Annotated in this window: 56 protein-coding genes (1 of these 56 only partly in view); 42 read left to right on the top strand and 14 right to left on the bottom strand. The window is 44.1% G+C overall.

Annotation, left to right across the window (positions count from 1 at the left end; all coding sequences use genetic code 11):
- The 5 genes from RYL27_RS01175 to RYL27_RS01155 form a co-directional block, all read left to right on the top strand.
- A protein-coding gene (locus RYL27_RS01175) for a DMT family transporter (RefSeq protein ID WP_314964650.1) crosses the window boundary here: on the top strand, positions 1-108 show its final stretch. It extends 789 nt beyond the left edge of the window; the window shows 108 of its 897 coding nt (coding positions 790-897); its start codon lies beyond the left edge, outside the window; it ends in the stop codon at positions 106-108.
- A gap of 295 nt (positions 109-403) precedes the next feature.
- Entirely contained in the window at positions 404-1168 is a 765-nt protein-coding gene (locus RYL27_RS01170; protein ID WP_007158309.1) for a ParA family protein, read from the top strand.
- A gap of 165 nt (positions 1169-1333) precedes the next feature.
- On the top strand, positions 1334-2206 hold the full coding sequence (locus RYL27_RS01165; protein WP_314964646.1) for a ParB/RepB/Spo0J family partition protein: 873 nt from the start codon (positions 1334-1336) through the stop codon (positions 2204-2206).
- A complete protein-coding gene (locus RYL27_RS01160) occupies positions 2207-2713 on the top strand; it encodes a DUF4446 family protein (protein WP_304069555.1) in 507 nt (168 codons plus the stop codon).
- A gap of 139 nt (positions 2714-2852) precedes the next feature.
- Positions 2853-5345 (top strand): hypothetical protein, encoded by a 2493-nt coding sequence (locus RYL27_RS01155; RefSeq protein WP_314964643.1) that lies wholly within the window; start codon positions 2853-2855, stop codon positions 5343-5345.
- A gap of 644 nt (positions 5346-5989) precedes the next feature.
- On the opposite strand, the gene rsmA is transcribed toward RYL27_RS01155, so the two are convergent.
- Entirely contained in the window at positions 5990-6889 is a 900-nt protein-coding gene (rsmA, locus tag RYL27_RS01150) for a 16S rRNA (adenine(1518)-N(6)/adenine(1519)-N(6))-dimethyltransferase RsmA (protein WP_314964642.1), read from the bottom strand.
- A gap of 123 nt (positions 6890-7012) precedes the next feature.
- On the opposite strand from rsmA, the gene relB reads away from it, so the two are divergent.
- From relB to RYL27_RS01105, 9 genes are all read left to right on the top strand, one after another.
- Positions 7013-7234: a type II toxin-antitoxin system RelB family antitoxin gene (relB, locus tag RYL27_RS01145; protein WP_007158304.1), complete on the top strand. Its 222-nt coding sequence runs from the start codon at positions 7013-7015 to the stop codon at positions 7232-7234.
- Positions 7231-7506: a type II toxin-antitoxin system RelE family toxin gene (locus RYL27_RS01140; RefSeq protein WP_314964640.1), complete on the top strand. Its 276-nt coding sequence runs from the start codon at positions 7231-7233 to the stop codon at positions 7504-7506. The genes relB and RYL27_RS01140 overlap by 4 nt, the downstream gene beginning before the upstream one ends.
- Positions 7496-8029 carry an NUDIX hydrolase gene (locus RYL27_RS01135; RefSeq protein WP_314964638.1) on the top strand — a complete coding sequence of 178 codons (534 nt, stop codon included), beginning with the start codon at positions 7496-7498 and terminating at the stop codon, positions 8027-8029. The genes RYL27_RS01140 and RYL27_RS01135 overlap by 11 nt, the downstream gene beginning before the upstream one ends.
- Before the next feature lie 157 nt (positions 8030-8186).
- Positions 8187-8459, top strand: a complete 273-nt coding sequence (locus tag RYL27_RS01130; protein WP_242650912.1) for an AbrB/MazE/SpoVT family DNA-binding domain-containing protein — start codon at positions 8187-8189, stop codon at positions 8457-8459.
- Positions 8459-8863, top strand: a complete 405-nt coding sequence (locus tag RYL27_RS01125) for a putative toxin-antitoxin system toxin component, PIN family (RefSeq protein ID WP_314964636.1) — start codon at positions 8459-8461, stop codon at positions 8861-8863. The genes RYL27_RS01130 and RYL27_RS01125 overlap by 1 nt, the downstream gene beginning before the upstream one ends.
- A gap of 172 nt (positions 8864-9035) precedes the next feature.
- Positions 9036-10037, top strand: a complete 1002-nt coding sequence (locus RYL27_RS01120; RefSeq protein WP_040649639.1) for a rod shape-determining protein — start codon at positions 9036-9038, stop codon at positions 10035-10037.
- Positions 10021-12303, top strand: coding sequence for an SF1B family DNA helicase RecD2 (gene recD2, locus RYL27_RS01115; RefSeq protein WP_442945741.1), 2283 nt, complete (start codon positions 10021-10023; stop codon positions 12301-12303). The genes RYL27_RS01120 and recD2 overlap by 17 nt, the downstream gene beginning before the upstream one ends.
- A gap of 76 nt (positions 12304-12379) precedes the next feature.
- Positions 12380-13282, top strand: a complete 903-nt coding sequence (locus tag RYL27_RS01110) for a helix-turn-helix domain-containing protein (RefSeq protein WP_314964631.1) — start codon at positions 12380-12382, stop codon at positions 13280-13282.
- A 106-nt stretch (positions 13283-13388) separates the two neighbouring features.
- Complete coding sequence (locus RYL27_RS01105; protein WP_314964629.1) at positions 13389-14114, top strand: ComF family protein; 726 nt, start codon at positions 13389-13391, stop codon at positions 14112-14114.
- On the opposite strand, the gene RYL27_RS01100 is transcribed toward RYL27_RS01105, so the two are convergent.
- Positions 14115-15038: a LysR family transcriptional regulator gene (locus RYL27_RS01100; protein ID WP_314964627.1), complete on the bottom strand. Its 924-nt coding sequence runs from the start codon at positions 15036-15038 to the stop codon at positions 14115-14117.
- Positions 15039-15382: 344 nt separating this feature from the next.
- Here RYL27_RS01100 and malQ point away from each other — a divergent pair, with 344 nt between their 5' ends.
- Positions 15383-16894 (top strand): 4-alpha-glucanotransferase, encoded by a 1512-nt coding sequence (gene malQ / locus RYL27_RS01095; protein ID WP_314964625.1) that lies wholly within the window; start codon positions 15383-15385, stop codon positions 16892-16894.
- On the opposite strand, the gene RYL27_RS01090 is transcribed toward malQ, so the two are convergent.
- Complete coding sequence (locus tag RYL27_RS01090; protein WP_314964624.1) at positions 16851-17570, bottom strand: YggS family pyridoxal phosphate-dependent enzyme; 720 nt, start codon at positions 17568-17570, stop codon at positions 16851-16853. The genes malQ and RYL27_RS01090 overlap by 44 nt on opposite strands.
- A 283-nt stretch (positions 17571-17853) precedes the next feature.
- Complete coding sequence (locus RYL27_RS01085; protein ID WP_314964622.1) at positions 17854-18723, bottom strand: nitroreductase family protein; 870 nt, start codon at positions 18721-18723, stop codon at positions 17854-17856.
- Between the two features lie 422 nt (positions 18724-19145).
- Here RYL27_RS01085 and RYL27_RS01080 point away from each other — a divergent pair, with 422 nt between their 5' ends.
- Together RYL27_RS01080 and RYL27_RS01075 are read left to right on the top strand one after the other, a co-directional pair.
- Positions 19146-19691 carry an HD domain-containing protein gene (locus RYL27_RS01080; protein ID WP_314964620.1) on the top strand — a complete coding sequence of 182 codons (546 nt, stop codon included), beginning with the start codon at positions 19146-19148 and terminating at the stop codon, positions 19689-19691.
- 325 nt (positions 19692-20016) lie between these two features.
- Positions 20017-21822 (top strand): sulfatase-like hydrolase/transferase, encoded by a 1806-nt coding sequence (locus tag RYL27_RS01075; RefSeq protein ID WP_314964618.1) that lies wholly within the window; start codon positions 20017-20019, stop codon positions 21820-21822.
- A gap of 139 nt (positions 21823-21961) precedes the next feature.
- On the opposite strand, the gene RYL27_RS01070 is transcribed toward RYL27_RS01075, so the two are convergent.
- The 3 genes from RYL27_RS01070 to RYL27_RS01060 are packed head-to-tail and all read right to left on the bottom strand — an operon-like array spanning position 21962 to position 24230.
- Positions 21962-22876 (bottom strand): HAD hydrolase family protein, encoded by a 915-nt coding sequence (locus RYL27_RS01070; RefSeq protein ID WP_314964616.1) that lies wholly within the window; start codon positions 22874-22876, stop codon positions 21962-21964.
- Positions 22873-23892, bottom strand: a complete 1020-nt coding sequence (locus RYL27_RS01065) for an SPFH domain-containing protein (protein ID WP_007158288.1) — start codon at positions 23890-23892, stop codon at positions 22873-22875. Before RYL27_RS01065 ends, RYL27_RS01070 begins: the two co-directional genes overlap by 4 nt.
- A 5-nt stretch (positions 23893-23897) precedes the next feature.
- Positions 23898-24230, bottom strand: coding sequence for a hypothetical protein (locus tag RYL27_RS01060; protein WP_314346291.1), 333 nt, complete (start codon positions 24228-24230; stop codon positions 23898-23900).
- A gap of 423 nt (positions 24231-24653) precedes the next feature.
- Between RYL27_RS01060 and RYL27_RS01055 the strand changes: the two genes are divergently transcribed.
- The 16 genes from RYL27_RS01055 to RYL27_RS00980 all read left to right on the top strand — a co-directional run bounded on the left by RYL27_RS01055 (position 24654) and on the right by RYL27_RS00980 (position 43041).
- Positions 24654-25631, top strand: a complete 978-nt coding sequence (locus RYL27_RS01055; RefSeq protein WP_314964611.1) for an alpha/beta fold hydrolase — start codon at positions 24654-24656, stop codon at positions 25629-25631.
- Between the two features lie 63 nt (positions 25632-25694).
- Entirely contained in the window at positions 25695-26042 is a 348-nt protein-coding gene (locus RYL27_RS01050) for a DUF3783 domain-containing protein (protein WP_304070602.1), read from the top strand.
- A gap of 35 nt (positions 26043-26077) precedes the next feature.
- Positions 26078-26800, top strand: a complete 723-nt coding sequence (gene lepB / locus RYL27_RS01045; protein ID WP_314964606.1) for a signal peptidase I — start codon at positions 26078-26080, stop codon at positions 26798-26800.
- 108 nt (positions 26801-26908) lie between these two features.
- Complete coding sequence (locus RYL27_RS01040; RefSeq protein ID WP_314964603.1) at positions 26909-28303, top strand: aminopeptidase; 1395 nt, start codon at positions 26909-26911, stop codon at positions 28301-28303.
- Between the two features lie 63 nt (positions 28304-28366).
- Complete coding sequence (gene tig, locus RYL27_RS01035; protein WP_314964600.1) at positions 28367-29722, top strand: trigger factor; 1356 nt, start codon at positions 28367-28369, stop codon at positions 29720-29722.
- 249 nt (positions 29723-29971) lie between these two features.
- The gene (locus RYL27_RS01030; RefSeq protein ID WP_314964597.1) at positions 29972-30868 is read left to right on the top strand and encodes an amino acid ABC transporter substrate-binding protein; all 897 of its coding nucleotides are present in this window, start codon (positions 29972-29974) and stop codon (positions 30866-30868) included.
- Between the two features lie 206 nt (positions 30869-31074).
- Complete coding sequence (locus RYL27_RS01025) at positions 31075-31725, top strand: amino acid ABC transporter permease (RefSeq protein ID WP_314964594.1); 651 nt, start codon at positions 31075-31077, stop codon at positions 31723-31725.
- A gap of 58 nt (positions 31726-31783) precedes the next feature.
- Positions 31784-32548, top strand: a complete 765-nt coding sequence (locus RYL27_RS01020; RefSeq protein ID WP_314346253.1) for an amino acid ABC transporter ATP-binding protein — start codon at positions 31784-31786, stop codon at positions 32546-32548.
- A 406-nt stretch (positions 32549-32954) separates the two neighbouring features.
- A complete protein-coding gene (locus RYL27_RS01015; RefSeq protein WP_314964591.1) occupies positions 32955-34061 on the top strand; it encodes a cell envelope integrity protein TolA in 1107 nt (368 codons plus the stop codon).
- A 245-nt stretch (positions 34062-34306) separates the two neighbouring features.
- Complete coding sequence (locus RYL27_RS01010; RefSeq protein WP_314964588.1) at positions 34307-35437, top strand: BMP family ABC transporter substrate-binding protein; 1131 nt, start codon at positions 34307-34309, stop codon at positions 35435-35437.
- 70 nt (positions 35438-35507) lie between these two features.
- Positions 35508-37055, top strand: a complete 1548-nt coding sequence (locus RYL27_RS01005) for a YjjI family glycine radical enzyme (protein ID WP_183683474.1) — start codon at positions 35508-35510, stop codon at positions 37053-37055.
- Positions 37056-37149: 94 nt separating this feature from the next.
- The gene (locus RYL27_RS01000) at positions 37150-38076 is read left to right on the top strand and encodes a YjjW family glycine radical enzyme activase (RefSeq protein WP_314964584.1); all 927 of its coding nucleotides are present in this window, start codon (positions 37150-37152) and stop codon (positions 38074-38076) included.
- Positions 38077-38277: 201 nt separating this feature from the next.
- Positions 38278-39771 carry an ABC transporter ATP-binding protein gene (locus RYL27_RS00995; RefSeq protein WP_314964663.1) on the top strand — a complete coding sequence of 498 codons (1494 nt, stop codon included), beginning with the start codon at positions 38278-38280 and terminating at the stop codon, positions 39769-39771.
- Positions 39772-39773: 2 nt separating this feature from the next.
- A complete protein-coding gene (locus RYL27_RS00990) occupies positions 39774-40847 on the top strand; it encodes an ABC transporter permease (protein WP_314964581.1) in 1074 nt (357 codons plus the stop codon).
- Positions 40837-41763: an ABC transporter permease gene (locus RYL27_RS00985; protein ID WP_183683480.1), complete on the top strand. Its 927-nt coding sequence runs from the start codon at positions 40837-40839 to the stop codon at positions 41761-41763. The genes RYL27_RS00990 and RYL27_RS00985 overlap by 11 nt, the downstream gene beginning before the upstream one ends.
- Positions 41764-41865: 102 nt before the next feature.
- Positions 41866-43041, top strand: coding sequence for an AI-2E family transporter (locus RYL27_RS00980; RefSeq protein WP_314964577.1), 1176 nt, complete (start codon positions 41866-41868; stop codon positions 43039-43041).
- Positions 43042-43434: 393 nt separating this feature from the next.
- Here RYL27_RS00980 and RYL27_RS00975 read toward each other — a convergent pair whose 3' ends face one another.
- Both RYL27_RS00975 and RYL27_RS00970 read right to left on the bottom strand, forming a co-directional pair.
- Entirely contained in the window at positions 43435-44010 is a 576-nt protein-coding gene (locus tag RYL27_RS00975; protein ID WP_314964573.1) for a DJ-1 family glyoxalase III, read from the bottom strand.
- A gap of 11 nt (positions 44011-44021) precedes the next feature.
- A complete protein-coding gene (locus RYL27_RS00970) occupies positions 44022-44186 on the bottom strand; it encodes a hypothetical protein (RefSeq protein WP_314964571.1) in 165 nt (54 codons plus the stop codon).
- 243 nt (positions 44187-44429) lie between these two features.
- Between RYL27_RS00970 and RYL27_RS00965 the strand changes: the two genes are divergently transcribed.
- The 4 genes from RYL27_RS00965 (at position 44430) to RYL27_RS00950 (ending at position 48592) form a co-directional block, all read left to right on the top strand.
- Entirely contained in the window at positions 44430-45788 is a 1359-nt protein-coding gene (locus tag RYL27_RS00965; protein ID WP_314964569.1) for a dicarboxylate/amino acid:cation symporter, read from the top strand.
- Between the two features lie 773 nt (positions 45789-46561).
- The gene (locus RYL27_RS00960; protein WP_040649634.1) at positions 46562-47113 is read left to right on the top strand and encodes a C-GCAxxG-C-C family protein; all 552 of its coding nucleotides are present in this window, start codon (positions 46562-46564) and stop codon (positions 47111-47113) included.
- Positions 47114-47122: 9 nt separating this feature from the next.
- Entirely contained in the window at positions 47123-48037 is a 915-nt protein-coding gene (locus RYL27_RS00955) for a TDT family transporter (protein ID WP_007158263.1), read from the top strand.
- Between the two features lie 168 nt (positions 48038-48205).
- Positions 48206-48592, top strand: a complete 387-nt coding sequence (locus RYL27_RS00950; RefSeq protein WP_040649632.1) for a VOC family protein — start codon at positions 48206-48208, stop codon at positions 48590-48592.
- A gap of 159 nt (positions 48593-48751) precedes the next feature.
- Here the strand turns inward: RYL27_RS00950 and RYL27_RS00945 are convergent, their stop codons facing one another.
- Both RYL27_RS00945 and RYL27_RS00940 read right to left on the bottom strand, forming a co-directional pair.
- Positions 48752-49933 (bottom strand): M20 metallopeptidase family protein, encoded by a 1182-nt coding sequence (locus tag RYL27_RS00945; RefSeq protein ID WP_007158261.1) that lies wholly within the window; start codon positions 49931-49933, stop codon positions 48752-48754.
- 17 nt (positions 49934-49950) lie between these two features.
- On the bottom strand, positions 49951-51252 hold the full coding sequence (locus tag RYL27_RS00940) for an ATP-binding protein (protein ID WP_040649630.1): 1302 nt from the start codon (positions 51250-51252) through the stop codon (positions 49951-49953).
- Positions 51253-51729: 477 nt separating this feature from the next.
- On the opposite strand from RYL27_RS00940, the gene RYL27_RS00935 reads away from it, so the two are divergent.
- Together RYL27_RS00935 and RYL27_RS00930 are read left to right on the top strand one after the other, a co-directional pair.
- Positions 51730-52995 (top strand): replication-associated recombination protein A, encoded by a 1266-nt coding sequence (locus RYL27_RS00935; RefSeq protein ID WP_314964558.1) that lies wholly within the window; start codon positions 51730-51732, stop codon positions 52993-52995.
- Positions 52996-53329: 334 nt separating this feature from the next.
- Entirely contained in the window at positions 53330-54184 is an 855-nt protein-coding gene (locus RYL27_RS00930; RefSeq protein ID WP_007158257.1) for a hypothetical protein, read from the top strand.
- A 134-nt stretch (positions 54185-54318) separates the two neighbouring features.
- On the opposite strand, the gene RYL27_RS00925 is transcribed toward RYL27_RS00930, so the two are convergent.
- The 3 genes from RYL27_RS00925 to RYL27_RS00915 are packed head-to-tail and all read right to left on the bottom strand — an operon-like array spanning position 54319 to position 55191.
- Entirely contained in the window at positions 54319-54522 is a 204-nt protein-coding gene (locus RYL27_RS00925; RefSeq protein WP_156778176.1) for a hypothetical protein, read from the bottom strand.
- A gap of 26 nt (positions 54523-54548) precedes the next feature.
- Positions 54549-54995, bottom strand: coding sequence for a D-aminoacyl-tRNA deacylase (gene dtd / locus RYL27_RS00920; protein WP_007158255.1), 447 nt, complete (start codon positions 54993-54995; stop codon positions 54549-54551).
- 19 nt (positions 54996-55014) lie between these two features.
- Positions 55015-55191: a DUF4250 domain-containing protein gene (locus RYL27_RS00915; protein WP_007158254.1), complete on the bottom strand. Its 177-nt coding sequence runs from the start codon at positions 55189-55191 to the stop codon at positions 55015-55017.
- 220 nt (positions 55192-55411) lie between these two features.
- Here RYL27_RS00915 and RYL27_RS00910 point away from each other — a divergent pair, with 220 nt between their 5' ends.
- From RYL27_RS00910 to RYL27_RS00900, 3 genes are all read left to right on the top strand, one after another.
- Positions 55412-55714 (top strand): hypothetical protein, encoded by a 303-nt coding sequence (locus RYL27_RS00910; protein WP_007158253.1) that lies wholly within the window; start codon positions 55412-55414, stop codon positions 55712-55714.
- The gene (locus RYL27_RS00905) at positions 55692-56015 is read left to right on the top strand and encodes a type II toxin-antitoxin system RelE/ParE family toxin (protein WP_007158252.1); all 324 of its coding nucleotides are present in this window, start codon (positions 55692-55694) and stop codon (positions 56013-56015) included. Before RYL27_RS00910 ends, RYL27_RS00905 begins: the two co-directional genes overlap by 23 nt.
- 102 nt (positions 56016-56117) lie before the next feature.
- A complete protein-coding gene (locus tag RYL27_RS00900; protein ID WP_314964550.1) occupies positions 56118-56807 on the top strand; it encodes a helix-turn-helix domain-containing protein in 690 nt (229 codons plus the stop codon).
- Positions 56808-57153: the final 346 nt, after the last annotated feature.

Raw genomic sequence — 57153 nt, 5'->3', positions numbered from 1 at the left:
CTGTTTTTGGGAGAGTCTTTGGGAATTCGGGAAATATTCGGCTGTATCATTATGACCATTGCGGTGGTCTATGCCCAGCTTCCGGAAAAACAGAAGAAAAGAAGCTAGAATTTTTTTATAGAAGAAGGATAGCAACAGAATAGCTGCTAAAAGAGATAGCTTAGCAATGAAATAGATAGAAAAAAGTAGCAGGAAGATAAATTGACAGTAATATAGAGCTGGGCTAAAATGTTTCACGTGAAACAAAAGCGGAAATGGAATACAATTCATAGCAAGCAAGGATATAAATATTCTATACGAATATCCTATACGAAATCTTATACGAATATCTTATACAAATATCTTATACAAATAGCTTGTTATGGAATAGATTAAGGCAGAAAAAGAAAGGCTAAGGGGTCTTATGGCGAAGATTATTACAATTGCAAACCAAAAGGGGGGTGTGGGAAAAACCACCACCGCTGTCAATTTGGCGGCTTCCTTAGCGGAAGCAAAACAGAAAGTTTTGCTTTTGGACTTTGATCCCCAGGGAAATGCGGGAAGCGGAATCGGTATTCGGGAGGAAGAAATCAGCATTTACCGAATTCTTAGCGGAGAGTTTCCCATAGAAAAGGGCATTGTTCGGGAGGCTTTGGAAAATCTGGATTTTATTGCCGCAGACAGGAATCTTTCCGCCATGGATGCAGAGCTTGCAGAGGAGGAAAATAAAAACTTCTTATTAAAGGAAGCTCTGGAGAATATCCAAAAGGACTATGATTATATCTTTATTGATTGTCCTCCCAGCCTTGGTACCCTTACGGTAAATGCTTTAACGGCTTCTCACTCCGTCCTGATTCCCATTCAGTGCGAATACTATGCATTGGAAGGACTTAGCCAAATGACGGATACCATTTCCATGGTAAAGGACGCCTTGAATCCGGATTTAACAATCGAGGGAATTTTATTTACTATGTATGACAGCAGAAATCTTCTGTCTCAGGAGGTGGTAAAAGCGGTGCAGGAGCATTTTTCGGATCCTATTTTTAAGACGATTATTCCCAGAAATGTTCGTCTGGCGGAGGCTCCCAGCCACGGTCTTCCTATCTCCCTTTACGACAACAGCTCTACAGGGGCGGAGGCCTACAGAAAGCTTGCAGCGGAGATTCTGGAAAAGGACATAGCGTATTAAAAGCATGCTGCGGGGATTTTGGAAAAGGATGTAGCTGACTAAAAGCTTATAGTTGAGATTTTCGCAAAGAATATCATTTACTAAAATTTAGAAAAATCGGAAAAGCAGGAAAGAACATAAGCTTAAACATAAATTTCAGCCGGATAGAGAAAGGAAGGGAAGAACATGGCAAAGCATGGTTTGGGAAGAGGGGTGGATACCCTTTTTGCCGGAAAGAAGGATGGACGGGAGAAGAAAGAGGAGCAGGCAATGGTGAAGCTTTCTTTGATTCAAGCCAATCCAAAGCAGCCCAGAAAACAATTTTCCCAGGAAGAGCTGGAGGAACTTTCTCAGAGCATTAAGCAATTCGGTGTTTTACAACCCTTACTGGTAAAAAAGGAAGGCCCTCTCTATGAAATTATTGCCGGAGAAAGAAGATTTCGGGCGGCAAAGATGGCCGGTCTTACGGAAATTCCCGTATTGATTCGGGACTATGATGAAAAGCTCAGTAAGGAAGTAGCCATCATTGAAAATATCCAAAGAGAAGACTTAAATGCGGTGGAGGAAGCCATGGCTTACCAAAGCCTGCTGACGGAATATCATTTGAGTCAGGAGGAGCTGGCGGAAAGGGTGGCGAAGAAGCGTTCTACCATTGCCAACAGCCTTCGACTTTTAAAGCTTGAGGAAGAGATTTTAGAATATCTTCGTCAGAATCTTTTGTCCGAGGGACATGCCAGAGCACTGCTTTCCGTGGAAAATACAGAGAAAAGACTTTCTCTTGCCAAGGAATGTGTAGAGAAAAAATGGAGTGTCCGGGAAATGGAAAGACGGGCCAAGGAAGAAAAAGCTCCGATGGAAAAGCAAGACAAGCCCAAGAAATTAAGCTCTCAGTGGAAAACCATTGTTCACGGCTTGGAAGAGAAGATGAAGGAGCATTTGGGGACAAAGGTGACAATTACCGCCAAGAACGAGGATAAGGGTAAGGTGGAAATCGAATATTACTCCAAGGAGGATTTGGATAGGATCACCCGGATTTTAGAAGGAAGGGGAGAAGAATAAATGGAAGTATTGCTACAACATGGTAAATTGGTTTTCGTACTGGTTTCCACATTAATTTCGCTCATTTCTCTCTTTTTCGCTCTGAAGGCAGAGGCCAAGTATAAAAAGCTTTATCGCCAGTATGATTATTTTATGCGGGGGAAGGATGCGGAAACTCTGGAGGATTATTTTATCGAGCTGCAGAGACATGTGGAAAAGCTGGAGGACCTGGAAGAAGAACAGCGGGAAATGCTTAAGATTTTGCATAAGAATATCAGACGTTCCTTCCAAAAATGGGGTATCGTTCGCTATAATGCTTATGGCGGTATGGGAGGAAATCTCTCCTTTGCCCTAGCGATTTTGAATTATGATAACAGCGGCTTTATCTTTAATTCTGTTCATGCCAAAGAAGGGGGCTTCCTCTATATTAAAGAGGTGGAGGAAGGCAGCACTTCCGTGGAGCTTGGAGCGGAGGAAAAGCTGGCTCTGGAAGAGGCCTTAGGCTATAGGAAGAAGCCCCAGACTTAGGAAAGATTCAGAGGTAGGAAAAAGCCCCAGACTTAGAAAAGATTCAGAGATAGGAAAAAGCCCCGGACTTAGGAAAGATTCAGAGATAGAAAAAAGCCTTAGGGCATAGGAAGACCGGATTAGGAAGAAGGGTTAAACTTTGTTAAAACGACTAGGCGAAAGTAAACAGAAGTTTTGGAATAAAAGAAGAAGCAGAGCTTTGGTATTGGGCGGCATTTTTTTTGTCGCTCTGCTTTTTTATTTCTTCCATTCTTATCGTTCCATGGATCAAAACAATAGAATTTATGCCAACATGGGAAAAAGCAAATTACCGGTGCTTCATGTGCTTTCCTCCGGAAAAGAAATCAATCCTCTCTACGGCTATTTGCAGGAAATGGATGATGTCTTTGTGCGGGACAGCCTGACCTTACTTCCGGAAAACCGGCAGTGTGAGTTGATTTTGGAGGAGGGAAAGTCCGCCCCTAAGTCTGTGCATTATGATATTCGTTCCCTGGATGGGACGGAGCTTTTGGAAAAGGACCAGGAAGGAAGCTTACAGGAGGAAGGGGGAAGGGTACACATTATCCTTCCTATCCAAAACTTGATGAAGGAAGGAAAGGAGTACCTTCTTCGTCTACGACTGGACCTGGGAGAAAGCAGCGTCTATTACTATACCCGCGTTTTACTGGGGAAGGAGGATATGGGACAGGAAGTTCTGAGTCTTGCGGAGGATTTTACCAGAAAGAGCTTTTCCAAATCGGAGGCCAAGAGCCTTAGCACTTATCTGGAAAGTGATGATACCATGGATAACAGTTCTCTTGCCCATGTGAATCTGCATTCCTCCTTCCAGCAGATAACCTGGGGAGACAGCGGCATGGAAATGGACGGGGAGCCGGAGATTCGTTTGAAGGAGCTGGACGGTACCATGGCATTAGTGCAAATCCAGTATGCCTCCAGAGCCACGGATCAGGACGGTAATGTGCACCGTTTCTTTAATGAAGATAACTATGTGATGCGATATGATCCCCAAAGAATTTTCCTGATGGACTTTGACCGAAGAACCAAGGAGCTTTTTGACGGACAGAATTATCGTTACAAGGATAAAAAGATTTTACTGGGTGTGGGGGAAAAGAGCGATATTGAGGCCCTGCAATCCGCTACTAAAAATTTCTATGCCTTTACCGATAAGAATACCCTTTACCGTGCCGACGGGGAGGGAAAGGGCAATATGAACCGGATTTTCTCCTATTACGAGGGGGAGAAGTCGGTGGAGAAGGAGAGCTTTACCCACGGCATTCATATTTTGAGTGTGGACACCAACGGGGATGTGGATTTTCTGGTATACGGCTATATTCGAAGAGGTCGACACGAGGGCTATACCGGCATTGTCTTTTATACCTATGACAATTCGGAAAATACGGTGGTGGAGAATTTCTTCCTGCCTCTAAAGGCCAGTAAGGAAAAGCTGGAGGAAAATATTCAAAATCTTTCCTACTATGCGGACAATAGGATGTTCTACATTTTCTTTGCCGGCAGTATCTATGGGGTGGACACCAACAGCTTCGAGGTCATTACGCTGGCTACCGGACTTTCGGAAAATGATTTTGCCTCCAGTAGCAGTAAGCAATTTATTGCTTACGGAGAAAAGAACAATGACGGAGAATTGCACAGAGAAATTGCCTTTAGAAATCTCCACGGAGATAAGAATTTGAGCATTTCCGAAGATGGAAAACGACTGAAGGTAATCGGCTTTCTGGGGGAGGATTTCCTCTACGGCTTACAGGATAGTGATAAGGATCAGATTTGGAATCCTCAGGGAGAAGTGCCGGTATCGGAGATTCGCATAGTTGGGGAAGACATGAAAACCAAGCTTTCCTACAAAAAGGATGGCCTGTATTTTGCAAATTTCAGTCTGGAAGGAAATCAGCTTCGATTTGATGAATACCAGCTGCAGGACGGGGAATATCAGTATGTGGGGAAGGACAGTTTGCTTTCCAACAAAGAAATCAAAGATGAAAGAAAGATTGCCTTGGAATCCAAGGTTCTGGGAAATATCGGAAAACTGCAGTACCTTCCCATGGTAGGTAAGGCGGTTAGCCAGTTTAGTCTGCATTACCCGGAAAAGTTCTCTATTGAAAAGGCAGGCTCTATTGAGCTTCCGGGAGAAACCAAGGAAGAGAATATACTTTTCTCCGCCTATAGCCTGGGGCATTATCAGGGAGAGTTCTCCACCATGGAGGCGGCCTATAAGAAGATTTATGACCAGTTCGGTTATGTGGTGGATCAGAAGGAGCGGATTGTTTGGAATAGAACAGACCGTCCCAATACCGCTAACCTGAAGATTCAGGAAGAGGCAATCAGCAATTTTGTTTCCCAAATCCCGGAGCTTCGAAGAGCTATGGACTATGATAACGGCGTGCTTCTAAATCTTTATGGTATGGATCTGCACGCTGCCCTCTACTATGTGGGCAAGGGCTATCCTCTGATGATTCGTATGGAGGATCAATGGGAGTTAATCAGCGGCTACAACAATAGCTTTATTACGGTATATACCCTAGGAGGAAGCAGCATACCCAGAAACATCAGTAGAGAAGAAGCTATCGCCAGATATGAGAAGGTGCATAATGCTTTTTACGGATATTTGAAGAAGTAGATCTAAAAGGGCTGTGAAAATCAAAATAGTCAAGCTTTCGTATATGCATTAATAGGTCTAAAACCGGAGCACGCTCTCGCTAACTTCGCCATCGCAGGGGTACTAAGCGAAAAACAGCATTACATTTGTTTTTCGCAAGTACCCGCGGGCTCAGATTACCCCGCTTTCAGACCTATTATGCATATACGCTGTTCTTTTGTTTTACAACCCCTTTTATATCTCTTTGCGAAAAACTATTTTGAATGGGTAGGATGAAAAAAGGAGCTGTAAAATCAAAATAGTAAAGAATTTTCGGCAATATAGGTCTGAATATGGGGTAGTCTGAGCCTGATACTTGCGAAAGGCCGGCGAAGTGAAGGACTGTAAAATCAATAATTGAATCGAATGATACAGTGTGGGGCTATAATAAGGGCAATCTGAGCCCGTCGGTACTTGCGAAAACACAGGTACTGTGTTTTTCGCTTAGTATCCGCTACGTGGCGAGGTTAGCGGGAGCGTGCCCGATTTCATATCCATACAGCTTCGAAGCGTAGCCTTTTATCATTCTACAGTCCTGTACTGCGAAGGCGAGGCTAGCGAGAGCATGCCCCAATTCAGACCTATATTGCTTAGAAAATTTTTTTGATTTTATAGCTCCTTCTTACTTACTCGCAAAACCTGCAAAATACGGACTTTTGTTTTTCCCTCCACTCCGGGTCCAGGTTATCACTGATTTCCGCAAACTCATCCAAGCTAAGAGTCTCTCCTCTTACATTTTCCGGATAGGAAAGGGCGGAGAGTACGCTTTTAATTACTTCCTTATCCAGGGAAAGACCGGCGGACAGGGCGTTCACCAAAGTCTTCCGTCTTTGCATAAAGGAAGCCTTAATGGTCTTAAAGAGATACTCCGGATTTTCACATTCGACAGGGGATTCCTTGTAAATGGAGAGGTGAATCACCATAGAGCTTACCTTTGGACGAGGAATAAAGCAGTGAGGGGGAACCTCCTGCACAATCTCCGGCTTACTATAGTACTGCACCGCAAGAGATAAAGCGCCGTAGTCCTTGGTACCGGGACCAGCCTGCATTCTCTCCGCCACCTCCTTTTGTACCATGACGGTGATGGAGCTTAGGGGAAGTTTCTTTTCCAGCAAGGAGAGTAAAATGGGGGTGGTAATATAATAGGGAAGATTCGCCACAACCTTAACGGAGGAAAAGCTTGGATACTCCTTTAGTAGCTCCGTAAAGTCCACCTTCAAAACATCCTGATGTAGGAGGCGGAAATTCTCCTTGCCGGCAAGATTCTCCTCTAAAATAGGAATCAGCTTATCATCAATTTCAATGGCAATCACCTGTCCTGCATGCTCACAAAGGGATTCCGTTAAGGTTCCGATTCCGGGACCGATCTCAATCACCAAATCCTCTTTCTGAATCTTGGCATGAGAAATAATATGATCCAATACGGATGCATCAATTAAAAAATTCTGACCGAATTGCTTCTTGAACTGGAAGTTCGTCCTTTGCAATACCGCAATGGTCTCTTTGGAATCTACAAGCTTTGCCATCTTTATACCCCCTAATTTTTCTATGTAAAATCTTGCCATATTTTCTCTTGGAAAGCAAGAAGTGGAAATTGACGTATTATCCAATATATAATACAATGTATTACACATGAAAGGAGAGATGGGATGACGATTTCTTTAAGGTTAAATGAAGCAGACTCTATGCTTTTCAAAAAATATGCGGAAATGAATGGAATTAGTGTTTCGGAATTGCTTAGACGCTCAGTTCTTGAACATATTGAAGAGGAATATGATTTACAGGCCTATAAAGAGGCCATAGCAGAATATAGGGAAAATCCTATTACCTATACTCTTGATGAGGTGGAGAAAGAGCTGGGCTTAGGATGAGTTTTAGGGTTGTGTTTTCCGATAAGGCATTAAAGCAGATGAAAAAGCTGGATAAGTACACAGCTTCTCTTATTGTTGCTTGGCTTAGAAAGAACTTAGAAGGCTGTGAAGATCCCAGGAAACATGGAAAGGGCTTAACAGCTAATAGAAGCGGACAATGGAGATATAGAGTAGGGGATTATAGAATCATTGCGGAAATTCAGGAGGATAAAGTAATTGTTCTGGTATTGGGGATAGGGCATAGGAGGGATATTTATCAAAATGATATCTAAGGAAAGTAAATTGAACCTAAGGCTACAGGATAGGGAATTTCCCTTTGAATATATTGACCATGACAGAGAGATTGCCCGGGGCATTGTTTTTGATGAAGAGAAGAATTTCTATTTTGTGAGAATTCATAGGGATGATTCTTTCGGAAAAGCCACCTTGATTGAAACTTCCGGTGGCGGAGTGGAAAAGGGAGAAAGCTTAGAGACGGCTATCAAAAGAGAGCTAAAGGAAGAGCTGGGTGCCGAGGTGGAAATCCTCCAAGAAATTGGGATAGTCAGTGATTATTACAACCATGTTCATCGGCACAACATTAACCATTATTTTTTGTGTAAAGTCCGTGCCTTTGGGGAAAAGAATTTGATGCCCTATGAAATCCGAGACTTTCACATGGAAACCTTGAAGCTAAGCTATGAAGAAGCCATAAAGGAATATGAAAAATGCAGTAATACAAAGCTGGGAAGGCTGATTGCCCAAAGGGAAGTTCCGGTTTTGAAAGAGGTCAAGAAAATGCTTTCAATACATTAGCTATTTAAAATTACAAAACATTTGCCAAATAGAAAATATTCAATATAATAGAAAGTAGGGATTTCCCTACTTTCTATTATATTGAAAGAAGGAATTAAGTATAAAAAAGTATATTTAGATTTAGAACTATATTTATGAAATAATGGGGGTGCTTTTGATGATGAATCAAACTTTTATTGATAATGCAAAGGTTATGGCAAAAGGACAAGTAACAATTCCAAAGGATATTAGAGAAATTTTAGGGGTTTCTTGCGGTGATAGAATTACATTTGTTGTGGAAAATGGAAGCGTAAGACTTATTAATTCTGCAGTTTATGCTATGCAGATACTCCAGGCTCAAATGGAAGGAGAAGCTGAAAATACTGATTTATCTACAGATGAGGCTATTATGGATCTTGTAAAAGATGTTCGTGCAGAAAGTGTAGAATAATGAAAATTCTTATTGATACAAATATATTGATATCTGCTGCGTTAAGTAGCAAGGGAGTTCCCTATCAAGCATTTGTAAAAGCAGTTAGTTATCCTAATCATGGACTACTTTGTGAACAAAACATTGACGAAATGCGTCGTATTTTTAATAGAAAATTTCCTCATAAAATCCAGGCGTTAGAGGGTTTCCTATCTCTAGCATTATTAACGTTGGAGGTTGTATCAATTCCTATTAAGGAAAATGAGCTGGAATCCCAGATACGAGATGTGAATGACCGACCAATACTTAGAGCGGCTATTCATGCAGGAGTGGATATATTATTGACAGGTGATAAAGATTTTCTGGAATCCGGGATTTTAAATCCTAAGATTATGACGGCAGCAGAATTTGTAAAAGAATTTTAGTGTATAGAGAAGAAATGGGAAAAAGTATAGTTTTGTTAGTCCTATAAAAAGAAAAATAGTGGAATAGAAACTTCAAAAATATTAAAAAAATATCTGTCTAAGACTACTTTCCCTTTCTTTTTCAATCCGTTATACTATAAAAGATATATTGTGGCTATTTATGGAGGAATTTATGTTTTCCTTGATTTCAAATGATATCGGAATCGACTTGGGAACATCCAGTATTCTGATTTATATAAAGGGTAGAGGTGTCGTGCTGAAAGAGCCCTCTGTTATTGCGGTAAATAAAGAAAATGATGAAGTGGTAGCCTTTGGCGAGGATGCCCGTCTTATGCTGGGAAGAACTCCGGACAATATTTCCGCTGTCCGTCCTCTTCGTCAGGGCGTGATTTCCAATTACACCAGAACCGAGCAGATGCTGAAGTACTTTATCAATAAGGCTGTAGGAAGAAGAACCCTGAGAAAGCCCAGAATCTGCGTTTGCATTCCCAGCGGAGCAACAGAGGTGGAGAAGAAGGCAGTACAGGATGCAGCCAGCCATGCAGGAGCCAGAGAGGTAAGCATTATCGAGGAGCCGGTGGCAGCAGCAATCGGTGCAGGGATCGACATATACAAGCCCCAGGGAAATATGATTATCGATATCGGCGGAGGAACCTCCGACATTGCGGTGATTGCGCTAGGCGGCCCTGTGGTTTCCGAGTCCATTAAGGTGGCCGGAGATGATTTTGATGAGGCCATTCTCCGCTATATGAGAAAGAAACATAACCTTCTTATTGGAGAAAGAACTGCCGAGGAAATGAAGGTCAATATCGGCTGTGCCAGCAAGAGACCGGAAAATGTGACCATGGAGGTTCGTGGACGAAATCTGGTTACGGCTCTGCCAAAGACGGTAGTAGTAAGCTCTGATGAGCTTTTGGATGCCCTCCTGGAGCCGGCTACCATGATTGTCAATGCGGTACATCATGTACTGGAAAGAACACCGCCGGAGCTTGCGGCGGATATCTATGAGCGCGGAATCGTAATGACCGGAGGGGGAGCCCTTCTTTACGGTTTAGATAAGCTGATGCAGGAAAAGACCGGAATCACCACCATGCTGGCAGAGGATCCTCTTACAGCGGTGGCAATCGGAACAGGAAAGTCCATTGATTTAAGCAACGATGATGATGACTTCTAGTCTGGAAGAAATAGAAGGAAATGTATCCCATATCGTTTTTCGCAGCGAGGAAACGGGATACACCGTGTGTAGCATTACGGATAAGGGAGAAGAGTTCACTTTGGTGGGAAGCTTCTCCCATATTTCTGTGTCCGAAAAGATTAAGGCCAAGGGACGCTGGAAGGAACATCCGGTATACGGAAAGCAGTTCAGCGTGGAGGAGTATCAGCTGGAGGTTCCGGACAGTCTTTTTGGCATTGAACAATATTTGGCTTCGGGAGCCATTAAGGGAATCGGGAAGGCCATTGCCGCCCGAATTGTAAAAAAATTTAAGGAAGACAGCCTACGGATTATGGAGGAGGAGCCGGAGCGCCTTGCGGAAATTCACGGCATTTCCATGCAAAAGGCCATGGATATTGCTACGAACCTTTCCGGCCAGCGGGAGCAGCAGGACATTTTCCTCCTTTTACAGGGCTATGGCATCAGCCTAAATCTCTCCTATAAGATTTATCAGCATTTTCAAGGGGAAACCCTGCAGGTTTTACAGGAAAATCCCTACCGTATTGCGGAGGAGCTGGAGGGAGTAGGCTTTAAGAAATGTGATGAGCTGGCGAAAAAGGTGGGAGTGGAGAAAGAATCACCCTTCCGTATGCGAGCCGGCATCAACTATACCCTCTTACAGGGAGAGTGGCATGGACATTGCTACCTTCCTTTTTCGATTTTAAAAAGAGAGGCGGAGCGAATTTTGGAGATGCCTCTGGAGGACTTGGAAGAGCAGCTTCTGGAGCTGCAACTGCAAGGAAAGGTGAAGGTCAAGGGGGAAAATGTCTACCGGGCCAGTACCTATTATCGGGAAATGCGGGTGGCCTCCCGGCTTTTACAGTTAAATGTGGAAGAGGAAGAGGCCCATGTGGATTCCTGGGAAAAGGCCATAGATAAGCTTTTGGACAGGGAAAAAATCACCCTGGATCCTCTCCAAAGAAAGGCGGTAAGCCTTGCGGCCTCCTCCGGTGTCTTGGTGATTACCGGAGGGCCGGGAACGGGAAAGACCACTACTATCAAAACCATCTTACAGATCTTTACCGGACAGGGAAAGAGCATTGCTTTGGCTGCCCCCACCGGAAGAGCGGCGAAACGAATGGGAGAAGCCACGGACTATCCGGCAAAAACCCTGCACCGGCTTTTGGAATACATGGGCCGGGAGGATCAGGAGCAGGAGGATCGGGATTTTTCCCTGTTCCAAAGAAACGAAGAAAACCCTCTGGAATATGATGTGCTGATTGTGGATGAAATGAGTATGGTGGATCTGTATTTAATGGATGCCCTGCTTCGTGCCGTTCCCGTGGGCTGTCGTTTGATTTTGGTGGGGGACAGTGAACAGCTTCCCTCCGTGGGCGCGGGAAATGTGTTGAAGGATATTATTGCCTCTCAATGCATGAAAACCATTTCCCTGAAGAAGATTTTCCGGCAGGCCATGGAGTCGGATATTGTAGTCAATGCCCATAAAATCAACCAGGGCATTGAACCGGATCTGGGAAAGAAATCCAGGGACTTTTTCTTTATTCGGGGGCAGGAGCCGAAGCAGATTCTGGAAAATATCGCCATTTTGATGAAGGAGAAGCTGCCCAAATATCTTTCTACCGAGCCTCTTTCCATTCAGGTAATGTCCCCTCAGAAAAAGGGACTTTTGGGAGTGGAAAATCTGAATCGTTTTTTACAGGAACGCTTGAACCCTCCCGGAAAGAACAAGCCGGAATATGAGGGAAGCGGCAACATTTTCCGACTGGGAGACAAGGTCATGCAGATTAAAAATGACTACCAGCTGGCTTGGGAAATTCCCGGAAACTTTAACCTGCCTATAGAAAGTGGAGAGGGTGTTTTTAACGGGGATATCGGAAAGATAACGGAAATCAATGCCTACCAAAAGACGGTAACGGTGTTCTTTGAGGAGAGAAAGGTGGTCTATAACTTTCAGGATTTGGAAAATCTGGAGCTGGCCTATGCCATTACCATTCATAAATCCCAGGGCTCGGAATATCCGGCGGTACTGCTTCCCATGTACCCGGGACCGAAAATGCTGATGACCAGAAATATTCTTTACACCGCCATTACCAGAGCTAAGTCCTGTGTCTGCCTTTTGGGGCATCCCAAGGTCTTTCTGGAAATGCTTCATAACGAGCAGGAACTGAAACGCTACTCCGGTTTGGCGAAACAATTACAGGATATCGGAGAAAGCTTTTCCGCCGCTTTTTCTATGGAGGGAGGAAATCCATTTTCAGAGGAATAGGAGGAAATTCTACTTTTAAGAGCTGTGATTTCTCTTACCTATGGGATACTATCACATCATAGGAAAGGGGGACTGTATGGATCTTGTTAAAATCGGAAAGTATATTGCGGGAAAAAGAAAGAATTTGGGGCTGACCCAAAAGCAGCTTGCCGAGAAAATAGGCATGAGCGATAAGTCTGTTTCCAAGTGGGAGCGAGGCATTTGCCTTCCGGATGTATCGCTTTATTTTGACCTTTGTTCCCTTTTAGGCATTAGTATTAACGAGTTTTTAGCCGGCGAAGATATTGTCCATGAGAATATCGAAAAGAAGTCGGAAGAAAATATCATCAGTGTTGTTACAGACAGTAAGCGCAAACAAAAAAGCTTGAAGTATATCATTTGTGCATTGCTGATTCTTTCCATCGTTACGACTGCGGTAATTGCTACTTCCCTATATCGTGGCTACAGACCGATGAACTTTATTACACCGATGGCCGAGAATAGTGTAGAAATGCAGACGGTGAATCTGATTGCCGGGCCGGACGGGGCAGATGCTTTTAAATTTACGACAACGGATCGGTATGCCGGAATCAAGATTTATTATTCAGAATATCATAAGGGAAAACTGTTAAGGAAAGAACCTGTAGAGATTGGCTTTGAGGGTATGGATTCCCCGAAAAATGGAGGCATTATCATCGTTCCGGATTATGACCATGCAGTAATAAAGCTTGTGGTTTGGACAGATGCGGAAGCTAAGGCCTCTATAAACTTGCCTCTTATGGAAGGAGTAGAGGGAAGAGAATACTATATCAGATCACAAATTCGAATAGAGGGAAAACCGGAAATCCTTTATGATATGGAAGACGTATTGCTGGCATGGGTATATGATAAGGATGAGATAAAGATTCAGAATCTTCATGAATTGCTCTTAGGAAAAACCGATGCCTTCTCCGATAATGAGTATATCTATCTTTTCTCTTATGAATTTTATAAAAAATAAGCAATTTGCATGTATTTAAGATGAATGTATTGGCATCAGTCCGAAAGTATAGGAATAAGTCAGAGAGGATTGTTATTAGTTCAGAAGATAGAGGATAGGAGGAAATATGAGAAAAAAGGAAGACTGGAAAGAAGCCATCATCAATGCCCTCTTTCCTCCTCGCTGCATCCTTTGTGATGAGCTTACGGAAAGCGGAAAAGAAGAAATCTGCCCTGCCTGCAAGGCTTACGAGAAAATCATGGAGGAGCCAATCTGTAAAAAATGTGGCAGGGGAATTTTATTGGAAACGGAGGAGTACTGCGGAAACTGTAAAAGACACGGCTTTTCCTTTTCTACCGGTATGATGCTGTATGAGCTGACGGAGGAAGTGGAGGATGCTTTAGTGCTTCTAAAGTATAAGGGCAGAAGGGATAAGGGCATCTTTTTTGGCAAAAAGGCAGGAGAGGTTTTTGGGGCAAAGATAAAAGAATTGGGAATTCAGGCTATTATTCCTGTGCCGGTTCATCCCAACAGAAGAAGGGAAAGAGGCTATAACCAGGCAGAGGTCATTGGAGAAAGTCTGGCAAAGGTCTGCGGCATCCCTCTGGCTTCAGAGTATTTGCAGAGAGTAAAGAAAACCAAAGCCTTAAAGGACTGTAGCCCGGAGGAACGTTTATTAAATCTCTTGGAAGCCATTCACTGTGAAGCATTACCCTTCGACCTAAAACGGGTGCTTTTGGTGGACGATATCTTTACCACAGGAGCCACCATGGAGGCCTGTAGCAGAAAGCTCCTAGAAGCCGGAGCGGAGGAAGTGCATATTCTTTCCATAGCAGGAAGGGTAGAGCGATAGTTAGAATGACTCTTCCTCGGAGAAGGAAGCCCAATATTCCTCCGCTAGGGAAATCAGCTCCACCAGGGCCTTCGTCAAGGGCTTATCTTTCCGATATACTGCCACCGCATTCATTTTCGGATGTGTCTTACAGGGAATCAGGCGGATACTGTCCGGCACATGGGCGCGGTTATTACTGCTGATAAAGGAGCAGTAATCCGAAGATTCCACCAGAGCCATCTGGTAATGGATTCCTTCCACATCCATAGGCACATAGGGGTCAATGCCTGCATCTTCGAAGGCCATTTCCGCAACGGATCGTTCTGTAGAATCCTTGGGTGCCAGCACAAAGGGAAGCTCGGAAAGCTTAGCCAAATCAATTTCAGTAATTTCGCCCTCTTCTTCCAAAACCTCTAACAAAGGATGATTTTTGGCAATGGCTAAAAGCAGTTCGACTTTTCCCAACAGCTTATATTCCATACGATAGCTTTGCTTGTCTCCCATGAGGACAATGCCTAAATCAATGGTGCCGTTTTTCACCAATTCCTGTGCTTTTAAGCCCTTCATAGAGGTAAATTGTAATTTTACATTGGGATGGTATTCATGGAATTTCTGGAAAATGTAGCACATCATATAGTCTCCCTGAAGTCCTGAGGCTCCGATGGCGATTTCTTCGTTATGAAGCTGGCTTAGCTCTGCAATCTTGGCATAGCAGTCCTTCTTCATATTCATCATTTTCCGGGCGGTTTCCACATAGATTCTGCCCGCCTCCGTGACACTACATTCATTTCCCTTACGGACAAAGAGCTTTGTGCCCAGCTCCCGCTCCAGATTTAAAAGCTGTAAATTCAAAGCCGGCTGGGAGATAAAAAGTCGTTCTGCCGCCCTGCTGATATTTTTTTCCTCTGCAATTCTTAGGATATGTTCTAATTTCTTTAAGTCCATGCTGTCTGTGTTACTCCTTTGTTTTAGAGGGATTTCATTTAAATTTATGTCCTCAAAATTGATTTGAGAAGCTTTTTCCGTTTTATACTTTTTAAAATCCCCTATGCAGTCTTGTAAAGGTATATCGGCGAAAAAGAAAAGCCTATCAATCTCATTTTATTTGACAGATTCCATAGTTCCATGTAAAGTGAAAAAAATTTAAATGCAATTTTGTTTTGTTACAGGGGAAACTAGCAGAGAAAACAAACTCAGCTTTTTTAGATATATACTGTATAATAACGCCGAAATAAAATAGAGCATTTATTACTGCAAAGCATTAAGTCCTTTGAAAGGAGAAAAAATAAATGAAAAACAGAGAAGCAGGGGTATTACTTCCCTTATTTTCCTTATCGGGAGAAGAGGGAATCGGAACCATGGGAAAGGAAGCCAGAGCATTTGTAGACTTTTTGGCGGAGACGGGAAACCGGGTTTGGCAGATTCTTCCCATGGGGCCTACAGGTTACGGGGACTCCCCCTACCAGTCCTTTTCCGCCTTTGCGGGAAATCCGTACTTTATTGATTTGGAAATGCTGAAAGAGGAAGGTCTGTTGGAAGAGGCGGATCTGGAAAAGGAACGCTTTAAGGAATCCAAAGAGAAGATTTCCTATGGATTATTATATGAGCTAAAGCACAAAATCCTCCGAAAGGCCTATGAAAACTGGCTTTCCAAGGGGGGAAATCTTTCTGAGCTTTTGGCGGGAAGAACTAAGGAAAATTTTGATTACTGCCTTTTTATGGCCTTAAAGGACTTTTTCAACGGTATCCCCTGGCTTTCCTTTGAAAAGCCCTATCGGGATAAGGATCAGGCCACTATAGAGAAGTTTTTGGAGGAGCATAAGCAGGAGGTAGGCTATTATGCCTTTTTGCAAATGCAGTATGACAGGCAGTGGCAGGCTCTTTTAGCCTATGCCCATGAGAAGGATGTCTTGATTTTTGGAGATATTCCCATTTACTGCGCCATGGACAGTGCGGATGCCTGGGGAAATCGAGCTTTGTTCCAGTTTGATGAAACCGGATACCCCTCTTCCGTGGCAGGTGTTCCACCCGATGCCTTTTCCGAGACCGGACAGCTCTGGGGAAATCCTTTGTACGACTGGGAGAAGCACAAGGCGGAAGGCTACGCCTGGTGGTGTAAGCGGATGGAATATTGCTTGAATCAATTTGACCTGCTGCGAGTAGATCATTTCCGTGGCTTCGAGTCCTATTATGCGGTAGAGTATGGTGCGGAAACCGCCATGGTGGGAGAGTGGAGAGAAGGACCGGGCTTTGGTCTTTTTCAGGCGATTCAGAAGCATTTTCAGAAGGAAGAACTGCCGATTATTGCAGAAGACCTGGGAGTAATCACCAAGGAAGTGGAAGAGCTGATTGCAAAAACCGGTTTTCCCGGCATGAAGATTTTGCAGTTTGCATTTTCCGACTTTGAAAATGTCTACCTGCCCCATATGTTAAAGGATAGTAATTCCGTGTATTATACCGGAACTCATGATAACGATACCTTGAGAAACTGGTTTGAAACCCTGTCAGATTGGGAGAGGAGCAATGTATACCATTACCTTTCCCGCTCCCAAAATGACTGGAATGCAATGACAGAGCTTTTGATTAAGACTGCCCTTTCCAGCATTTCCTATTTATGCATAATTCCTGCAGGAGATTATCTGGAATGCGGAGCAGAGGGAAGAATCAATGCGCCGGGAACTGCGGAAGGAAACTGGCAGTGGCGTCTTCCGGAAAATGCTTTTAACGAAGAAAAGAAGGCTGTGATTTCGGACTTGCTTAGGACTTATGGGCGTTTCCATAGTCCCGTGCCCCAAAAATAAAGGAGCCGACACGAACCATGGTAGCCCCTTCTTCGACGGCTACTTCATAATCTCCGCTCATCCCCATGGAAAGTTCCTTAAGGGGAAGGGCGGGGAATTTTTTTTGCATATTTGTTAAGAGATTTTTTAATGCCCGAAAATGAACCCGGTTCTCCTCCGGATTCGCCGTAAAGGGAGCAACGGTCATCAAACCGCAGAGCTTGACATGGGGGAGGGATTTACATTCCTCCAAAGCCTGCTCCACCTCTTCTAAAAAGAAGCCGGACTTACTTTCCTCCCTGGCCACATTGACTTCCAATAAAACGGAGGCAATTTCCTCTTTCTTGGCGTATTCCTTTTCCACCTCTAAAGCCAAAGGAAGGGAGTCAATAGAATGAATCATCTTTACCTTCCCGGGAAGATATTTTACCTTGTTCTTTTGGAGAGAACCAATCATATGAAAAGAAGGAGCTTCCTTTTGTAAAAGGGCGTCCTCCTGCAAGAGAGCAAACTTATCCCGAATTTCCTGTACCTTGTTCTCTCCAAAGTCCCGAATACCATAGCTATAGGCTTCCTGCACAGCAGCGTAGGGTTTTGTTTTGGAAACCCCTATGAGCAGTACCTCCTCCGGCTTTCTTCCGGACCTTTCACATGCCTTACGAATATTTTCCCGAACAATCTGAATCTCTTTTTCCATAGGAGCTTCCTTTCTATTAAAGACATATATACAGATAGCTCTATTATAAAAGCTTTTTAGAGAAAGGACTATAGAAAAAGAGAAGTTAAGCCGCGACTCATAATTAGTGCAAGCAAAGTTAAGTTGTGACTTATAACTTCAGTGCAAGCAAAATTAAGTTGTGACTTATAACTCCAGTGCAAGCAAAATTAAGTTGTGACTTATAACTCCAGTGCAAGCAAAGTTGAGTTGCGATTCGTAACTCCAGCGCAAGCGAAGTGCAGCGCTTTCAAGTCTGAGCGATTTAGAACAAGCGGTATGTTCCCACTACGAAATATTCCTCCGGAACCTTCCACTCAGGCTTCTTCTCTACGGTGCCTACGGTCCAGCTATCCGGCTTATGGAAGTGGGCGGTAAGAACGGTATGGAAGTAAAACATAACGATACCGTCATTTAAATACCGATCTTCCCTGGTGATATGCTTAACCTCCCGATCCAGAAGATAGAGCATATTGTCCTCTATTAAGAAACGATAGGTCTGGCGATTCAATGCAGCCGGTGCAAGACTTGAGGCATAAAAGGCCTTTTCCCAGTTCGGATCCATGGCATCCTCGGCAAAATCACAGCTCTGTCCGAAAACAGACTGGGAAACCAGTTCAACCATGGCTATCTTAGGTGCAATATGTCCTTTGATTTTCTCCATGCGTACATCGGATCTGGACTTAATATCGATACGATTGCTGTCCTTCTCCGGATTACCGTGTCCAAAGCTAATGCAGGTGGTAACCGTAAGGGGAGAACTAATATTTAAAGCGGTTTTTACCGCCTTTGCTTCGTTAATCGATAAAAAGCAGGTATTTAACTTCAGTTCTGTAAGCTTCAACTCCAACTGTGCAGCCAGATAGCCTACATGGATGTAGCCTTCTTCGCTGTCCTCTCCTAAAAGTAAGATATAGTTAGGGGCAAAAAAAGCATTTCCCATATAGCCTACGATGCCTTCCAAACGAGGACCGGCTTCCTTTCCCAGTAAAAGAATCTCAGTCTTCTGCTCCGGAATAAGGGGAGACAGCTCCTTCATATACTGCCGTACCTGCTCCAGCAACTTTTCATCTACCTTCTTATCCTTATAGCTACGGATGGAACTCCGTTCTTTAATGAGCTCTCTCCACTTCATAATGTACCCTCTCTTTCTCCTGAATCAGTGATTTTTTCCAGACTCTTCCTATAAAAATAGGAGAGTTTTTCTAAATAGACCAAAGCTATTTTATCATAAGTACGGGAAAAGCTCTAAGAGAACTTTGTATTTCTCTATTTTTCATTGTAGAAAGTCCTGATGGATATTTGTAGAAAACGGAGAGACGAAGAGAAGAATGATATTCTTTTTGTGGAAAGCGGTGCAAAGAGGGAAAGTCATTTATGATATTTGCAGAGAAGGGAGTAAGAAGAGAAGCCTTATGCATCTCCGCTTCCGCGCCGAAATATGGGGTGTAGATTTCCTACTCTTTTTTTAAAATTCTCGAAAGAGTATTGCAGTAGCATGGGGGAAAGAGTATAGTAATAACGTTTCTTAATTTTAAATAGATAGAAAGGGAACAGATGGATTTAAAGAAAGAACAGCTTGAATTTATTCAGCAGTTTAAAGAAATTACGGAAAATAAGGAATATTGTAAGTTAAAGGCGGTGCCTCGGCATGGAAGTACAAATACCTTCGACCATAGTGTTCGAGTAGCTTATATGGCGTATCATTTGGCAAAAAGCTGGGGCATGGATGCAGACAGCGCTGCCAGAATCGGTTTCCTTCATGATTTTTGTATGATTGACTATCATAAGGATGACGGTACCACCCATAACGGACGTTGGTACTGCTTTTATCATCCGGAGGATGCGGTGGAGAACTCCGAAGCACAGAATTTTGCTTTAACGGAGACAGAGAAGAGAGCGATTTTAACCCATATGTTCCCTCTTTCTACCCGTATTCCCAACAGCAAGATAGCCTATTTATTGACTTTATCCGACAAGACCGTAGCCCTGCAGGAGTCTTGGCAAAATGCGGTGGATGCCTTTGCCAGATTCAGAGAGATCTTGCATCTTTCTCCCAAGAAGGCACCGGTTTATGTACGGAATAGAGAAGATGAAGAATAAAATTTTTCGGAGATTTTTCTCTTACTATAAAAATGGAGCGACTTTCGGTTTTCGAGGTCGTTCTATTTTTTTATTTTCTCTAATGGATCCATATTTTCGACTTTTTTATAGCCCATATTCAAATTTTTCCCGATGACTCTCTTTTTGATTCGCGGCTTTATGCTATACCCTTGTGCTAAATAGGGAAAAGTTGTATTTTTATTTCTGGACAAAAGCTTTTATACGCATAGAGAAATATTATATTGTCGGATAACAATTCTATCGGCAAAAGAATACTATACAGCAAGAAGATTATTTGCTTCCTGCGTGAGAAGGTGAATATTTCATGGAACAAAATAAGGACAACAAAAAATCAATAGGGAAAGTGCTCCTTCCCTATCTTTTATTATTTCTGCTGGGATTATGCTGCCTGTTTCGCTTGTCCTATCTTTTTTTGGTCAGCAACTGGGAAGAGCTTACGGTAGATGAGATTCTCTTTCATGTTTTCGCTCCTATGGGTGGAGCCAACGGACATCTGGTACAGCTTTTTATTACCACAGCCTTGGCCCCGGCCATTCTTTTATGGCTATCCCTCTCTGTATTTTATTATTTTTTCTACCAAAAGCAAAAGATACGAATTTTCCTTCCCAAAATCAAGAAGGCCTTCCTGCCTCTATGCGGTTTTTTCAGCATTTTCTTTGTGGCAGTGACCATTGCAGAAGCTTGGGACGGGATATCTCTTGGTTCCTTTTTAAGCTCCCAATTTCAATCCTCCAAGTTTATTGAAGAGCATTATGTGGATCCAAAAAATGTGGACTTGAAATTTCCGGAGAAGAAAAGAAATCTTATCTATATTTACATGGAATCCACGGAGCTTACCTTTATGGACAAGGAGCACGGCGGAGATTTTCCGGAAAATCTTCTGCCCGAATTGATGGCTTTGGGCGAAGAGGGAGAGGACTTTGCCGGAGAGGGAGAAAAAAGGAATGGGGGCATTGCCCTTCCCGGAGCCACCTGGACCATGGGAGCGATTTTCGGAGAGAGCACCGGTCTTCCTTTGAAAATCTCCATTGAGCAAAATTCCATGGATAGCCAAAAGCATTTTTTCCCTTCTGTAACCGCCCTGGGCGATATTCTGGAAGAGGAAGGCTACAATCAAAAATTCCTCTTAGGCTCTGTAGGCTATTTTGGCGGAAGAGAGCTTTTCATGGAGGATCATGGAAACGTAGCCGTGGAGGATTTTTCCTATTGGAAGAGAAAAGGCAAATTTCCCAGAAACTATTGGGTGAACTGGGGCTTTGAGGATGAGAAGCTTTTTCTGTACGCGAAGGAAGAATTGGAAAATATGGGGAAGGCGGAACAACCCTTTAATCTGACCTTGCTTACAGTGGATACTCATTTTCCGGATGGTTATGTGTGCAGACTTTGCGAAAGAAAGCACCCGAAAAATCAGTATGCGGATGTGTACCAATGTACATCCCGGCAGGTATCCAACTTTGTTCACTGGGTACAGCAGCAGCCTTTTTATGAAAATACAACCATAGTCATTTCCGGGGATCACCCCACCATGGATCACGATTTCTGTAATGGTGTGGAAAAAAGCTATCAAAGAAAGGTTTTCACCACCTATCTCAATGCCGTTCCCACCGTGGAAGAAAAGAAATATCGGGAATACAGTACCTTTGACGACTTCCCCACCACTTTGGCAGCCATGGGGGTAGAAATTCCGGGAGATAAGCTGGGACTGGGCAGAAATTTATTTTCCACAACCCCAACCCTTATAGAAGAATACGGATTAAAGCATGTAAAAAAAGAACTGGAAAAACGTTCCGACTTTATGATTTCTCTGGGAAAGATTGATAAAGAATCCGCTTTTATCAAAAAAGAAGAAAAGAAAAAGGAAAAAGAGGAGAAGAAAAAGAAGGAGGTGGCTGAAAAGGCTAAGGCAGAGCAAAGCAAAAAAAAAAGAAACGCAGAGGAAGTGATGAATGGTAAGCATTATCCGAAATCGCTTTCGCGCAGTATAGCTTGTAACAGGGGCACGCTCCCGCTAACCTCGCCTCGCAGGGGTTCTAAGCTTTTAAAAAACAAAAGCCAAGAACCCGCGGGCTCAGATTGCCCCTTATTACAAGCTATACTGCTCGAAAGCTGATGGATACTCGCCTTGCTAAGATCACTTCTTCTGTATTTCTTTTAAAATTTATGCTTAGCGTGTAGGTGGGGAGGCAAGTGTGTCTCCCTTAATACAAGCTATACTGCGCGAAAGCTGATGGATATTCGCTTTGAAAAGATCACTTCTTCTGCGTTTCGTTATATTCAAGGATGTAGTCCACTGCCTGGGGTAGGCCGCCTTCCAGGATTGGGGTGGTGATGTAGTTTGCTACAGCCTTACATTCTTCTTTGGCGTTGCCCATGGCGATACCCATTCCCACATGGGAGAGCATTTCCACATCATTCCAGCCGTCTCCGATGGCGGCACATTCTTCTCTTTGAATGCCTAAAGCCTTACAAATAGCTTCTATGCCTGAAACCTTGGAAATATTTCTTTTGGTCACGTCAAAGGATAGACCGTCGGACCAGCGAACCAAATGGCAGTCCGGAATTCTTCTTTCCAGCTCTTTCACTTGTGTTTCATTAAGCACCGGAATCAGCATAAAAAGAGGATTTTTCCTGGCTTCTGACAAAGGAAGGATGGGAGGAATTCCGGATTTGATTTCCGAAAGACAATGCAGCAAGGCGTCATTTACAAAGTTGGCGTAGAGCCGTCTCTCTTCCAAAAACAGAATAGGGAAGCTTTCTTCTTCCGCCATAGCAAGGACATTTTCCACCATTTCTCCGTGGATGGCTTCTTGTAAAAGTACCTCTCCGTTTTTGGGGTCAAAGTAAGGCAGGGGAAGCCCTGCCTCATCAATCAGAAAGTGGTAATCCTTCGGTTTTTTGGCTCCCTGCTTTTGAAAAACAGGTCTTGCCTTTTCCGGATGCAGGATGTAGTCATAGCCTCCGTCTAAAGTGACAAAGGCATCGAAATACATATCCTCCACCAAGCCTTCATTATAGATTTCCACCCAGTGCCTTCCGGTGGCAATGGCACAAAGCACTCCTGCCTCCTGCACTCTTCTGACGGCAGCCTTGCTATCCTCCGGAATGATTCCGGTTTCAAAGGGACGAAGAGTGCCGTCGATATCAAAGAAGATGATTTTTATCATGCTTCCTCATTTCCATTTACCTCTTTAGGAGCATCAGAGGTAGAGCTACTTTCAGCTGCCGGAGTAGAGCTGTTCCCCGAATCGGAGTCAGTCACCGGAGTGGAGGGAGAAACGAGGGTTTCCTTCAAACTGCTTAACAAGCCGGCCATATTCTGGATGTCGGAAGGAATAATAATCTTGGTAGCCTTTCCTTCGGATACCTTGACAAAGGCTTCTAAGCTACGAATGCGAAGTACCGCATCATCTGCACCGGCTTCCTTCAAAAGGCGAATACCTTCCGCCTCCGCTCTTTGCACATTCAAAATCGCCTGGGCACGACCTTCAGCCTCTTGAATTTCTTTTTCCTTCTGGGCTTCTGCGGCAAGGATGGTCTTCTTCTTGTCCGCTTCTGCATTCAGGATTGCAGCCTCCTTGTTACCCTGTGCAGTTTGAATTGCGGCTTCTTTTTTACCCTCTGCTAGAGTAATAGCCTCTCTCTTCTCACGCTCCGCCTTCATCTGCTTCTCCATGGCCTCGCGGATAGCCTCAGGAGGAAGAATGTTCTTTAACTCTACACGGTTCACCTTGATACCCCAAGGATCGGTAGCCACATCCAAAAGAGAACGCATCTGGGTGTTGATTTCATCACGGGAAGTTAAAGTGGTATCCAAGTCCATGGAACCGATGATGTTACGAAGGGTAGTTGCGGTTAAGTTTTCAATGGCTGCGATGGGATTCTCCACACCGTAGGCATAAAGCTTAGGATCGGTGATGACGAAGAAGACAACGGAGTCGATTCGCATGGTAACATTATCTTTGGTAATAACCGGCTGGGGCGGGAAGTCCGCTACCTGCTCCTTTAAGTTAATTCTCTTGGCGATACGATCCGCAAAGGGAATCAGGAAGTGAATACCCGGACGCCATACGGTATGAAAGCGTCCAAGACGCTCTACAACCATGGCACAGGCCTCCGATACGATACGAATGGTGGTGCTGATCAGCACAATTACAACAACCAAAAAAACAATAAATGGCATATTCTTTATCCTTTCTTTTTATTATAGGAAAATGTTGGTTTCGGCGGATCATTTGTTTTCTTCATAACCGTATCCACCATTTGAGATTGACTGGGATCGTGCTTTTGCTTTAAGGGATTTTGCTTTGCAGAAATCACCGAGGAACCTTTGTGATCCACTTTATTCAGCAAGGTGATTTTTCGCCCATTTCCATGATATTCACAGAAATCGTCCGGAAGAGAATGGGAACGATTGATAAACACCCGGTCATCCAAAACCCAGGGATTTTTCACGATCTTTTTGCAAACCGGGCAAAAGCGATTCACTAAGGTAGAATCACATATCGGACAAATCAGCATGAACCCTCCTTTCATTAGTCTTAAAAAATATAACAAATGCAACCTTTTAAATATATCATAAAGGAAGAAAAAAGAACAGGGAGAAGAGGAAAAGGAAGAAAGGGGCTGTAATAAAATCGGATTTTGGTGCAAGTTTTGGTGGCATAGGTCTAAAAGGGGGTAATCTGAGCCCCTCAGTACTTACTGAAAGCGAGCAAGGCGATGCTTGAAGTTAGTACTGCTAGGAGGCGAGGTTAGCGAGAGCGTGCCCCCAACTAGACCTATGCCTCCAAAACTTATTTATCCTTTTCCATTTTATTACAGCCCCTTTCTTCCTTAGAAAAAATTATAAAATTTGTAAAGAGATAAGATGCTCTTTTCTTGTATCTCCTGCGGAAAGCATGATATTATGGGGAATATTGAAAATCCTGATAGGAGGTTTTCGTGAAGGTCGATATGAAGCTTTTGGGAAGGCCGATAGAAAGCAAAAGGAGAAGGATGGAAAGAAGAGAGTGGAAAAGGGAAGCCAGCAACGGGCTTGGGAAAATTTATAATGTTCTGTGGCAGGAGGAAAGTCTTGAAAAGAAAGGGATTCTTTTTGTGCTCCACGGGATGCAGGGGCATATCGGAAAATATCGTTACCTTTTTGAGTATATGGCGAAGCAGGGCTATGTGGTTTGCGGTATGGATATGCAGGGGCATGGAAAAAGTGCCAATATCCCCGGCTACTTTGGGGACAGCTCCGGCTGGGAAAGTATGATTCATGACATTCACAGAAGCCTCTTGCAGATCAAGAAATGGTTTCCGAATCTGCCTGTATTTCTCTTTGGCCATTCCATGGGGTCCTTCCTGGCAAGAGATTATGCGGCAAGCTATGGAGCGGACTTAAAGGGCTTACTGCTTTCCGGAACGGCAGGGGGAAGCCCCATACTGCTTCCGGTGCAGGGCTACATTGCTGTTCAAAAGAAGCTTCGAGGAGCTAAGGATGATGCGCTAAAGGAAAGCATTCTACTAGCGAAGTATTTCAACAGACATATTCCGAATCCCAAGAGCCTATCAGCTTGGATTTGCACTAAGGAAGAGGTGAGTCAGGCAAATGGTCGGGATCCTTTGGCAGTGGGCTTTACCCTGGGAGCCTATGCCGACCTCTTGGCTGCTTTGGTAAGGGTTAATGAATATGCGGAAATCAAAAAGCTGAAGGATATTCCCTGCTTTATTTTTTCCGGTGGTGCGGATCCGGTGGGAGAATACGGCAAGGGTCCGGCAAGTCTTTATGCTATGCTAAAGCAACTGGGAAATCCCAAGCTTAAACTTCATATTTTCCCCAAATTACGGCATGAAGTCTTGAATGAAGAGGCACGCCCGATTCTTTTACAGGAAATTACGGCGTTTATGGAAGAGGTAAGACAAGAACGTAACTAGGATAGAAGACAAGATTTTTACTAATTAAAATAAAGCGAATGAAAATACCGGGAAGGAGAGGAAATGGAGAAAAAGATACTCTATATCCATCGAAAAGATGTCGATAAAGTAAATAAGGTCCGGGGTGTGGCCATCATCCGAAAGATTCGGCTGCTGTCTGCACCGGAAGAGGAAATACTGAGTCTGCCGGAGGATGCGGAGCTTTTGAAATTCATCGGATTTTCCCCCAAGGAGGTGGGAGACTTTTTGACGGATTTAAAGAAGCTGGGAATCCGGGTGGATTTAAAATGTATGGAAACGGAGCATAATAGGGATTGGAGTCTTTTGCAGCTGTATAAGGAGCTGGAGGAAGAGCACCGGTATATGACCGCAAGAAGACAAGAGCAGCAGAACGAGGAAAAGTCTTCTTAAGAGAACGATTTTTTAATAAGAAAAAGGGAGAAGCTATGCAGGAAGAGCAAAAAAAGAGCAGTCGGAAGAAGCCCCAAAGCTTTTTGGGAGAGCTTTTTGAGTGGGTGAAGATTCTTTTGGTGGCGGGAATTGCCGCATTTTTACTGAACAATTATGTGATTGCCAATTCCACCATTCCCACCGGATCTATGGAAAACACCATTATGGCGGGGAGCCGCGTTTTCGGTTCCCGGCTTCATTACCGTTTCGGCCAAGTGGAAAGAGGGGATGTGGCCATTTTTTTGTATGGCTATCAATGCCGAAACGACCATCAGATTTACCGGGAAAACGATAAGGGAGTCTGCCCCTATGACGGCCGGGAGGATAAGAGAAACCAGGTTATTTACTATGTAAAGAGAGTCATCGGTATGCCGGGAGACCATGTGGAAGTAAAGAAGACCGGAGAGGTGGATGCCGACATGATTAAGAAGCTGGCAGTACAGTCTTCTTCCGGAAAAGTGCCGGTGGGTACCGTATACATCAATGGAAAAGCCATTACGGAAAGTTATTTACCGGAGCCCATGATTGTGGATGGCAATCAATTCCCGGAGGTAGATGTGACCGTTCCGGAGGGCTGCTATTTTATGATGGGAGACAACCGAAACAATTCTGCGGATGCCCGTTTCTGGGGAGAAAACCAGTTTGTGAAGCGGGAGAAAATGTTGGCTAAGGTATACATTTGCTATTGGCCTTTAAACCGCGCAGGATTCATTCATTAAGTCGAAACAGACAGTAGAGTAAAAAAGCGGTGAAACTCCGCTTTTTTTCACATTTTCAACACAGGAACACAGTAGAATCTTAAAAAACGCATTGAAGGAGGTGTCTTTATGGGAAAGACAGAGGGACAGAAGTTAGAAGAGAAGTTGTGTTTTAAGCCTCAGCATATCGCGAAGGAAAGACCGGAGGATTTGCAGAAGGCTATGGACTTTGCGGAGGGCTACAAGACCTTCTTAGACCATTCCAAGATTGAAAGAGAATGCGTAAAGTATAGCGAGGAGCTGGCGAAGAAGGCGGGCTACAAGGAATTTGCAAGAGGGGTGAAGTACAAGACCGGAGATAAGCTGTACTTTATCAACAGAGGCAAGAACATTTTCCTGGTAACCATGGGAAAGAAGCCCTTGGATCAGGGAATTCATTTTAATATTGCCCACATTGATTCTCCCAGAATCGACTTAAAGCCCAATCCGCTTTATGAGCAGGAAGAGCTTTCTTATTTCAAGACTCACTATTATGGGGGAATCAAGAAGTACCAGTGGAGTACCATTCCTCTGGCTCTTCACGGAAGAGTAATGTTCCGGGATGGCAAGCATGTGGATTTTGACCTTGGAGAGAAGGAAGGAGATCCCATTCTGGTGATTACCGACCTGCTTCCCCACCTTTCCAAGAAGCAGGACGACCGTAAGCTTAGCGACGGTATCCGGGGAGAGGAGTTAAATATTCTTTTGGGCTCTACCCCCGTTGATGACAAGGAAGTAAAGGAAGCCTTTAAGCTGAAGATTCTTTCCATTCTTCATGAGCAGTACGGCATGGTAGAGCAGGACTTTATGCGGGCTGAGCTTACCTTAGTTCCTGCACAGAAGGCTTGCGATGTGGGACTGGATCGTTCCATGGTAGGTGCTTACGGACAGGATGATAAGGTTTGTGCTTATACCGCTTTGATGGCGGAGCTGGAGTGTAAGACTCCGGAATTTACTTCTCTTACCGCATTGGTGGATAAGGAAGAAATCGGCTCTACCGGAAATACCGGAATGCAGTCCGATGCTCTTCTCCACTTTGTAGAGGATTTGGCGGAGTGTGAGGGAGAGAGAGTACGGGATATCCTGAGAAACTCCATTTGTCTTTCTTCCGATGTAAATGCAGCATACGACCCAACCTGGGCGGATGTATATGAGAAGCAGAACTCCTGTTTCTTTAACCATGGTCCGGTTCTCACCAAGTACACAGGCTCCAGAGGAAAGGGCTATTCCAATGATGCTTCCGCAGAGACTATGCAGAAGGTTATCGGATACATGGAAGATGCCAAGGTTTGCTGGCAGGTGGGAGAGCTTGGTAAGGTAGACGAAGGCGGCGGAGGAACCATTGCCATGTATATGGGTAATATGAATGTGGATACCGTAGACCTAGGAGTAGCAGTTCTTTCCATGCATGCGCCATTTGAATTGACAGCAAAGCTGGATGTTTATTATACTTACAAGGCATTTTTAGCTTTCAATAGAGAGTAAACTCATTGGAAGCTAAAATATCGAAAACAGGGAAAGAATTTTTCCAAGAAACTAAGGAGTATTATGAGAAAAAGAAAATTATTTGCATCAGCAGCCATTCTGGCTATGGCGATTATGGCAGCAGCTTGTGGCAAGAAGACAGAGACTAAGGAGTCCGAGAAGGCTTCCGGAAGTGAAGTAAGTTCCTCCACCTTAACCGAGGACAGTCCTGAGATTAAAGAGCTGGAAGCTCTGAAGGTTCCTGCTGAGCCTAAGCTTTCCGAGATGGGAAGCATTACTCTCCCGGATTTAAAGAGCATCACCGTTACGGTAGCACCTTTGGAGAATGTTACCCAGGAAGAAGTGGACAATGCCATCCAGCAGACCCTGGATCAGAATCCTACCGTGGTAGACGATGCAGCCAAGGAAGGAGATACCGTAAATATCGACTACAGCGGATCCATTGACGGAAAGAAGTTTGACGGCGGTACAGCGGAGAAGCAGGATCTGAAGCTTGGCTCCGGACAGTTCATCCCCGGATTTGAGGATCAGCTGATTGGCAAGAAGGCCGGAGAGGATGTTACCGTAAAGGTTACTTTCCCGGAGAGCTATGGCAATGAAGAGCTTGCCGGTAAGGCTGCGGAATTTGCGGTAAAGATTCATGAAGTAAAGCGTCCTGCTACCTTAACGGATGAATGGGTAAAGAACTATGACGGTACTACTGCGGAAACCGTAGAAAGCTATCGCGATCAGGTTCGTGAGCAGCTTCAGGCCAGAAAAGATTTTAACTACCACTCCAACATTCAGGATCAGGCAATTCAGGCGATTAGTGAAAAAGCTACCGTTAAGCCCTCCGAGAAGCTTATGGAATATGCAAAGGCTTACCTTTTAGATGCAACTCTTAAACAGATGAAGAGCTACGGCTTGTCCGTTGCGGATATCATCAACATGTCCGGAAAGACCGTGAAAGAGTATAAAGAGGATGCCTATGCCAAAGCGGAGGATTATGCAAAGCAGCTCTTCTTAATGCGAAAGCTGGCGGACGATCAGGGTATTAAGGTAACCGATGCTTTATTGGATGAGCTGGCTGAGGCGGAGTCTTCCTTAACCGGAGAAAAGACTAACCGTGTGAAGCTGATTGAGCAGTACGGTAAGGAGCTGGTAGAAGAAGCGGCTATCCGTAATAAAGTGATGGAATATGTTGAGTCTCAGGTTACCGTAAAGAATGAAGAGCCTTCCGTAATCATGGAGCAGGACAGCGATAAGGGCAAGGAGAGCAAGGCAAGCGAAGCCGAGACAGAGGCTGCAAAGGAGCAGGAGTCTTCTGCAAGCAAAGAATCCTCCAAGGCTAAGGAGGATTCCAAGAAGAAGGAAGAGACCATCGCTTCTACAGAGGAAAGCTCTGTAATGACTACCATCGAAACCAAGGCAAAAGAGTAATAGACAGCAGCGGAAATTTATTTCGCTTTATGGAAAAAGGTCTGAAAAAGGGAAGTTTCCCGATTTCAGGCCTTTTTCATGCGTAATGAGTACCACTTTCCCAGTGTGGGATATCTCGTTTGCCCAGGACGTATGGCCGGAAACTCTGTAATATCTTCTAAAGAAATCTTGACAAAAATACTTTAGCATAGTAACGTATTAGCATGATAGCAAATCAAAGCAAAAACAGAGAAGGAAAGGGAGAAGAGTATGAAAAAGTTTGGAAGAAATCTTTTATGGATGGCAACTGCAGGAGTTTTGGCACTGGGAATGGTGGCTTGCGGAGGAAAGAGTACTACCGGAAGTAGCTCCGGAAGCAAGGAAGAGGGCAGTACTCAGGCAGGCAGCGAGAAGGCCGGTACCGAGAAGGCAGGAGAAAAGGCAGAAGCCAAGGTGGAGGGAAGCAACGGAAGCTTCACCGTGGGCTTTGACCAGGAATTCCCTCCCATGGGCTTTGTAGGCGAGGATGGAAACTACACCGGCTATGACCTGGAACTGGCGGAGGAAGTGGCAAAGAGATTGGATTTGACCTTTGTGCCCAAGCCCATTAACTGGGATGCCAAGGATTTAGAATTAAATTCCGGAAACATTGATTGCATCTGGAACGGCTTCGGTATGGAAGGCCGTGAGGACAGCTATACCTTTGTGGGACCTTACTTAGCCAATAAGCAGGTTTTTGTGGTAAGAGAGGACAGCGATATCAGCAGTCTATCCGATTTAAAGGGGAAGGCGGTAGAGGTGCAGAAGGATTCCACCGGACTTACCGCATTAAATCGAGAGGAAAATAAGAGCTTAAAGGATAGCTTCGGCAGCCTCACCGAGGTGGGAGACTACCAGAATGCCATGATGGATTTGGAATCCGGTGCCTGTGACGCCATTTGTATGGATTCCGTAGTGGCGGAATATCAGATTAAGACTTTTAAAAAGAAGGCTAAGGTTCTTTCCGAAAGTCTGACGGAGGAGCAGTACGGCATCGGCTTCAAGAAGGGGAACACCGAACTTGCAGATAAAGTGAAGAAAACTCTTTTGGAAATGAAGGAAGAAGGCGTGATTGATAAAATCAATGAAAAATGGTTTGGCACAACGGAAGGTTTTATTTTACAATAGGAAAGACAAATTTTTAAGACGGCAAAAAAGTGCGTCTTGAAGAAAATAGTAAGGAAAATTCACTAATGCAATAGAGTGAATTTTCCAAGTGAGTAAGACTAAATCAGTAGAAAAAGACTAAATCAGTAGAATAAGACTAAATCAGTAGAATAAGACTAAATCAATAGAGTAGTAGAGAAAAAAGAAAGACGAAAAGGGGAGAAAAAATGGAGTGGACTGTGGTGCTGTGGAAGCTGGGAGAAGGATTGCTTGTGAGTTTGGGAATCTTCGCCATAACCCTCCTTTTTTCTTTGCCCTTAGGTCTTTTGGTGGCCTTTGGGAGAATGCATAAAAACCCCTTGATATCGGGAATTATAAAAATCTACATTTCCTTTATGCGGGGAACACCCTTAATGCTACAGCTTTTTATGGTGTATTACGGCCCCTATTACATTTTCAAAGTAAGTCTCCATCCGGGTTACCGCATGACAGCGGTATATATCGGATTTATTCTGAATTATGCGGCATATTTTGCGGAAATCTATCGTTCCGGAATTCAATCCATGGACCCGGGGCAGTATGAGGCGGCGGAAATCCTCGGTTACAGCAAAATGCAGTGTTTCTTCCGTATTATCCTTCCCCAGGTTTGGAAGAAGATTCTTCCTTCCATTACCAATGAGGTGATTTCTTTGGTAAAGGATACTTCTTTAGCCTTTTCCATTTCCGTGATGGAAATGTTTACCCAGGCCAAGGCCCTGTCTTCCTCCCAGAGTTCCATGTTCCCCTTGATTATGGCAGGAGTGCTTTACTACATTTTCAATTTTGTGGTAGCTTTTATTATGGAACAGATGGAAAAGAAGATGGCGTATTATCAATAGAATTGGATGGAAAAGAAGATGTGGGAGTGTCCATCTGAGGAATCAATAGGAGAGCGGAATGGCGATTTTAGAAATGAAAAATATCCGAAAGGCATTTTCAGGAGAGGAAATTCTGAAAGGAATTTCTCTGTCCTGTAAGGAGGGAGAGGTGCTCAGCATCATCGGACCCTCCGGCTCCGGAAAGTCCACATTGCTTCGCATTGCCACCCTCCTGGAAAAGGCGGAGGGAGGAGAGCTTTTCTACGACGGAAAGGCGATTTTTTCGTTGACGGAAGGGCAGAAAAAACAGGCAACGAAGGAAGAAAAGGAAGAGGCCAAGAAGCTTTTCGGCCTGGTGTTTCAGAACTTCAATCTTTTTCCCCATTGGACGGTTGTGAAAAATGTGATGGATCCCCTGATTCACGTGCAGAAAAAAACAAAGGAAGAAGCGGAAGAGAAAGCGAAAGCAGTGCTTTCTCAAATGGGGCTTTTGGAAAAGGCGGAGCAGTATCCTTATTCCCTCTCCGGTGGACAAAAGCAAAGGGTGGCCATTGCCAGAGCCCTGGCCTTAGAGCCGAAGATTTTATTTTTTGATGAGCCAACCTCTGCACTGGATCCGGAGCTTACGGGAGAAGTGCTTTCCGTGATTCGCTCCCTAAAGGGACAGAAGATGGCCATGGTGATTGTTACCCATGAAATGACCTTTGCCAGAGATATTTCCGACCGCATCCTTTTTATGGCGGATGGAGAAGTAATCTGCGAGGGAAGTCCGGAGGAGGTCTTTTCTTCAGAGCAGGAAAGAATGAAAAGCTTTCTGGGAAATTATCAGAATCTTCTTTCTTAAGAGTCGCTCTTAAAAGAAATAGAATGGGGAAAGTAAGAATATCGTAACTTTTTTTTCGGATTTTTTGAATTTATCGAAAGCAAAAAGGCAGAAAAAGAGCTTGGCAATGTGTAAAAGTGTAATTTTTGTGGATAAGTCCTCTTAAAATCCCATTTTTGGGAAAATGTACAAAGGACTTATCCACATTTTTGTTGAAATGGATGAATTGCTGTTTGGAAAGCGAAAGGAATGAAAACTTGCTTCTTAATCTTCTATTCCCTATTCCTTTGAGCGGAAAAATTGAGTCAAGAGAAGAATGGGGAATTCGGGATTAGGCGGAGGAAGCTCTTTCCAAGACAAAAGAACTAGGCTACAATATGGGGCAGAAGAAATTAGGAAAAGAGCGGAAGAAGGGATTTTCAGTGTAATGGGGAAGAAAAAAGGAGAAAAGCAGGAAGGAAAAACAGTTTTAGCTAAGCATGAAAAAAGCTTAGCTAAAAAAGCGGAAAAGAAGGCGGAGAAAAAGCGGCAAAGGCAGGAAAGAGAGCAGGCTCTGGAGGCAAGGATTGCGGCTTTGGAAAAGGCTTTACAGGAAGAGCAGGAGAGAAAAAGAGAACCGAACTTAGAGGAACAGAGCGTAAAAGAAGATAAGACGCCTTTAGAAGCTTCGGAAGAGTATGGGGAACAAGAGCAGGACGCTGTAGAACAAGAGAAACAGAGGGATTCGGAAGAGGAAGCTTTAGAACAGGAGAATTTGAGGGATTCGGAAGAGGAAAAATCGATTCATTTAGAAGAAGAATCGGAGACCGTTGTTATCGAAGAAGCTTCCGAAAGAAGAGAGATTCCGGTCTTTGTGGAGGCTCGCTCCTCCTTCTTTTCTCCGGCTCTTCCTTCCTCCGGAGCAATCAAGGAATTTTTGCAGGCACCGAAGCTTTTACGGGGAGAAATCCGGGAGTATTTGGCGGATCCGGAAGAGGCCATGCTGAAGGAGAAGGAAAAGACAGGACATAAAAGTACCTCTCTGCTTTTTACTATCAGCTTGCTTCTGATGTTTTTCATCGGCTTATACCTTTCCAACGGAAATCCGGCAGCTTCTCTTCAATTTTCCCTGCTCTATGCCTTAAGCTTTTTGCTCTTACCCTTCTTCCTGGTTCTGTTTTTTTCAGAGGGAAGAAGCTTTTCCTCCTTGTTTTATCTCTTTACCAGGGGAAGATTGGCGCTCTACCTTTTAGCAAGTCTATCCTTCTTTTCCCTGCTTTTGGGCTTTCCCCTATTTTCTTTGTTTCTGTTTCTTTTGGGCATACCCTTGGGCATTGTGTTGGATTATACAGCCCTGAAAATAGAGTACGGCCAAAGCGGAAAGGTGCTGAAAATCTGCTTTTTATACAGCGTTTTCGCCCTAAGCTTATTCCTGTTTTTCGGATTCTGCTTCGTGGGCTTTAGTCTGCTAAATTATATTCTGGGACGTTTATGGGAAGGAAATCTGAACCTGAAAGGATTTTTAGAGTTTTTGCTTTCTCATTTTCCGGAATAAAATCCGATATTTCTTTTGCAGGAGAAAGAGCTTGATTTTTTGTTATTAAATTCATTATTTTTAAGTGTGAATTTCGGCAGGAATCTTTTGCGTACAGGAAGATGAAATAAAGCAAGGAACTGACTTGTCACCGTATTCTTTCTTCCCTATAATGGGAGAGTACATGTGACAAGTCTTTTATTATTTGCCGAGGGCTTCGGAGGGAAACGGCGAATAGAAAAGACTTCATCTAAGGAGGACGAGAAATGAAGAAAAGAATCTTTGCGGCATTCCTGGCTTTGACCATGGCGTTCAGCTTAGCGGCTTGCGGTGCTTCCGGCGGAGAGAAGAAAGAAAGTGCAAAGGCTACCGAGCAGGGTTCCGAGAAGGGTACAGAGGCCGGTTCCGAGAAGGTGGAGGAGAGCAAGTCGGAAAAGAAGGATGCTTCTTCCGGCAAGGGTCTGAAGGTTGGTATTGTTACCGACGTAGGAGGAGTAAATGACGGTTCCTTCAACCAGTCTGCTTGGGAAGGATTACAGAGAGCACAGAAGGAGCTTGGTATTGAGGCAAAGTATCTGGAGTCTAAGACCGATGCGGACTATAAGCCCAATATCGAGACCTTTGTGGATGAGGACTATGATTTAATTATTTGTATCGGTTATGCTTTGGCAGATGCTTTAAAGGCAGAGTCCGCTTCCAACCCGGATGTAAAGTTTGCCATCGTGGATGATGCTTCCTTAGCGGATGTTTCCAATGTTACTTCCCTGATGTTCGAGCAGGCACAGGTTTCTTACCTTGCAGGATATGTTGCAGGAAAGACCACTAAGAAGAATACCGTAGGTATCGTTTTGGGAATGGCAACCGACATGATGAACCAGTTCGGATACGGCTATACAGCAGGTGTTTTGGATGCCAATGCAAGTGCTAAGGTTTTACAGGCCAATGCCAACTCCTTTGCAGATACTGCAGCAGGAAAGACTGCAGCAAACAACATGGTAACCAATGGAGCTGATGTTATTTTCCAGGTAGCCGGCGGAACCGGACTGGGCGTAATCGATGCTTGTAAGGAAGCTAAAATCTGGGCTATCGGTGTAGACAGTGATCAGAGCTCTATCGCTCCTGAGACCATTTTGACCTCTGCTATGAAGAGAGTAGACAATGCGGTATTTGATGTAAGCAAGGAATTGGTGGAAGGCAACATCAAGGGCGGTGTAAAGACCTATACTTTGGCTGATGAAGGTGTAGACCTTGCTCCCGGTACGGAGAACATTGATCCTGCAGTGGTTAAAGAAGTAGAAGAAATAAAGAAGAAGATTGTTTCCGGCGAGCTGAAGGTGCCAAACAACAAGGCAGACTTTGAAGCAAAGTACGGAGATGTTTACGAGTTAGACAACTAAGTACAGAGAAAATACTACAGGGATGTGAATTTTCTGAAAGAGTAAGACAGGGAAATAGAAAGGACAGAAAATGAAAGAAATATCCATGGAAAAAGTTGAAGCGGCTCGGCAGGCTATGCTGGAAACAGTAAAGTCAAAGAGCTTGACCCACGAGCAGAAGGTAGCCACAATGGCCAATCATGCGGACTCCCTTCTCTCTGTTCTGAACCTTCCCGAAGGACTTTTGGAAGTTTTACGTTGTGAGCCGGAGAAGCAGTGCATTTGCGACCTTTTCGAAGGAAATGCTCCTATGCGTCCCCGCTATATCATCCCGGATTATGAGAAATTCTTTCGGGAGGGCTCCGCTTTCTTGCAGGTAGAGCCTCCCAAGGATTTGTATGAAGCCATTAACGCTCTGCAAATCTTTTATAAGCATGTTCCATCCGTAACCAATTATCCGGTTTATGTGGGACAGCTGGACACCCTGCTGGATCCCTTTGTGCAGGATATGGACGAAGAGCTTGCCTTTAAAATGATTAAGCTTTTCTGTATCCAGATGGACAGAACGATTCTGGACTCCTTCGCCCATGCCAACATTGGCCCCAAGGCTACCAAGGCCGGAAGACTTTTGCTTCGGGCTATGGCGGAAACCAAGGATGCAGTCCCCAATCTTACCTTGAAATATGATGAGGAGCTTACCGAGGATGACTTTGCCATTGAAGCCATTCGTTGTGCTATGGCCAGTGCCAAGCCAAGCTTTTGCAACCACCGGATGTATTCCAAGGATTTTTCCGGAAATTATGTGATTGCTTCTTGCTACAACGGCTTGGCATACGGAGGGGGAGCCTATACCCTTGTTCGCCTGATCTTAAGTAATATTGCCAAGAGAGCCAAGGACAGAAAGGATTTTCTGGAGAAAGAGCTTCCCTATATCATGGACCTTTGTGTGCGCTATATGGATGAGCGAATTCGTTTTATCGTGGAAGAGTCCGGCTTTTTCGAGAATAACTTCCTGGCGAAAGAAGGCTTTATCCATAGAGACCGTTTTTCCGCTATGTTCGGCTTGGTGGGACTTGCCGAGGCGGTCAATATTCTTCTGGAAAAGGAAGGAAAGGGTGATTGTCGCTTTGGCCACAGCAAGGAGGCAACGGAGCTTGGGGTAGAGATTATGGATTGCATTTCTGCCTTTAACGAAGCCCACAAGAATCCTTATTGTGAGGTCAGCAACGGACATTTCCTCCTCCATGCCCAGGTAGGTATCTCCACAGATGTGGAAATCAGCCCGGGAACCAGAATCCCCATCGGAGAGGAACCGGAGAATCTGGCAGACCAAATGGAAGTTCTGTCTCATTTCCACCATTACTTCCCCTCCGGAACAGGAGACCTTTTCCCCATTGACAGAACCATTCACCAAAATCCGGAGTATGTTTTGGATATTATGAAGGGGGCTTTCCAAAAGAATCTTCGCTACCTTTCCTTCTATTCCAACGATTCCGACGTGATTCGTATTACCGGATATCTGGTGAAGAAATCCGAGATGGACAAGCTGAAGCAAGGAAAGAGTGTTTTGCAGGACACCGTGGCTTTAGGTTTGGGCGCAGCCGAAAACGGAAAGATTTTGGAGCGTAAGGTTCGCTAAACATTCATGGATTGTATTATGTTTTTACGAAAGAGGAGGCGTATTCAAGCTTCCTCTTTTTCGTTATACTGGGAGAAGAGAGGAATTTCGTACCATGCAAGAATTAGCAGTAAAGAAAGAGCAGCAAGAAGATAGAGAAAAGCCGGAAAGTAGAGTCGAGGGGGGACAGGCAGAAATAAAAGTCCCGGTAAACAAGATTATCCCCTTCAGCTCTGTGGACGGTCCGGGAAATCGAACTGCAATATTTTTACAGGCCTGCAATCTGGACTGTAAATACTGCCATAATCCGGAAACCAGAGCCCTGTGTATTCACTGCGGAGACTGCATTCCGGGCTGTCCCACCAAGGCCATTTATTGGGAAGAAGGAAGGGTAGCCTTTTCTCCGGAAAAATGTATCGGCTGTGACCAATGTATTCATGCTTGCACACACAATGCCAGCCCCAGAATCCGCCGGATGAGTGCGAAGGAAGTGTTTCAGGAGGCTTCCAAGAACCTTCCCTTTATCCGGGGAATCACCGTGTCCGGGGGAGAGTGTACCCTTTATCCGGAATTCTTACGAGAATTGGGGATGCTCTGTAAAAAGAGGGGCATAGGATTTTTACTGGATTCCAACGGCTATTATGATTTTTCCAAGGACGAAAAAGATTTATTGCCCTACATTGACGGGGTGATGTTGGATATTAAAGCTTATAATGGGGAAGAGCATAAAAGGGTTACCGGGTTTTCCAATGAGGAAATTCTAAAAAATATGCGAATTTTAGCAGAATATGATAAACTCTTTGAGGTAAGGACGGTAGTGGTGCCGGGACTTTTTTCCGGAAAGGATACGGTGGAGAAGGTATCCAGGGAGTTGTCTTCTTATGTAAGGAAGGGACAGAAAATCCGCTACAAAATCATTGCCTACCGGGAGTTTGGGGTACGGGAGCAATATAGGCAGTTTGAGAGTCCCGGTGAGGAAGAACTGAAGGCTTTGAAGGAGCTGGCCGAACAGGAAGGGATGCAGGACATACTCTTGATTTAATTAGGAACTTAAGGGAAATCGAGGAAGGAGAGCATTTGGAAGATGGGAAGAGATGAAGAGACAAAGGCATGGGAAGGGACTCCGGATGCGGTAACAGGAGAGGGGCAGGATTCCGGAAATTTTGAAAATGCCGGAGAAGCGAAGGATTCCGAAAAAGCCGAAAGCTCTTTGAGAATCGGGGAGCAGGAACCGGTTATTGAAATGCGGGACATTGTGAAGCGCTTTGGAGATTTCGTGGCCAATGACCATGTGCAATTAAAGCTTCATAAGGGAGAAGTTCTTGCGATTTTAGGGGAAAACGGAGCGGGAAAGTCTACTCTTATGAATATTCTCTACGGCATGCTTCGCCCAAGCTCCGGAGAAATTCTGGTTCGTGGACAAAAGGTAGAGATGGACAGCCCGGAAAAGGCTATTTCCTTGGGAATCGGTATGGTGCATCAGCACTTTATGCTGATCCCTCCCTTTACCGTTGCGGAAAATATTATTCTGGGGGCGGAGCCCATGCAGGGGCTTACTGTGGACTTAAACGGAGCGAAGAAAAGGATTCGGGAGCTTTCCGAACAGTACCATTTGATGGTGGATGTGGATGCCAAGGTGGAAGACATCAGCGTAGGCATGCAGCAAAGAGTGGAGATTCTGAAGGTTTTGTACCGTGGTGCGGACATTTTGATTTTAGACGAGCCTACCGCCTCCCTTACTCCCCAGGAAATTGATGAGTTAATGGAAATTATTTCCCATTTGACCAAGGCCGGAAAGTCCATCCTGATTATTACCCACAAATTAAAGGAAATCAAATGCATTGCCCATAAATGTATGATTATCCGACAGGGAAAGTACATTGATACCGTGGATGTATGTTCCTGCTCGGAGGACGATTTGGCAGCCATGATGGTGGGAAGAAAAGTGAATCGAGTAGTGGAAAAGAAGACTCAGGAGCCGGGAGAAGTGGTGCTTTCCGTGAAAAATCTCCATGCCAAGGACTATAGAGGGGTGGAAATCCTAAAGGGGCTAAATCTGGAGGTAAGAGCCGGAGAAATTCTGGGACTTGCCGGCATTGACGGAAACGGGCAGTCTGAGCTTGTGGAAATCTTAACCGGACTGGCTCAGGCCACAGAGGGAGAAATTCAGCTTTTAGGAAAGGACATTTTCCATAAAAGCCCCAGAGAAATCTTTGATGCAGGCCTTTCCAGTATTCCGGAGGATCGGCAGAAGCATGGACTGGTACTGGACTTCTCCGTAGCGGAGAACCTGATTTTACAAAATTATGGGGAAGCGCCCTACTCTAAGGGAGGAATTTTACAGAAGAAGGCTATTGAAGAGCATGCCTCCAGGATGATTGAGAAATTTGACATTCGTCCGAAGGGCTGCGAAAGCCGTGCAGCAGGACAGCTTTCCGGCGGAAATCAGCAGAAGGTGATTATTGCCAGAGAGGTGGAAAATGACAAGTCGCTCCTCATTGCCTTTAACCCCACCAGAGGTTTGGATGTGGGAGCCATTGAGTTTGTGCATAAATATCTGGTGGAACAAAGAAATAAGGGCAGGGGAATTCTCTTGATTTCCTTTGAGTTGGAAGAGGTTATGGGCTTGTCTGATAGAATCGGCGTTATTTTCTCCGGAAATATTCAGAAGAGCTTCGCCGGAAATGAGGCGGATGAGTATACCTTGGGACTATATATGGCAGGAGGAAAGGAGTAAGTATGAAAGAGAAAATATTAAAAAGTTCCTTGCTTTACACCCTTCTTTCCATCGCCATCGGCTTTTTGGTAGGGGCTGTTTTATTGCAGGCCATCGGGGTTTCCCCGGTGAAGGCCTACGGAAAATTGTATCAGGGTGTTTTTGGTAAGCCTAAGTTTATGTTTTACAGCATCATTTACGGAGCACCCCTGATTTTCACAGGTCTGTCCGTTGCTTTCTCCTTCCGTACCGGAATTTTTAATATTGGCGCAGAGGGTCAGTTTGTGATGGGCAGTTTGGCAGCTGTTGTGGTGGGGATTTTATTTCCTTTGCCTGCGCCCCTCCATGTGCTTCTCTGCCTTGTGGTAGCGGCTCTTGCCGGCGCTTTTTGGGGTTTTTTGGTAGGCCTTCTCAAGGTGAAAAAGGGTATCAATGAGGTGCTTTCCTATATTATGTTTAACTGGATTGCTTTCTATTTTTCCAACTATGTGGTGAATTTAAAGACGATTCATACCGACCAGGGAGCAGAGGCCAGTAAGAATATTTTAGCGACCGCCTCCATGAAGATTCCCCAGGCTTTGATCCCCTTTGCGGGGGGAGCGGAGCTTCATGCCGGCGTACCCTTGGCTTTGCTTTTTGCCTTTCTGATCTGGTTCATTCTGAGCAAAACCACTTTTGGCTATCAGCTTCGGGCGGTGGGCTATTCCCGCAGTGCTGCGGAATATGGGGGAATCAATTCCAAGAGAGTTTTCCTTTTGTCTATGTCCTTATCCGGTATTCTGGCAGGTCTTGGTGGAGCAGTGCAAATCCTGGGTATGTCTGAGCGTGTCTCCATGTTTGCCGCTCAGGAGGGCTATGGCTTCCAGGGCATTACGGTGGCGCTGATTGGAGGAACCCATCCCCTAGGCTGCATTTTCTCTGGTCTTTTCTATGGTGCCATGAAGTATGGCGGAAACAAATTAACAACGGTGGATGTTCCTGCGGAAGTGGTAAGCATTATCATGGGAACCATCATCATTTTCATCGCCATCACGCCGGTGATTAAAAATCTGGTACAGAGAGGATTCCAAAAGAAGGGAGAGAGCCATGCTGAATGATCTGGGATTACTGTTAAATGCGGTTTTGATTTCTACGCCACCCCTCCTCTTGGCAGGGCTTGGTTCTTGTTGCTCCGAGCGTTCCGGTGTGGTAAATATCGGAATCGAAGGAATGATGACTCTGGGCGCCTTTGTAGGAGCCTGTGTGGCCTATTTTACCGGAAACGGATGGCTGGGATTTTTTGCGGGAGGATGTGCCGGAGCCCTTCTTGGTTTGATTCATGCGGTGGTTTGTGTGTCCCTTCATGCGGATCAAACCATTGCGGGAACGGCCATTAACTTTGTCGGACCGGGCTTTGCAGTTTTCCTTTGCAAGGCGATTTTTGACAATTCTTCGGACACACCGGCTTTGGATTTATCCGCAAAGCTTCCGAAGATGTTTGAAGGGAAGTTTGCTTCAGGTTCCTTCCTGTACAATGTGGTAAGCACCTATTCCGTGGCTTATCTTAGCTTTCTTTTGGTGCTTTTGCTTTGGTTTATTTTCTTTAAAACCCGTTACGGTATGCGGCTCCGGGCAGCAGGAGAACACCCCTGGGCCTGTGAAACCTTGGGAATCAATGTCTATAAGGTTCGCTACATTGCGGTGATTCTTTCCGGCTTTTTGTCCGGCCTGGGAGGAGCCTTTGTGACCTTGGCTACCGTATCCCAGTTCCGCCCCTCCGTTATTGTGGGACAGGGATTTATCGCCATTGCGGCGGTGATTTTCGGAAAATTCACTCCCCAGGGAACCTTCCTGGGCTGCCTGATTTTCGGACTGTGTAACGGTCTTCGTGCATTGCTTGGATCCGGAAATATGGTATCTCCTCACTTGCTTTCCATGATTCCCTATGTGGTAACCATTCTGACCTTAGTATTCTTTGTAGGAGCAGGACATGTGCCAAAGGCAAACGGCAGAATCTTTGTTCGGACAAGATAAGGAAGAGTAGCGAGTATAAAGACAACGATGAAAGTAAAACAACCGGTCAGGGCAATAACTGCGGTTAAAGCAAAGATAGTAGAAGAGTAGGGAAGTAAAGAAATGAATTGGAAAGATTTATGGAATAAAAAATACCTGATGATTTCGGTATATGTATTGCTGACGGCCCTCCTGTATCATCTGGGAAGCCGTTTGGTGGATCATCTGGAAGGGATTCCCTCATTATGGACAAGGCACTTTTCCTGGCTGTCCCAAGTGACTTCTCCTTTGCTCTTGGGATTTGCTTTGGCGTATTTGTTCAGTCCTCTCTGTTCTTTGCTGGAGAGAGTATTGGGGAAAATTCCTCTTTTTCAGAAGAAAGAGAAGCTTCGGAGAAACCTGGGCATTCTGCTTTGCTATCTCTTGATTTTACTTTCCCTGGTACTGCTTGCCTCTCTTTTTGTATCCGTCCTGACCAAAAATATTCAGCTGATTCAGGGAGAAGATTTTGCCAAGGGATTGGAGAGCCTACTGCTTCTTTTAAAAAGTTTTTATGAGGATTTGAACCAAAGAGTTTCAGAGATTCCTATTGCGGGAAATGATTTGCAGGAGGGAATACGAACTTTTTTAGCAAAGCTTTTAAGCTTTGTACAAAACCTGGGCAGTAATTTCATATCCTCCGTGGGAAATATGGGAAGCCTGATAGGCACTCTGCTCTTTGGTATTATTTTTTCTATTTATTTTCTGGCAGATGGGGTAAAGATTGCGCTATATTGGGAAAGAATTTTTCGCCTGATCTTGGGGGAAAAGAGAGTTTTAGCCTTTCGCGGATTTCTAAAGGATGCGGATAGAGCCTTTTCCGGTTATATCCGTGGACAGATGATTGACGGCATCATTATGGCTATTTTGGTTAGTTTTAGCCTAAGTCTTATAGGGGTACGCTATGCCGTAGCCATAGGAATTCTTACCGGAATCGGAAATCTAATACCCTATGTGGGTCCCTTTGTGGCCTATGGAACAACCATTTTAGTGTGTACTCTTTACGGGGATTTTTCTAAATTATTACCGGCTGTCTTAGCCCTGTTTGCGATTCAGACCGTTGATGGAAATGTGATTAACCCCAGACTGCTTTCCAACAGTATCGATATCCATCCTCTACTGGTAATGATCTCTTTAATTATCGGCGGCGCAGTGGGGGGAGTTTTGGGAATCTTCCTGGCAGCCCCCATCGCCGGTTTGATTAAGTTACAGGTGGATCGGATGATAGAAAGAGGGGAAGCAAAGAAGGCGAATTCATAAATTTACGGTTTTCTAATTAGGATAGGGATGAAATTCGTGGCACGCTTTCGCTAGCCTAATCCAATGTATTGAAGGACTGTACTTATCATAAGGATGCGCTCAAATGCAGTATGGGTCTATAATCGTGGCACGCTCCCGCTAACTTCGCCTTCGTAGCAGTACTAACTTCAAGCTTCGCTTTGCTCGCTTTCAGTAAGTACTGACGGGCTCAGATTGCCCCTATTATAGACCCATACTGCATTATTCGCTTCACATATTGATTTTTACAGTTCTTCACTTCATCAGATTTTGCAAGTATCGGGCTTAGATTACCACTCATTTCATCCCTATCCTTTAGAAAACCTGGCTGAATTTATTGCTTCACCTCTTAATGATAATTGAAACAACATAGGTTTAAATGCATTCCGGGTGTTGTACCCCTGTCTTTAGCTGAGCTGCTTTTTCTGCACCCTCCAGTCTTTCTACTAAAGCCAGAGCAAAGTCCAGTGCAACACCCATGCCTCTTCCGGTGATGATCTGTTTTCCCACTTCCACGGCTTTTCCGCTCCATTTTGCGCCGTCTACGTCGGAGATGCCTTCTTCAAAGCCCGGATAGCAGGTGAAGTGTTGCCCTTTCAAAAATCCCAGACGTCCGAAAATGCCGGGAGCGGCACAGATTGCGGCCAGATCCTTTCCTGCTTGGAACTGCTTTTGCAAAGCTTCCAGCAGGCTTTTATTTTCCTCTAAGTGGGGAACGCCCGGGATTCCACCGGGTAAGAAAAGTAAATCTGCGGCGGAAAAATCATTTTCCGTAAGCTCGGAAATATTCTTATCACAGAGGATGGTAATCTGGTGGGAGCCCTTTACGAGCTTATCCGGAGCAACTGCAATAAGCTCCACCGAAACACCTGCTCTTCGTAAAATATCCACCACCATTAAACATTCAATTTCTTCCGTGCCTTCCGCAAAAAATGCCAGTACCTTTTTCATAGAAACTCCTTTCAACGCTTTTTGTATTTCATTACAGTCATTACAGCCATTACAGCCATTACTTTCATTACCGTCATTACTTTTATTACCGTTATTATAGCATTACAGCCATTACTTTCATTACCGTCATTACTTTTATTACTGCCGGTGCTTAGCTTTCTTACACTACGATACATATCTTACTCCATTTTTTGAAAAAGAAATAGAGTGAGAAGAACTGTGAGCAGAAGAGCAGGAAAATGTTTGAAAAAGCTTCCGCAAATTTTTTCTTGCAAAAAAAAGTATTTTGAATAAAATATTAAAAGTAGTATAAAAATGTAATAATTTCACTAATCATATCAGTAAAATACGGTCTTTCTTTGGCGGAAATGTCGTAAAAGTGGAGTGTAAGGGTGATTGGTTGAAAGAAGGGAGAGTCTATGGGAGAGAGCAAAGAGACAGTAGAGAGCAGCGGGACTATGCCGCAGAGTAGAGCAGACTTAGGGAGAGAAGAAGGGAGAGAAGACGGCTCGAAACAGAGTCCGCAAAAAAAGGGAGGGTTTGGAGCCTATCAGGAACCGTTGCTTCTCCTGCTTTTTGTAACAATAGGCGCTATTTTGGGATTGGTATTTCGGGAAAAGGTAGCCTTTTTAAAGCCGGTGGGACAGATTTTTTTAAACCTTTTATTTACCCTGCTGGTGCCCTTGATTTTCTTTTCCATTTCCGGTTCCATTGCCAATGTATCGGATACCAATAAGGTAGGAAAATTGCTTTTTTACCTGATTCTTATTTTTGTCAGTACGGCTGCGATAGCGGCGGTTTTGATGTTTACCGTGGTGCATTTCGTGGGGCTGGATACCCGGTTGAACTTAGTGTCGGAAGCCGTAGAGGAAGTAAAGAAAACGGATATGGCCAGCCAGATTGTAGATATGTTTACGGTTTCCGATTTTCCCCTGGTCATCAGCCGTGCCCATATCCTGCCTTTGATTATCTTTTCCATCTTTACCGGAATGGCAGTATCCCTAATGGGAAAAGAGGGAGAGTATGTAGCCAATTTTCTGAACCAATGGTCCAAGGTCTTTTATAAGATGGTTTCTCTTTTAATGAAGCTGGCCCCCATTGGAATCGGAGCCTATTTTGCGGATTTAACCGGAACCTACGGCATTGACTTGATCAAAACCTATGGAAGAGCCTTACTTACCTTTTACCCCACGGTTATCGTATATTTCTTCCTTTTCCTTGGCTTCTATGCGTTTTTGGCAGCAGGCCCCTGGGGAGTGAAAAATTTCTTCCGTGTAATTTTCCTTCCGGCATTAACCGCATTGGGAACCAGAAGCTCTGCAGCAGCCATTCCTTTGCAGTTGGAATCCTGCGATGACTTGGGAGTACCCAGAGAAATTTCCTCTGTAGTTATCCCCACCGGAGCCACCTGCCACATGGATGGCGCATGTCTTGCGACAGTGTATGAGATTTTATTGGTTTCCGCTCTTTTCGGCCATTCCTTCCACGGCATAGGAGATTACCTCTATGCGATAGTGGTGTCCGTAGTGGCCAGTGTGGCGGTTTCCTCCGTCCCCGGCGGTGGAGCGGCTATGGAAACCATGATTCTTGCCGCCTTCGGTTTTCCTCCACAGGCCTTGCCTATGATGCTGATGCTGACTCAGCTCTTTGACGCCGGATGTACCCTGTTGAACTCCTGCGGCGATACGGTAGCTTCCATGCTGATCAGTAGAATCATGCTGGGAAAGGATTGGTATAAGAAGAAGGAAAACGGAAAGCTTTCCTCTGAAAATGCCTAAAAGCAGATAAAAGTTGGCTAATTCTCCTTCTGAAAATGCCTAAAGGCAGATGAAAAACCGGTTAAACCGACTTCTGAAATAAGCCGGCAAGCAACGAAAAAATATACTGTTTTAAAGCAGAAAAAGTACGGTATACTTCATTTATATCTATGCATAAAATGGATTTATGCAAAAAGCTCAAATTGATAATTATTTTAATGAAGAAAACAGGATAAAATGCCCAAATAGGATTGAAAAAGAATTGACAAGCCAGGAGAAATAGGGTAGAATTGCCTTACTCGAATTGATAAGGATTCGACCTAAAAATTGGCGAACAGGTTTAATCGACCCTTACTACTCTATACAGCAGAGAACCCGACGGAAACGCCGGGTTTTTTGCTGTCTATGGGGAAATATAAGGATTTTCCCAAAAGGAGTCAGAAAGAAAAGAAAAAGGTCTTATGCATAAGAAAAGAAAGTTTATACAATATATCTTAAAGCTTAATTATAGTAAAAACGCATAGAACAGAGAGTTTTATAAGAATTCAAAATTAGACTTTAACCATTCCCTTAGATAAAATAGATGCGGTCGGAGAAGAATACTCATCATTGTCTTTCCTCAAAATCACTTTTCCGAGAAACAGAAGTGAGCGTAAAACATTTTCCTTTCATAGACCGGAAAGAGCCTATCAGAAGGGAAATTTTTTTTATCCCGATAAGCGAAAGAAATTTCTTCAGGGAGATTCTGTTTACTGAATTCAATGTTGGAAAGACGTCATAAAAGGAGAAAAAACATGGAGTCTATTGTTACTTATCATGCAACGAAGGTAAGCCCTCAGGAAGTACAGAGAAAGGCAGAGGAGCAGTATGCCGGCGGATATTTCTGCTGTGAGGCGGTAATGTCCGTAATCCGTGACGCTTTCCAGGCTGATGTTCCGGAGTCCGTTATTGCCATGTCTTCCGGTATGTCTATCGGAGCAGGTCGTTCCGGCTGTATGTGCGGAGCTTTAAACGGCGGAATCCTTGCCCTTGGTATGTTCTTCGGTAGAACAACACCGGACGGACCTAAGGATCCAAAGGTAAATGCTTTAATGGCATTGTCCAAGGAATTACACGATTGGTTCAGAGACTCCAACGCTAAGCATGCCGCTTGCTGCCGTGTTCTTACCAGAGGCTTTGATATGGCAGGTGGAGAGCATAAGAAGCAGTGTATTGCTTTCACAGGACTTTGCGCCGGAAAGGTTGCAGAGATTCTTTGCAGAGAGTTAGGAGTTGAAAATGTTGATTCCGAGCCTATTAAGGGTCTGGAAGCACCTTACCTTCCACCTGTAAAAGAAGTGGTATAAGGAGGAAGTATGGAAAAAATCAAAAGAGTGCCCTTGGCTATTTCCGGTGTGATTTTGGGAATGGCGGCTTTGGGAAATTTATTACAGTCCTACGGTGAGGGGATTCGCCTGATTTTTGGAGGAGTAGCCTTTGTACTGCTCCTTCTTCTTCTGTGTAAGGCGATTTTCTTTCCGCAAGTACTCAAAGAAGAATTCAGCAATCCCATTGGCGCCGGTGTTACCGCCACTTTCCCCATGGCTTTAATGCTGTTTTCCGTGTATGCAAAGCCCTTTGTTCCGGGCATTGCCTTTCCCTTATGGTGTGTAGCCATCCTGCTACAGATTCTTTTACTTCTCTATTTCACCAAGACCTACGTTTTACACTTTGAGGAGAAAAATGTCCATACAGTATGGTACATCGTTTATGTGGGAATCGTAGTGGCATCCCTTACTTCTCCTGCTTATAAAATGCAGGCTTTGGGACAGGGAATCTTTTACTTCGGCTTTATCGCCCTGCTGATTCTTTTGGTGGTGGTTTCGAAACGTTATCTGAAAATGCCGGTACCGGAACCTGCAAAGCCTTTAATGATGATCTATGCAGCACCTATGGCTCTTTGCACTGCCGGCTATAATCAGGCATTTGCGGAGAAGAATCAGGGATTTGTACTCTTCTTACTGGCAGCAACCTCAGTGATTTACCTTTTTGCCCTGGTAAAGAGCATTTCCTTCCTGAAGCTCCCCTTCTACCCAAGCTATGCAGCCTTCACCTTCCCCTTCGTTATTTCCGCTATTGCTACAAAGCAAAGCGTGATGGTTTTAGGGAAAATGGGAATGAGCCTTGCCTTCATGCAGCCGGTGGTTTTACTGGAAACCATCATTGCCGCAGGCTTTACCATCTATGCCTGCCTGAGATTTTTGGAGCATATCTTCCTAAAGAAGGCTTAATATAGAAAGTCCCTTTGATAGCCCCGTTAGTTTCTCCTATTTGTTTCTAAAATTCTCTTTATTCTTTGGAGAATTCCTTGTCATTGAAGTTTTTCTCTGTTATCCTAAGGAAACACTTGCGGAGATGGACAGACAGATTAGTTGAAGGACAACGGAAAAGGGGAAGCAATGAGCGATTTTTCATTTAATCATTTTAATTTTAATGTACTGGATCTGCAGAGAAGTTTGCGCTTTTATGAGGAAGCTCTGGACTTACATGAATTAAGCAGAAATGAGCAGGATGATTTTATCATCGTGTATCTGGGAGATGATTCTACGGATTTTCGTTTGGAGTTAACCTATCTAAAGAATAGAACAGAAGCCTATGACTTGGGAGAGCAGGAGTTCCATTTGGCTCTTAGGACTGTGGATATCGGTGCGGCCCATGACCGGCATGAAAAGATGGGATGCATTTGTTTTGAGAATCACGGCATGGGAATTTATTTTATCGAAGATCCGGATGGATACTGGATTGAGATAATTCCGGATAGAACCAAGCCTATTACTTGGCGATAAGGTAAGAATAAAGAAAGCGACTTCTAAGGGATTTTCCCAAGGAAGTCGCTTTTTGCATTTTTAACGAGTATCGCTCGCGTAGTGTGCGGTATCTCGTTTATGAGTTTTACGTTATGTGGTAACAGAGCTAAAATTTATAAAATCAAAGATTTAAGGTGATTATTGTCCTTTTAGAAAAACTTCCGCCAGAGCCACGAAAGCAGCGCTTCCCTTCCAAAGAACATCCTCATCCACGGTAAACTTGGCATGGTGGTGGGGGTAATCGGTTCCCTTTTCCGGATTGGAGGAGCTTAAAAACAAAAAGCATCCCGGAACGCTCTGCTGGTATAGGGCAAAGTCTTCTCCGATCATACTGGGCTTGTCTATGTGGGTCAGGAGCTTATCCTGAAAAACTTCTTTGAGGCAGCCCTGCGCCAATGCAGTCAAATCCGAATCATTGGTAACAGGCGGTGCACCGAAGTCCATGGTGAGGCTTACGCTTCCTCCAAAGGCCTTGGCAGTATTTTCTGAAACTTCCTTGATACGCTTGGCCAGTCTTTGCCGCACATCTTCCTGAAATGCCCGGGTGGTGCCTTCAATCCGTACGCCGGAAGGGATGGCGTTATAGAGTTCCCCGCCATGAATCAGGCCGATGGTGAGAATGGCAGGCTCCGTTCCGGCAATTTCTCTGGAGGGAATCGCCTGCAAAGCCAATACAATATGGGCGGCAATGTTGATGGGGTCAATGCCTTTCTCCGGAGTGGAGGCGTGACACCCCACACCCTGCACCTCCAGGATAAAACGATCATAGGACGCCATTACCGGGCCGGGGACACAGACTATAGTACCACTGGGAATATCCTTGCCTAAGATGCTTCCGATATGCATGCCGAAAATGGCATCTACCCCTTCTAAAGCGCCTTTTTCCAGCAAAACAGTAGCCCCCTTTGCCTGCTCTTCAGCGGTTTGAAAGAGAAAACGAATTTCTCCGCTCAGCTCCTCTCGATGGGGATAGAGAACTCGTATAGCGCCCAACAGCATAGCCGTGTGGGCATCATGACCGCAGGCGTGCATACAACCCTTATGCTCGGAACAAAAGGGGAGCTCAGTATCTTCTGTTATGGGCAGGGCATCCATATCCGCCCGTAGAGCCAAGACTTTTCCGGGATGCTTTCCCTTTAAAGTAGCGATAATACTGCTGTCCTTTTCAGAAAGCCGATAGGGAATGCCGATTTCATCTAATTGATGAGTAACATACTCTCGTGTTTTTGGCAAATGAAAGCCAAGCTCCGGTATTTTATGCAAGTCCCTTCGCATGGCAATAATCTTTGCTTCTATACTTTTGCATTCTTCCCACCACATACATTTTCCTTCCCTTCTTATAAAAATATCGCCATATAGAGGGGCATAGATAGAACGCCTCCTTCTTCGCCAATGTTTCCGTCATGAAATTTATAAGCTCTGGAAACATGCTTCTGATTTATCAGCCGGTTTAAAGAATTTGCTCTACTCTGTCCGCTTTTGACCTCGATAGCCCAAATTTCTCCATCTTTTTGTGTTAAAAAGTCAATTTCTTTTTTACTACTTTCGTTTTTGTAAAAATAAAGGGGGAGTTCTTTTTTGATGAGCATATCCGCTATTAGGCATTCATATAAGCCTCCTTTTGTATTGGCCAGGAGGGTATTTTCGATAATATGCTGTTTCAAACCGAAATCTTTCATGGCAATCAGTAAAGATAAATCTGTAGTGTAGGCTCTAAAAAAATCCTCTCTGGCATAGTCGGAGAGATCGTACTGCACGTCTGTCACTAATTTAGAAAGGGAGACCATATCTGCCGAAAAGAGCCAGTCAATGCTGGAATAAAATTTCTGTGCCCTTCCTCCTTTTTCCACTTCCTTGTATTGAAATTTATGATTTTCTTTGTCCAGAACTTGCCTTCCTAAAGATAAAAAGCATTTTTCCGCTTTGACTTTTTCATCAGACCGAGCGTAGTGGGCAATATCATAACGAAAGCCCATCAAAAGCTCTTTTTGTATTTGATCTGCGATTCGAAAATCCTGATGTTCCATAAAGTTTGCCAAGACTTCGGGCATTCCTCCCAGGGCGAGATATTCTCGTAAATAGGACATCATGGTATTATGAATAGCTTCGGCTACCGGTGTCTTCCTTATAAAGAGAGTTTTTAAATCAGAAATCAGATCTTCCTGAATACCCTTTGCCCATAAAAACTCTTCAAAGTCTAAGCCGAACATTCGCAAATACTCTACATATCCTACCGGATAGGAAGAGGCTCTTTGGTAATCTATGCCAAGGAGGGAACCGGAGGCGATAATATCGAACTGCCCATCCAAGGTCCAGAATTTTAAAGAAGTGATAGCTTCCGGACACTCCTGAATTTCGTCTAAGAAAATGAGGATTTCTCCCGGGATAAATTGTAAGTTGGGATAGCGAAAGCGCATGGCGGTAATCATGGAAGCAACAGTTAAATCTCCGGTGAAAATAGAGCGATCGGAGTTGCTTTCTTTGAAATTAATATACAGCATCTCTTTATACGCGGATTTCCCAAATGCTTGAACGGCATAGGTCTTTCCCACCTGCCTTGCCCCAAGAACCAATAAAGATTTTTTCTTTTCCTGTTTTTTCCAATTCCACAATTGACTCATCACTTTTCTCTTTAACATTCTTTGCTCCTCTTTTGCAAATATAGCCACATTTTGGAATGAAATTTCGTGAGGGAAATCTATGGCTGTTCTATAAAAAGCTTGAAATCTTCCCCCAATATTGTCGACTTGATGTTTTTTATTCTAAAATGTTGATAAACGGATATTTTTACCTTCTAAAATGTTGATGAATGGATATTTTTTCTTTCTAAAATGTTGATACATCAACATTTTATCCTTCCCAAATGTTGATGTCAAATCAAAAGTAGGAGCTTTGGGGTGATTCTATAGACGAAGCTTCAGATTAAGGAGGAGATTAACTACACAAGGACACTCAACCAGCAACAAATCAGCTTAGGAAGATAAGCTTGTGGAAGCAAGGGGAGCAAGCTACAATAAAGCCTAGAAGTACAAATTATAGCAGTATATTAATCAATCACTTTGCTTTGCAAAGCAGTTTATTTCAACAGTATTGCATCTCAAAAAGAAAGGATAAGCATGGATATCTTTAGCTACCAGGCAGAGAAAAATAAAGAGAAGATGGCGCCCTTAGCCGCCAGAATGCGGCCAAGAAGCTTGGAGGAAGTGGTGGGGCAGGAGCATATTTTAGGAAAGGATAAGCTTTTATCCCGTCTGATTCGCTCAGACCAGCTGCATTCTCTTCTTTTTTTCGGACCCCCGGGAACGGGGAAAACCTCTCTTGCCAAGGTAATTGCCAACAGTAGCAAGGCGGATTTTATCCCCATCAATGCCACTACCGCCGGAAAGAAGGACATGGAAGAGGCGGTGGCAAGAGCCAAGGAAAACATGGGAGGCTACGGCAGAAAAACTATCTTGTTCGTAGACGAGATTCATCGCTTTAACAAGGCGCAGCAGGATTATCTCCTGCCTCATGTGGAGGAGGGCACCATCATTTTGATCGGGGCAACCACGGAGAATCCCTACTTTGAGGTGAATACCGCCCTGCTTTCCCGCTCCCAGCTTTTCGAATTGCATTCTTTAAAGAAGGAAGATATTGTAAAGCTATTGCAAACGGCGACACAGGATAAGACTCGGGGAATGGGAAATTATAATGCGGTGCTGGAGGAAGAGGCTTGTACCTTTTTGGCAGAGCATGCCTTCGGAGATGCCAGAGTTGCCTTAAATGCTTTGGAGCTTGCGATTCTTAGTACCAATCCTTCTGCAACCGGGGAAATCCGCATCACTAAGGAGGTGGTGGCGGAATGTATGCAGGAGAAGCTTCTTCGCTATGACGGGGAGTCGGAGCATTATGACACCATTTCCGCCTTTATCAAATCCATGCGAGGCTCGGACCCTCAGGCGGCGGTATATTATCTTTCGAAAATGTTGCAATCCGGAGAGGATATCCGCTTTATTGCCAGACGAATCATGATTTGCGCATCGGAAGATGTGGGAAATGCGGATCCCCAAGCCTTGGTTTTGGCTACCAGCGCCAGCCTTGCGGTGGAGAGAATCGGCATGCCGGAGGCCCAAATCATTTTGTCCCAAGCCTGTACCTATGTGGCTTCTGCCAAAAAGTCCAATGCCTGTGTAAAGGCCATTATGTCCGCTAACGAAGTGGTTCGGGAAAAAGGGAATTTGCCCATTCCTTCTTATTTAAAAGATGCCCACTACGCAGGGCACGAGCAGCTGGGACGGGGCATAGGCTATAAATATCCCCACGACTATCCGGGACACTATGTGGAACAGCAGTATTTGCCCAGTGAAATTAAGGACATGATTTTCTACGAGAGAGAAGAATAGTCTTATGCGTAGGGAAGAAAATCCGATAAACGTCTTCCTCCGTCAAGGAGAAGCGGGATATCCCTGCATTTCAGGAAGAGAATTGCACGGTTTCTAAAACCATCGTCACCAAAGAGGGATAGCTCTGCACGTCAGGAAGAGATAAGCTTTAGAAAAAATCATGAAAAAGATGTGGAATTCCCTGCATTTTCTTCGTATTCTTTAAGAAATAAGACAGAAAAAGGCAATACTATATTCCCATCTATCTGTTAGTATGAAAATGTTCCCAAAGGCGGAACAGTAGACATTTCTGCATTTGACCGTAAAGAAGCGGAAATACAGTAGGAGGACAACTATGAAAAAAGCGATTTTGATTACCATGGCAGGACTTATGATTTTTGCAGCAGGCTGTGGAAAGAAGGCAAGCCAGGAATCAAAGGCGGCAGCAGAGGAGCCCAGCTCTGAAGCATTATCGGAGAATAGTCTTAGTGCCAAGATACAGAAGATTGAAGAAGGAAAGTTAACGGTAGAAACCGGAGAAGGAAAGGTTTACACCTTTGACAGCAAGGGCGCTAAGCTGGATCCTACCTGGGATCTTATGGCAGGAGACGAGGTGGAGATCGGCTATGAGGGCACAGAGCCTCAGGACGGCATGACGATTAAAACGGTAAGCGTATCCGTTCCTTACGAGTTTACTACAGAGGATTTCAATGACGAGTCCAATCTTTACGGCGAAATCACCGCAGTGGACGACAAGAGCATTACCGTAAAGGAAATTCCCGACTTCCGTGAGGCGGCTACCCAGGGAGAGGATACAGAAGGCAAGAAGTACGGCGACACCTTCGTTTTCCAAAGACCGGCATTTGAGCTGGATCTTACAAAGGAAGGCTTGGGCGTTGGCAAGGAAATCAGCATTTACTACCTGGGAGATGTGAAGAACAATCCGTTGGCTTTCTATACCATTACCGAGGATGCGCTGGAAGAGGAAGAGGCCAACAACCTTCAGATTAAGGGAACCATCGAGAAGGTAGACGGGAACATCGTTACCTTAAAGTGCGATGACAGCCACAGCTTCCGTTTCACCACAGACGGTAACGCGGAGGTGAATAAGACCGCTACGGAAAATGTTGGGAAGCCTGTAGTGGTGACCTACAGCACCTCTCTTCGCGCCAGAGTTTCTGTAGCAGAGGGAATCAAGGCGGCAGAGTAAGGATTGGGGCTTTGGTGAAAGGGTTTTAAAAATGTTTAAAGCCCGGTCGAAAAAGAGAAAGAAAAATAAAATTTAGACATGAAAATGAAAAAGGCAGCCGGAGGGAAGCAGAATTCTCTCCGGCTGCTTTTGGCTTATTCAAATATATCCTCATAGCTTTGAAATTCCGCTTTACCTTCAGCCACCAGCTGTGCTTCATGAAGCATAGCTTTTATGCCATTTGGAATTTCATTTTTTATGGCATAAAATTGCTTCTCAAGCTCTTCTCCCGTGAAACCTTGTCGAAGCAAGTCGTCAAGAATTTCTTTGGAGAAGTCCCAATTATCCTCTTTTTGCAAAGTATTCATAAGGAACTCCTTTTCGGCTATTGCGCCTCACTATCATACATAATGGTAAAGGGACCATCATTGATTAAAGCAACCTGCATATCCGCACCGAACTGCCCATGGGCAAGAGGCATTCCCTGTTCCTCCGCCTTTTTACAAAAATACTCATATAAGGCATTGGCATGGTCAGGTGCTCCCGCATTGATAAAGCTTGGACGGTTTCCCCGACGGGTATCCGCATAGAGGGTAAACTGGCTCACCACCAAAAGGGATCCGGAAACATCCCGAATGGAAAGATTGGTTTTTCCATTTTCATCCTCAAAAAGACGGGCATCCAAAACCTTTTTCAGCATCTTATCCGCCACTTCCTCCGTATCGGTCTGGCTTACCCCAAGAAGAATCAGATAGCCCTTCTCAATGGCTCCGATGACATTTCCCGAAACGGAAACACTGGCTTCTTTCACTCTTTGTACTAAACAACGCATAAAACCTCCTTAGGCTATCTTAACGAAATTGCTTTTGGCTTTCTTGATATTCAAAGCCTGCCGCCTGTAATTTTTGGCAAAGCTCATCTTTATTCAGCTGTAAATCCAAGCACAAATCTTCTAAACTATTGTATTCATCCCTTAATTTCAGATTGATGAAACTAAGCAAGATAAAAGGATCCTTGGGGATATCCATGACTGCTCCTTTCTTTTGGGAGGGAAAATGCTTCCCTGATAAACGAAGACTATCATAGCATAAAAGAGAGGGAAGGGGATAAAGGATTTATTATGTTAATTATAAAATTAAAAACTAATATGATGCTGAATATAACATTAAATTAGACATGTAATATATTGTTTGATTCAATAATTAATATTATACTATATATGAATATAAAGCAAAAAGGAGAAGGATTATGCCAAATATAAAGCCGATTTCTGATTTAAGGAACTATGCTTCTGTATTAGAGACTGTTGAAGTTGGGAAACCATTGTATTTAACTAAAAATGGACGGGGCATGTATACCGTTATGGATATGAAAGAGCAGGAAGAACAGCAAAAAAAAGCTGAGCTTTATGATCAAATGCAAACGAAATTAGAGCTAATGCATGCGCTAATGGAAGGAAAAATATCCGGAGAAAGAGAAGGTTGGGTTTCTGCTGAAGAAGCAAAGGAGATGCTGAGGAGAGGTAGAGATGCAAAGGATTCTTCGCTATAGTAAAAAGGCAATCAAAGATATACAGGCAATAGGGGATTATATTGAGTTTGAATTGTGCAATCCAAGTGCAGCAGCGCAGATTGTTCAGGGAATAACGAAGAAAATAGACAACTTATTACTGTTTCCGGAAATTGGAAGTAAGGTGGATTTTGGATATGAGATGGAATATATTTTTCGCTATGTAAAATATAACAACTATATGGCATTTTATCATTTGGAAAAGGAGATTATATATATTGATAGAGTAATGTATGCAAAAAGGGAGTATATTCCGATACTGTCTAAGTATAATTCTACGTAGAAAGAAATAAACTATCGAAATTCGTCATACCTAATTCTACAAAATCCATCTATGCTTTCCTCATAAGCAAAGTTAACTGATACGAGAAAATGAGGAAAGACCATGGGCACAGGCAAGGGAAATGAGAACATTCCTTGGATTTATAGAGGCATAGATTTTCAGACTTTGGGAAAACAAATCAAAAAATATCGTGTGTTAAGAGGGCTTCGACAAAGCGATTTGGCGGAGCTCATTTTTAGTACGACAAACACCATTTCCAGGATAGAAATAGGCGGAATCGGATGCAGTCTGGAGAATCTTTTGCGCATTGCTGATGCCCTGCAGGTAAGTCCGGATGCCCTGCTCTTTGGGAATTTCAATCCCATGTACAGCCGTTTTTATCCCTATTTTTGGGACATGAAGGAAGAGATTTTGCGGAAAATGGAGGAGAACCTTTCAGAGATTTTCAAGGAAATATCCTCAAAGGAACAACTGACCTTTGTAGAAAGAGATTTTCAGAAGTGGCTGAAAATGACGAAGCAGAGCCGGGAAGAAATGGAGTCACAGGCGAAAGAGCAGTCAGAAGAAGAGCTTCACTATTCGGTAGAGGATTATTTATTTTCTGCTACAAAGTTAGCCGATCCGGAAGAGAAAGTTGTGGAAGAGACTCCGGAGGAGGAGAAAAAGACCAAAGCCCAGCTTCGGAAAGAGGAAAGGGCGAGACAACGGGAAAGTGCAAGAAAGGAAAAGCAGCTTACCCAGGAAGAACAAAGACAGAGAGTGCGGAAAGATGGAGCAAGGAAAAAGAAGTAGTATAGGGAATCCATAGAGTTGGAAATGCGAAATATATCGAACTTGTTACATGGTGTTGAACTGGAAGTTCAAAATCTCTCGAGTTGAAAAAGTGAAATCTATCGAACTGGAAATTAAAAATCCATCGAATTGTAAATCCAAAATCTGTCGAATTAGAAATCCAAAATCTATCGAGTTGTAAATGTAAAATCTATCGAATTGAAATTTACAAATCTCTCGAATTGAACTATAATCACAGGAAATATTGTGGAGGGTAGGGCATGAGAAGAGACTTATATCAGACAAGAATTATTGATGATTCTGTAGAGACTTATCTAAAGACCTTTGGTGCAGTTTGCATTGAAGG

This window comes from Oribacterium sinus, from assembly GCF_963537195.1.
Classification (GTDB): domain Bacteria; phylum Bacillota; class Clostridia; order Lachnospirales; family Lachnospiraceae; genus Oribacterium; species Oribacterium sinus_A.
Note: the sequence above shows the minus strand (reverse complement) of the source record. Positions and strands in the feature narration are given on the sequence as shown.

Excerpts from the sequence above, each read along its gene's own strand:
- RYL27_RS01170 (WP_007158309.1), top strand. The coding sequence starts at position 404 with ATGGCGAAGATTATTACAATTGCAAACCAAAAGGGGGGTGTGGGAAAA.
- RYL27_RS01165 (WP_314964646.1), top strand. The coding sequence starts at position 1,334 with ATGGCAAAGCATGGTTTGGGAAGAGGGGTGGATACCCTTTTTGCCGGA.
- RYL27_RS01160 (WP_304069555.1), top strand. The coding sequence starts at position 2,207 with ATGGAAGTATTGCTACAACATGGTAAATTGGTTTTCGTACTGGTTTCC.
- rsmA (WP_314964642.1), bottom strand. The coding sequence starts at position 6,889 with ATGGCAAAGCTTGTAGATTCCAAAGAGACCATTGCGGTATTGCAAAGG.
- relB (WP_007158304.1), top strand. The coding sequence starts at position 7,013 with ATGACGATTTCTTTAAGGTTAAATGAAGCAGACTCTATGCTTTTCAAA.
- RYL27_RS01140 (WP_314964640.1), top strand. The coding sequence starts at position 7,231 with ATGAGTTTTAGGGTTGTGTTTTCCGATAAGGCATTAAAGCAGATGAAA.
- RYL27_RS01135 (WP_314964638.1), top strand. The coding sequence starts at position 7,496 with ATGATATCTAAGGAAAGTAAATTGAACCTAAGGCTACAGGATAGGGAA.
- RYL27_RS01130 (WP_242650912.1), top strand. The coding sequence starts at position 8,187 with ATGATGAATCAAACTTTTATTGATAATGCAAAGGTTATGGCAAAAGGA.
- RYL27_RS01125 (WP_314964636.1), top strand. The coding sequence starts at position 8,459 with ATGAAAATTCTTATTGATACAAATATATTGATATCTGCTGCGTTAAGT.
- RYL27_RS01120 (WP_040649639.1), top strand. The coding sequence starts at position 9,036 with ATGTTTTCCTTGATTTCAAATGATATCGGAATCGACTTGGGAACATCC.
- recD2 (WP_442945741.1), top strand. The coding sequence starts at position 10,021 with ATGATGATGACTTCTAGTCTGGAAGAAATAGAAGGAAATGTATCCCAT.
- RYL27_RS01110 (WP_314964631.1), top strand. The coding sequence starts at position 12,380 with ATGGATCTTGTTAAAATCGGAAAGTATATTGCGGGAAAAAGAAAGAAT.
- RYL27_RS01105 (WP_314964629.1), top strand. The coding sequence starts at position 13,389 with ATGAGAAAAAAGGAAGACTGGAAAGAAGCCATCATCAATGCCCTCTTT.
- RYL27_RS01100 (WP_314964627.1), bottom strand. The coding sequence starts at position 15,038 with ATGGACTTAAAGAAATTAGAACATATCCTAAGAATTGCAGAGGAAAAA.
- malQ (WP_314964625.1), top strand. The coding sequence starts at position 15,383 with ATGAAAAACAGAGAAGCAGGGGTATTACTTCCCTTATTTTCCTTATCG.
- RYL27_RS01090 (WP_314964624.1), bottom strand. The coding sequence starts at position 17,570 with ATGGAAAAAGAGATTCAGATTGTTCGGGAAAATATTCGTAAGGCATGT.
- RYL27_RS01085 (WP_314964622.1), bottom strand. The coding sequence starts at position 18,723 with ATGAAGTGGAGAGAGCTCATTAAAGAACGGAGTTCCATCCGTAGCTAT.
- RYL27_RS01080 (WP_314964620.1), top strand. The coding sequence starts at position 19,146 with ATGGATTTAAAGAAAGAACAGCTTGAATTTATTCAGCAGTTTAAAGAA.
- RYL27_RS01075 (WP_314964618.1), top strand. The coding sequence starts at position 20,017 with ATGGAACAAAATAAGGACAACAAAAAATCAATAGGGAAAGTGCTCCTT.
- RYL27_RS01070 (WP_314964616.1), bottom strand. The coding sequence starts at position 22,876 with ATGATAAAAATCATCTTCTTTGATATCGACGGCACTCTTCGTCCCTTT.
- RYL27_RS01065 (WP_007158288.1), bottom strand. The coding sequence starts at position 23,892 with ATGCCATTTATTGTTTTTTTGGTTGTTGTAATTGTGCTGATCAGCACC.
- RYL27_RS01060 (WP_314346291.1), bottom strand. The coding sequence starts at position 24,230 with ATGCTGATTTGTCCGATATGTGATTCTACCTTAGTGAATCGCTTTTGC.
- RYL27_RS01050 (WP_304070602.1), top strand. The coding sequence starts at position 25,695 with ATGGAGAAAAAGATACTCTATATCCATCGAAAAGATGTCGATAAAGTA.
- lepB (WP_314964606.1), top strand. The coding sequence starts at position 26,078 with ATGCAGGAAGAGCAAAAAAAGAGCAGTCGGAAGAAGCCCCAAAGCTTT.
- RYL27_RS01040 (WP_314964603.1), top strand. The coding sequence starts at position 26,909 with ATGGGAAAGACAGAGGGACAGAAGTTAGAAGAGAAGTTGTGTTTTAAG.
- tig (WP_314964600.1), top strand. The coding sequence starts at position 28,367 with ATGAGAAAAAGAAAATTATTTGCATCAGCAGCCATTCTGGCTATGGCG.
- RYL27_RS01030 (WP_314964597.1), top strand. The coding sequence starts at position 29,972 with ATGAAAAAGTTTGGAAGAAATCTTTTATGGATGGCAACTGCAGGAGTT.
- RYL27_RS01025 (WP_314964594.1), top strand. The coding sequence starts at position 31,075 with ATGGAGTGGACTGTGGTGCTGTGGAAGCTGGGAGAAGGATTGCTTGTG.
- RYL27_RS01020 (WP_314346253.1), top strand. The coding sequence starts at position 31,784 with ATGGCGATTTTAGAAATGAAAAATATCCGAAAGGCATTTTCAGGAGAG.
- RYL27_RS01015 (WP_314964591.1), top strand. The coding sequence starts at position 32,955 with ATGGGGAAGAAAAAAGGAGAAAAGCAGGAAGGAAAAACAGTTTTAGCT.
- RYL27_RS01010 (WP_314964588.1), top strand. The coding sequence starts at position 34,307 with ATGAAGAAAAGAATCTTTGCGGCATTCCTGGCTTTGACCATGGCGTTC.
- RYL27_RS01005 (WP_183683474.1), top strand. The coding sequence starts at position 35,508 with ATGAAAGAAATATCCATGGAAAAAGTTGAAGCGGCTCGGCAGGCTATG.
- RYL27_RS01000 (WP_314964584.1), top strand. The coding sequence starts at position 37,150 with ATGCAAGAATTAGCAGTAAAGAAAGAGCAGCAAGAAGATAGAGAAAAG.
- RYL27_RS00995 (WP_314964663.1), top strand. The coding sequence starts at position 38,278 with ATGCGGGACATTGTGAAGCGCTTTGGAGATTTCGTGGCCAATGACCAT.
- RYL27_RS00990 (WP_314964581.1), top strand. The coding sequence starts at position 39,774 with ATGAAAGAGAAAATATTAAAAAGTTCCTTGCTTTACACCCTTCTTTCC.
- RYL27_RS00985 (WP_183683480.1), top strand. The coding sequence starts at position 40,837 with ATGCTGAATGATCTGGGATTACTGTTAAATGCGGTTTTGATTTCTACG.
- RYL27_RS00980 (WP_314964577.1), top strand. The coding sequence starts at position 41,866 with ATGAATTGGAAAGATTTATGGAATAAAAAATACCTGATGATTTCGGTA.
- RYL27_RS00975 (WP_314964573.1), bottom strand. The coding sequence starts at position 44,010 with ATGAAAAAGGTACTGGCATTTTTTGCGGAAGGCACGGAAGAAATTGAA.
- RYL27_RS00970 (WP_314964571.1), bottom strand. The coding sequence starts at position 44,186 with ATGTATCGTAGTGTAAGAAAGCTAAGCACCGGCAGTAATAAAAGTAAT.
- RYL27_RS00965 (WP_314964569.1), top strand. The coding sequence starts at position 44,430 with ATGGGAGAGAGCAAAGAGACAGTAGAGAGCAGCGGGACTATGCCGCAG.
- RYL27_RS00960 (WP_040649634.1), top strand. The coding sequence starts at position 46,562 with ATGGAGTCTATTGTTACTTATCATGCAACGAAGGTAAGCCCTCAGGAA.
- RYL27_RS00955 (WP_007158263.1), top strand. The coding sequence starts at position 47,123 with ATGGAAAAAATCAAAAGAGTGCCCTTGGCTATTTCCGGTGTGATTTTG.
- RYL27_RS00950 (WP_040649632.1), top strand. The coding sequence starts at position 48,206 with ATGAGCGATTTTTCATTTAATCATTTTAATTTTAATGTACTGGATCTG.
- RYL27_RS00945 (WP_007158261.1), bottom strand. The coding sequence starts at position 49,933 with ATGTGGTGGGAAGAATGCAAAAGTATAGAAGCAAAGATTATTGCCATG.
- RYL27_RS00940 (WP_040649630.1), bottom strand. The coding sequence starts at position 51,252 with ATGTTAAAGAGAAAAGTGATGAGTCAATTGTGGAATTGGAAAAAACAG.
- RYL27_RS00935 (WP_314964558.1), top strand. The coding sequence starts at position 51,730 with ATGGATATCTTTAGCTACCAGGCAGAGAAAAATAAAGAGAAGATGGCG.
- RYL27_RS00930 (WP_007158257.1), top strand. The coding sequence starts at position 53,330 with ATGAAAAAAGCGATTTTGATTACCATGGCAGGACTTATGATTTTTGCA.
- dtd (WP_007158255.1), bottom strand. The coding sequence starts at position 54,995 with ATGCGTTGTTTAGTACAAAGAGTGAAAGAAGCCAGTGTTTCCGTTTCG.
- RYL27_RS00915 (WP_007158254.1), bottom strand. The coding sequence starts at position 55,191 with ATGGATATCCCCAAGGATCCTTTTATCTTGCTTAGTTTCATCAATCTG.
- RYL27_RS00910 (WP_007158253.1), top strand. The coding sequence starts at position 55,412 with ATGCCAAATATAAAGCCGATTTCTGATTTAAGGAACTATGCTTCTGTA.
- RYL27_RS00905 (WP_007158252.1), top strand. The coding sequence starts at position 55,692 with ATGCAAAGGATTCTTCGCTATAGTAAAAAGGCAATCAAAGATATACAG.
- RYL27_RS00900 (WP_314964550.1), top strand. The coding sequence starts at position 56,118 with ATGGGCACAGGCAAGGGAAATGAGAACATTCCTTGGATTTATAGAGGC.